The organism is Salinarimonas sp. (assembly GCF_046292825.1).
GTDB lineage: Bacteria > Pseudomonadota > Alphaproteobacteria > Rhizobiales > Beijerinckiaceae > Salinarimonas.
Map to the genome: position 1 here is coordinate 111,185 of NZ_JBKBQG010000002.1, position 55,993 is coordinate 167,177.

A 55,993-nucleotide genomic window follows, 5' to 3' on the forward strand; every position below is an offset into this window, starting at 1 on the left:
CATGTCGCGCAGGACCGCGCAGAACTTGGGCGGCTCGTCCTCGGCGACGCGGCCGAGCGTCATGAACAGGGCCATGGCCCCGCCCTGGCGCACGCGGCCCGTGACCTCGCGGCCGTCGTTGAGGACGCCGGAGACGCCGCCGCGGGCGAGGCCGTCGAGATAATCGAGCGCGGCGACGTGGCTCTCGGTGGCGAAGAGCATGGTGAAATGCTCGCCGGCGACCTCGTTCTCCTCGTAGCCGAACAAAGCCTGCGCCGAGCGGTTGAGCGAGAGGATGCGCCCGCGATCGTCGATCACGACGACGCCGTCGGTGGCGGTGTCGAGGATCGCGGCGGCCTCGGCGATGCGGCGCTCGCGCTCGGCGAGCCGCGTCTCGAGGGCGGCGATGCGCTCGTGCGGATCGGGCTCGGGCAGGCGGCGCACGCACAGGAGGCTCGCCGCGCCGCGCGCGGTCTCGAGCGGCGCGATCTTCACCTCGACCGCGATCGCGCGCCCGGCCGCGTCCGCCACCGCGAGCGGGGCCGGATCCTCGATCTCGGCGCGCGCGAGCGTTCCCGGCCGCCCGCGCAGCAGGCGCACGAGCCCGCCGGCCTCGCGAAAGGCCTCGAGATCGCGGTAGCCCAGCATGTCGAGGAGCGTGCGGTTGGCGTAGAGCGCGTCCTCGCCGCGATGCACGACGATGCCGAGCGGAAGCCGCTCGAGGGCGGCCTCGGCGAAGCTCCCGGGGAGGGCCTCCGCAGGGGCGAGAGCGACGACGTTGGGCGCGGCGGCCGCCTCCGCGGGGGCGCCCTCCTCCGCCTCGATGTCGCCCGCATAGCGCGCGCCGAGCGCCTTGGCGATCTCGCGCAACGCGTTGTGCTCGGCGCTCGTGAGGCGCGGAGGCGGAGCGCGATGAGGCAGGGCGGGCTCTGGCTCTGGCTCTGGCTCGGGCTGGGGGGCGGACTCGGGCTCGGTCGAGGGCTCCGCGACGGACTCGGCCTCCGCGACCGGCTCGTCGAGCGCGACTTCGCCGGGGGGCGCCGCTTCGGGGGGCACGTCGGCGAGCGCGATGGCGTCGGGCTCTTCGCCGGACGCGAAATCGCTCTGCGGCTCGTCCGCGGCCTCCGCCTCGACGGCAACGGGCTCAATGGCATCGGCCTCGACGAGATCCGGCTCGACCGGATCCGCCTCCTGGAACTCCGACTCGGCGACGGGCGTCGCCTCCAAGGTCGCATCGGCGACCGGCGCCTCCTCCTCGTGCTCCTCCTGCGCCGCCTCCGCAAGCGAGTCCGGCCGCGCGTCCTCGGCCGCGGGCTGCGGGCTCGCGCGCAGGGCGTCCGGAAGCGGCACGATCGCGTCGGTGCGCACGAGGCCGAAGCCGCGATAGCCGACGAGGCGGCGCTCGCGGTCGAGGACCGGCAAGCCGGCGAGATCGACCGCGACCGCGCTCTCGCTCCCGTCGATCGCCCAGGCGAGCGTGCGCCCGCTGAAGGTCTCGCCGCGGGCGACGTGCTCGGCGACGAGGCCGCGCGAATCGTGCGCGCGGGTGGCGAGCACCTCGGCGAGCGTCAGCCCGACGATGCCGCCCGCCTGCGGGCCGACGGTCTCGGCGAGGATCGGCGAGACGGCCTCGATGCGCCCCTGCGCGTCGCTCGACCAGACGAAGCGCACGACGCCGCGGCCGGCGAGCCGCGCCAGCGGATCGGGCGCCGGCTCGGGCTCGGGTTCCGGCTCGGGCGCTGATTCGGGTTCCGGCTCGGGCACGGTCGCGATTTCGACCGCCGCGGGCCCCTCCCCCGTCGTCTCGGCACGCGTCGCGATCGCCGTCGGGCGGGGTCGATCGAGCGGCGCGAGCGCGGGCGGCGGCGTCAGGAAGACGACGACGAGCGCAGCGCCGCCGTCGTCGAGCGCGATGCGGCGGCAGGCGAGCGTGCTCGGCACGGCGAGCGGCCCGGCGGCGAGCCGCAGCCGCTCGAGCCGCGGCGCGCCCTCGATCGGGAGCTTGCCCGCGAGATCCGCGAGCCGCGCGAGCGCCGGCAGATCGGTGCGCAGCCGGCCGGCGCCGTCGACGACGAGCGCCTCGGCGATCGCGCGCGCGCCGTGCGTCGCGTGGAGGAGCCGGCGGCCGTCCGGGTCGAGCGCGATCGCCGGCCGGCCGGCGGCTTCGCCCTCCAGCCGTTCCGCGATCGTCTCCACCTCGTGTCGCGCCGCCTTGTCCATCCCGTCCGAGCCGTCGCCGAAGATGCCTAACGCGGTCTTAACGCATGGACCCGCGCATGAGGAGCCTGGATGCGGAGGTCACTCTCTGTCAACCTTAATGCCGATGACGGCCCTGTTGATTTTGCGTCGCACAAGGGTTATGTTGCGATGCACAAAAGACAGCGACCCGCGCCGCCACGCTCGCTGACAGGCGAGCGTCCGCCGTGGGACGACGTCCGTTGTCCGTCGAAACGATAGTGAGACCCGAGGAGGCTCGAGATGGCCCAGACGCCGAAATTCGAAATTCCCACCGAGATGCGCGAGCTCGCCGAGAAGAGCGTCGAGCAGGCGCGCATGGCCATGGACGGCTTCGTCAGCGCCGCGATGCGCGCGATGGAGCCCTTCGACGCGCCCGCCACCCGCATGGGGGTGAACACGAAGGAGATGCGCGAGAAGGCGTTCGGCATGGCCGAGCAGCAGCTCAAGGCGTCCTTCGACCACGCGCAGAAGATGATCCGCTGCGAGGACCCGGCCGAGGCGATGCGCCTGCAGGTGGCGTTCATGCAGAGCCAGTTCCAGCTCATGCAGGAGCAGATGCGCCAGTTCGGTCTCGACGCCCAGGCCGCGATCAAGCAGGCCGGCGACGCCGCGGTCGACGCCGCGAAGCCCGCCAAGGGCGAGACCTCGAAGAAGTGACGCGAAGCGGCCGGCGCCGGGCCGACGCGCCCGGTGCCGGTCTCCCCCGGCCGACGCACGGACCGATCGACGAAGGATGGACGAAGCCATGAGCGACGATACGCGGCAGACGACGAAGGGTGCGGCCGGGGCCGCCGGCAAGAGCAGGACCTCGGCGAGCAAGGTTTCGGCGAGCCCGAAATCCGCGACGAAGGCCCAGCCGGCCAAGGCGCCCGCGGCGGCTGTGAAGACGGCGCCCGCGGCGACGAAGCCCGCGCCGGAGGCGGCCAAGCCTGCCGAGACCAAGGCGGCGGTGACCAAGCCTGCGGAGACCAAGGCCGCCCCTGCGGTGACCAAGCCGGCGGAGACCAAGCCCGCCCCCGTGGCCGCGAAGCCGGCTGCGAAGGTCGAGGCGACGGCGCCGACGAGCAAGGCGCCCGAGGAGAAGGCTCCCGCGCCGAAGCCCGCGCCGACCCCGATCCCCTCCCCTGCCGCGATCCCGCTCGCGACGCCTTCGCCGCTCGCCGCCGTCGCGGCGCTCGACGCGGCGGAGAGCCCGCTGCACACCGAGGCCTTCTCGGCCGTCGGCATCCCCGCTCTGCCCACCCCCGAGGCCGTGATCGCCCCGATCCAGAAGGCGATGGAAGCCGGCGCCGAGAGCGCGCGCGGCGCCTATGCGAGCGCCCGCGAGACCAACGAGGCGCTCGGCCAGGCCTGCTTCGAGAGCGCGGCGGCGACCTCCCGCGGGCTGGTCGCGCTCAACGCGCAGTTCCTCGACCTGATGCGCGCGCACAGCGACCTGTCGTTCTCGCTGATGCGCTCGACCCTCTCGGCGCCCTCCCTCTCGGAGGCCGTGCGCCTGCAGACCTCGGGCGCGCGCCAGGCCTACGAGACCACGGCGACGCATCTCAAGGCGATCGCCGAGACGACCACCCGCATCGTCGGCGAGGCCTCGAAGCCGCTGCATGAGGCGATGTCGCGGCGCTGAGAAGTCGGTTCTTCTTCGGGTCGTCGTCCCGGACGCCGCAGGCGATCCGGGACCCATACCCGCGACGCTTCGGTCGCAGCCTATAGGCTGCGTTTCCGATCGGTGCCCGCTTGGGCGGCGCGGAGCGAGCGCGGCATGCGCGCTCGAACGATCGTCGAGGTTATGGGTCCCGGGTCCGCTTCGCGGCCCGGGATGACAGCCTTCAGGCCCGGACGCGCGCGCGATATCGGCTCCGATCTCGGGATCGTATCTCGACGCCCGCCCCGGCGCGTCCCGCGTCACCGGCGCCACGCTGCGCGCCTTGGCGGCGCTTGACAGAACGGCCCTCACGCCACAGGACAGAGGGCATGAGCCAGGACAAGCCGCCCCTCGAGATTCTCCTCTGCGCGCCGCGCGGCTTCTGCGCGGGCGTCGTGCGCGCCATCGACGCGGTCGAGCAGGCGCTCGTCCGCCACGGCGCTCCCGTCTACGTGCGCCACGAGATCGTCCACAACAAGTACGTCGTCGAGAGCCTGCGCCGGAAGGGCGCCGTCTTCGTGAAGGAGCTCGACGAGGTGCCGGACGGCGACGCGCCGGTGATCTTCTCCGCCCACGGCGTGCCGAAATCGGTGCCGGAGGAGGCGCTGCGCCGGCGCATGCACGCGATCGACGCGACCTGCCCGCTCGTCACGAAGGTCCATCGCGAGGCGCAGGTCCACGCCAAGAAAGGCCGCCACGTGCTCCTCGTCGGCCATGCCGGACATCCGGAGGTGGTCGGCACGATGGGGCAATTGCCGGCGGGCACCATCACGCTGATCGAGACGCTCGCCGACGCCGCCGCCTTCGAGCCGGACGACCCGAACGCGCTCGCCTTCGTCACGCAGACGACGCTCTCCGTCGACGACACCCGCGAGATCGTCGAGGCGCTGCAGGCGCGCTTTCCGGCGATGGTGGGGCCGCACAAGGAGGACATCTGCTACGCGACCACCAATCGCCAGGAGGCGGTGAAGAAGGTCGCGCCGATGGTCGACGCCATGATCGTCGTCGGCTCGCCGAACTCCTCGAATTCGCAGCGCCTGCGCGAGGTCGCCGAGCGCGCGGGCTGCCCCGTCTCGCGGCTCGCGAACCGGGCGGAGGAGATCGACTGGGAGGCCTTCGCGGGGATCCGCCGGCTCGGCATGACGGCGGGCGCCTCCGCGCCGGAAGTGCTCGTCGAGGAGATCATCGACGCCTTCGCCGAGCGCTACGCGGTGTCGGTCGAGACGGTCACCACCGTCACCGAGGACGTGTTCTTCCCCCTGCCGCGCGGCCTGCGCGGGCAAGCCGCGGAATAGCACGTGGCCGTCTACACAGAGGTGCCGGAGGACGCGCTCCTCGCCTTCGTCGGTGCCTACGACATCGGCGAGGTCTTGTCGTTCAAGGGCATCGCCGAGGGCGTCGAGAACACGAACTACTTTCTCCACACGAGCGCGGGCTCCTACATCCTGACGCTCTACGAGAAGCGCGTGCGCGAGGACGACCTGCCCTTCTTCCTCGGCCTGATGGAGCACCTCTCGACGCGCGGCATCGTCTGCCCGCTGCCGGTGCGCGACCGCGCGGGGCGCGCTCTGTCGCGGCTTGCCGGGCGGCCGGCGATGATCGCGACCTTTCTCGACGGCCTCTCGATCCGCCGCCCCAGCGCGCGCCATTGCGGGGCGCTCGGCACCGCGCTCGCGCAATTGCACGAGGCCGGCCGCGATTTCGGCATGCGGCGCGAGAACGCGCTCTCCCTCCCCGCCTGGGCGCCGCTCTACGCGCAGGCGCATGGCCGCGCCGACGAGGTTTCGCGCGGGCTGTCGGGGCGCATCGAGGCGGCGCTCGACGCGCTCGCCCGCGATTGGCCGCGCGATCTGCCCGAGGGCGTGATCCACGCGGATCTCTTCACCGACAACGTGTTCTTCATCGGCGAGCGCGTGTCGGGCCTGATCGATTTCTACTTCGCCTGCAACGACCGCCTCGCCTACGATCTCGCGATCTGCCTCAATGCCTGGTGCTTCGAGCCGGACGGCTCGTACAACGTGACCAAGGGGCGGGCGCTCATCGCCGGCTATGCGCGCGCGCGGCCGCTCGAGCGGGCCGAGATCGAGGCGCTTCCCGTGCTCGCGCGCGGGGCGGCTTTGCGCTTCCTGCTGACGCGGCTCGTCGACTGGCTGAACGTGCCGCCGGGCGCGCTCGTGCGGCCGAAGGACCCGCTCGAATACGACCGCAAGCTCGCCTTCCACATGGGCGTCGCGCGCGCCTCCGATTACGGATACGACACATGACCACCCCACGGGTGACGATCTACACGGACGGGGCCTGCAAGGGGAACCCGGGCCCCGGAGGCTGGGGCGCGCTCCTGATCATGGGCGAGCGCGAGAAGGAGCTCGTCGGCGGCGAGGCGCTGACCACCAACAACCGCATGGAGCTGATGGCCGCGATCATGGCGCTCGAGGCGTTGAAGCGCCCCTGCGCGGTCGATCTCTACACCGACAGCCAATATGTCCGCCAGGGCATCACGAGCTGGCTCGCCAATTGGAAGGCGCGGGGCTGGCGCACGGCGGCGCGCGAGCCCGTCAAGAACGAGGATCTGTGGCGGCGCCTCGACGAGGCACGCGCGCGCCACGACGTCGCCTGGCACTGGGTGCGCGGCCACGCCGACGACCCGCTCAACCACCGCGTCGACGCGCTGGCGAATTCCGGCGTGCCCAAGCGGTGATGAGGAACCGCCGTCCCTCCCCGTAGGGCGACGGAGCGCGAACGTCGTCGATCGTGCATGCGTCAGACGAGAACAGCTTCCAGTCGGAAAACCGCACCACCGCCGTCATTCCGGGGCGCGAAGCGAGCCCGGAACCCAGAACCACGACCTGTGACGAGCAGCCTATAGGCTGCGCCCCTCGACGGATCCGAAGCCGAACGTTTCCCTGCGAGCGCGCATGCGCGCTCGAACCAGCGTCGGGAGTCTGGGTTCCGGGCTCGCTTCGCGCCCCGGAATGACGGCTTGGAGAGTCTGCGAAGGCAGATCCTTCGGGACGGAGTGGCGGCGCCTCGTAGGTTCGTTCCCATCCGCGGATCTCCCCCCGGGCCCCGCCCGACCTCCGTCGCTGCGCTCCGGAGGCCGCCCTCCCCTACGGGAAGGGATAGGACCGGCGCGGGAGCCGTAAAGGCTTCTTGCACGCTCCCCCTGGACATCCGCCCGTGCCGCCACCCATATAGAGGTGATTGCCGAAAGGAGCATCATGGCCGGCATCTCACTCTCCCTCGAGGGCGACAAGATCCAATTGTCGTTCCAGAAGGACGATCAGGCCACCGCGATCGTGATGGACGCGGGGGCGGCGCGCACGCTCGCGTCGGCGCTGACGCAGCTCCTCGACGTGATGGACGACGACATCGACACCGATCTCGAGAACGCGCTCGAGGAGGGGATCACCGACGAGGAGATCGCCGAGGAGCTCGCGCGCCAGCTCGCGGAGGAGGGCGACGAGGCCGACACGATCGAGGGCGAGGTGGTGGACGTGACGTCACCCACGATCGACATCGGCGTCGACCAGGACGGCCACGCCGTGGTGGCGCTCCGCGCCGGCGACATGCCGCCGATCATGCTGCGCCTCCAGGACGACGAGGCGCGCCACATCTCCCAATCCCTCAGCGAGATCCTCAGCGCCCCGCGCGACGTGCGGCTGAGCCAGGGCGGGCACTGACGCGCGCGCGTCTTCAGCTCGCGAGCCTCGCCCCGTCGCGCCGCTCGACGGCGCCGACGACGACGCGGATCCAATCGGCGGGGATCGCCTCGGGCTCGACGTCGCGCAGGAGCCGACCGAGCATCGCGACGAAGGCCGCCCGCCGCTCCGGCCCCCAGCCGCACCAGCCGCCCGGGATCGTCGCCTCGGCGATCGCGAGAAAGCGGGCCTCGTGCTCGGCGGGGAGGAAGCGCACCTGCTCGATCCGCCCGCCCGATTCGTCGGCGAGGACGCGCAGATAGGGCAGGAGCCGCGAGGGGGGCTTTTGCGGCGGCAGGACGACGCGCAAGGTCTCCTCCGTCACCGCGCGCGCCCCCTGGGCCGCCGCGAGCATGGCGATGTCGCGCTGCAGCGCCGGGCGCCAGAGCGGCCCGAGGCTCGCCCAGCCGCCCTCCAGGACGCGTTCGACCATGGCGCCGATCGCCACGAGCGCGGCCTCGTCCTCGTCGAGCGCGAGCCGCGTGGCGCCGTCCGGAAGCGCGCGCCCGAGAAGCTCCGCCTGCCAGGGCAGAGCCGGATCGACATCGACCTGCATGGGAAAGAATTCGCCTTGTTCTGGAGAGACTTGCGCGGTTGCGCAGGCGTCTATCAGATCCAGCCGCCGTCCACCACGAATTCCTGCGCCGTGCACATGCGGCTCTGGTCGGAGGCGAGGTAGAGCACCATCGCGGCGATGTCGTCGGGGGCGAGACGCCCGGCGAGGCATTGCGCCGCCTCGAGCTTCGCCTCGCCCTCGGGCGTCAGCCAGAGCCGACGTTGGCGCTCGGTCATGACCCAGCCCGGCATCACCGTGTTGACCCGCACCCCGCTCTTGCCGAACTCGCGCGCGAGCCCGCGCGTCAGCCCGCTGATCCCCGCCTTGCAGGCGAGGTAGAGTGGCATGTCGCCCTGCCCGATCCGCCAGGAGATCGAGCCCAGATTGACGATCGAGCCCTCCCCCTTCGCCGTCATGTCGCCGACGACCGCCTGCACCGCGAAGACGTAGTGGCGCAGATTGACCGCGATGCGATCGTCGAAGAAGGCGGGGGTGATGTCGGCCGTCGCGTGCCGATCGTCGCGCGCGGCGTTGTTGACGAGGATGTCGACGGGTCCGAGCGCCTCGCGGAACTCGCGGATCGCGCGCGCGAGCGCGTCAAGATCGGTGAGATCGCAGGCCCGGAAGAGCGGCTCTCGCGGCGTCGCCAGCGCCTGCGCCTCGGCGATCGTCCCTGCTCCGCCGGCCTCGTCGATGTCGAGGAAGCCGACCCGCACGCCCTGTGCCGCGAGCGCGGTCACGATGGTCCGTCCGATCCCCGAGCCGCCGCCGGTGACGACGGCGACGCGGTCCTTCAAGCTGTCGTAGCGAACATGACGGGTCAGTTCGGTCATGGCGTGTTCCTGTCGGCAGCGGCGCCGCTCAGCGCTCGACGGGCAGGCCGCTCGGCACGCGCTCGGGAATGCCGAGGCGGCCGGCGAGCGCTTTCTCGTCGGTGAGCGTGTGGAGGAAGGCGAGGAGCGCTTCGACGTCGCCCTCTTCGAGCGGGATCGGCGGGACGCGCGAGGCCGCTTCGCGAATCGCGGCCCATTCGGGCGCGTTCGCGCGCAAAGCGAGATCGGGCTTCACCGCCGCGAAGGCGGGCAGCGTGGCGGAGGCGGGGTCCCAATCGTCGAGCGCGGCGACGGGATCGGCGTGGAAGCGCAGGAAGGCCTCGAGATCCGAATGCCCGCCCGCATGGCCCCAGGGCCCGGTGCGCGCGACGTTGCGCAAAGACGGCGTGCGAAACGCGTAGGCGTCCTCGGCGCGCCCCGTCACCCGGATGCGCCCCTCGTCGCGGCTGTGGCGCTCGAAACGCTCGGCCTTGCCCGGCCCGAGCTGCGGCGAGCCGCGCGGATGAAAGCCGTGATCGGTCAGGAACGGCCCCGCATGGCAGGTCGCGCAGCGCGCCTCCCCGTAGAACAGGGCCATGCCCGCCTGCGCGAGCGGGGAGAGGGTCGCCTCCCCCCGCAGCACGGCGTCGAAGGGCGACGTGTCCGAGCGGAACTCGAATTCGACGAAGGCGGCGATGGCGTCGGAGATGTCGGTGAAATGGAGCGGCCGGCCCGCGTCGATCTCGGGATAGACCGCCGCGAAGAGGGCCTGGTATTCGGGAATGGCGGCGACGCGGCGCGCGATCACGTCCCAGGCGCCGCCCTCCGCGGTTATCAGCCCCTGGCGCACCGCGCGCGAGACGTCGTTCTCGCCGTAATGGCCGGCCATCTCGTCGGGGGAGAGCACGGGGAACATGGTCCGCGCGGACAGGAGCGAGGCGAAGCCCGCGACCATCTCCTCCTCGAGCGGCGTGCGCAGGCCGGAGGGCCGCGACGGATCGACCTCGATGCGCCCGTCGTGGAACATCACCGTGAATTCGTGCGCGCCCAGATTGAAGAGCGCCGGCGCGTTCCGCGGGATGCGCTGCTCGGGCATGTTGTCGGGATCGCCCACCCGGTCCGGCCCGAGCCCGACCCCGCCCTCGCCGAGCCCGAGGGAGACGCCGTCCGTCGTCGCGAAACGCGGATGGTGGCAGGTCGCGCAGGAGATGTTGCGATTGCCCGAGAGCACGGGATCGAAGAACAGGAGCCGCCCGAGCTGCGCCTCTTCGATGCGCACGGGGCGGTAATCGGCATCCGTGACGGGAGGCGGGAGAGCGAGCCCCGCGGCGAGGGCCGGGGTAGCGAGGAGGGCGAGGGCCAAAATCCCTCCCCAGAGAAGAGCCATCCGATTCACACGTCTGCGCCGATCGATGCGCGTTGCATTCTCACGGTTTGCGCAAGGCTCGACGGTCTCCCCTCCCCCTTGGGGGAGGGGTCGGGGGTGGGGGTCGTGCAGGATCTGGCGTATCGGTTCCACCTCGACGACCCCCCACCCCGCCCGCGGGCGGGGCGGGGGGGGCCCGCGCCCCCCACCCCCCGCCCCCCCGCCCCCCCCGCCCCCCCCCCCCCGCGGCGGGGGGGGGGGGCCGGGCCCCCCCCCCCCCCCCGTGCAGGATCTGGCGTATCGGTTCCACCTCGACGACCCCCATCCGACCCGTCGCCTTCGGCGCCGGGCCACCTTCCCCCAAGGGGGAAGGACGAGGGCGGTGCTCGTCACAAGCGTGGAGCGAGATGTGTGAACGGGATAGCCAGCCCGGGTGGCGATTATCCTTCGCGCGTCGGGCCCCACCCGACCCCTTCGCTTCGCTCAGGGGCCTCCCTCCCCTACGGGGAGGGACGCCTCCCCTCTCCCGGACGGGAGAGGGGTCGGGGGTGAGGGAACGCGGTGCGCCATCGGCCGCCGACATCTCGAATTCCTCCCGAACAACGCCGCGCCACGTCTCCGACCGTACGCCCTCGCCCCCAGCCCCGCTCCCGTCCGGGAGAGGGGAGCTCCCTCACACGAACCGATTGACCAGGTTCTCGAGCCGCTCCTGGCGCCCCGAGCGCGGCTGCGGCTCGATGCCTTCGCTCTCGACGCGCGCGGCGATCGCGGCGAGGTCGGAGCGCAGCATGGCCTGCGCCTGCGGGCGATCCCAGCCCGCATAGCGCTCGGCGCGGGCGCGCTCGAGGGACCCGTCCTCGAGGAGCGCCGCCGCGCAGAGGAGCCCGCGCGCGCAAGCGTCCATGCCGCCGACGTGAGCGGCGACGAGATCGACCGGATCGAGGCTCTGCCGGCGCAGCTTGGCGTCGAAATTGGTGCCGCCGGTGGAGAACCCGCCCGCGCGCAGGATCTCGTAATAGGCGAGCATCACTTCCGGATGGTTGTTCGGGAACTGGTCCGTGTCCCAGCCGGACTGGTAATCGTTCCGGTTCATGTCGATCGAGCCGAAGATGCCGAGCGAGGCGGCGAGCGCGATCTCGTGCTCGAAGGAATGGCCGGCGAGGATCGCGTGGCCCTGCTCGATATTGACCTTGACCTCGTTCTCCAGCCCGAAGCGGCGCAGGAAGCCGTAGACCGTCGCGACGTCGAAATCGTATTGGTGCTTCGTCGGCTCCTGGGGCTTGGGCTCGATCAGGATCGTGCCGGAGAAGCCGATTCTGTGCTTGTACTCGACGACCATCGCGAGGAAGCGCCCGGCCTGCTCGGCCTCGCGGGAGAGATCGGTGTTGAGGAGGGTCTCGTAGCCCTCGCGCCCGCCCCAGAGCACGTAGTTCTGCCCGCCGAGCTTGTGGGTCGCGTCCAGGCAGGCCTTCACGGTCGCCGCCGCATAGGCGAAGACGTCCGGATCGGGATTGGTCGCGGCGCCCGCCATGAAGCGACGGTGCGAGAAGAGGTTCGCCGTGCCCCACAGGAGCTTCGTCTTCGAGCGCTCCATCTTGGCGGCGAAATAGTCGACCATCTCTTCGAGATTGCGCCGGCTCTGCGCGAAGGTCGCGCCCTCGGGGCGCACGTCCGCATCGTGGAAGCAGAAGAACGGGGCGCCTACGATCTCGAACAGCGCGAAGGCCTCGTCGGCCTTCCGCTTGGCCGCCGCCATGTCGTCGCCGAACCAGGGCCGCTCGAAGGTCTGGCCGCCGAAGGGGTCGTTGCCGGGCCAGGCGAAGGAATGCCAATAGGCGATCGCGAAGCGCAGATGGTCCTCGAGCCTCTTGCCGAGCACCACGCGATCGGGGTCGTAATGGCGGAAGGCGAGCTCGCTCGTCGTCTCGGGGCCCTCGTAGCGGACGGGGGCGATCCCTTCGAAATAGGTGGTCATGACAGGCTCCGGATGGCTTGCGCGGCGGCGCGGTAGCGCGCATGCGCGTCGTCGAAGGCGGGGGCGAGGGCGCGGTCCGGCTCGAAGCGGCGCGCGATTGGCGGCGGCGTCGCGATCTCGGGCCCGGCCTCGTGGGCCGCCATCATCGCGAGGCGCGCGGCGCCGAAGGCCGCGCCGAAATCGCCGGCGGCGGGGATGAGGACGGGCGTTCGAAGCGCGGTCGCGATCGCGGCGCACCAATAATCCGAGCGGCTGCCGCCGCCGAGCGCGATCAGGCTGTCGAGCCGCGTGCCCGTGGCGGCGAGCGCGTCGCGGCAATCGCGCAGCGCGAAGGCGACGCCCTCGAGCACCGCGCGGGTGCCGGCGGCGCGGTCCGTCTCGTGTTCGAGGCCGAGAAAGGCGCCGCGGATCGACGCGTCGTTGAGCGGCGTGCGCTCGCCGCCGAGATAGGGCAGGAACAGCCCGCGCCCCGGCGCCTGGAGCGGGCCGAGCGCGTCCGTCAGCGCGGCCGGCGCGTCGCCGAGAAGGCGCGCGTACCAATTGAGCGCGTCGGTCGCCGCCAGGATCACGCCCATCTGGTGCCAGGACCCGGGCAGAGCGTGGCAGAAGGTGTGGACCGCCGTCTCGGGCGCGGGGCGGTAGCCGTCGCTCGCGGCGAACAGGACGCCCGACGTGCCGAGCGAGACGAAGGCCTGGCCGGCGCGCACCACCCCCGCCCCGATGGCGGAGGCGGCGTTGTCCCCTCCCCCGCCCGCGACGACGACGCCCCGGCCGAGCCCCCAGCGCGCGGCGAGCGCGGGGCGCAGCACGCCCGAGACCTCGGAGCCTTCGACGAGGCGGGGCATGTGCGCGCGGGTCAGACCGGTCGCCTCGAGGAGCGCGTCGGACCAGTCGCGCGCGCCGGTGTCGAGCCAGCTCGTGCCGGCGGCGTCGGACATCTCCGAGACGTGCTCGCCCGTGAGCCAGAGCCGCAGGTAGTCCTTCGGCAGCAGAACCTTGGCGACGCGCGCGAAGAGATCCGGCTCCCGCCGCGCGACCCAGACGAGCTTGGGCGCCGTGAAGCCGGGGAAGACGATGTTGCCGGTGATGGTGCGGAAGCGCGGGTCCGCATCGAGCGCGGCGGCCTCCTCGTGGGCGCGGGTGTCGTTCCACAGGATGCACGGGCGCACCACCTCGTCGGCGGCGTCGAGCAGCGTGGCGCCGTGCATCTGGCCCGAGAGCCCGATGCCGACGACGTCGGCGAGCGACGCCTTGGCGGCGAGCTTGTCGAGCGCGGCCTCGACCGCCGCGAGCCAGTCGGCCGGGCTCTGCTCGGACCAGCCCTCGTGGGGGCGCGACAGAGCGAGCGGGGCGGTGGCCTCCGCGCGGATCGCCTGGTCCTCGCCGACGAGGACGGCCTTCACCCCGGACGTTCCGAGGTCGAGCCCGATCGTGGCCATGGCGCGCTCCTCAGGCGGCGAGATGCTCGGGTTTCTTGCCGAGGATGATCATGCCGAGCAGATCGTCCTCGGAGACCTCGTCGACCTTCACGATGCCGACGAGCTGGCCGTTCTTCATCACGGCCGCGCGGTCGCACATCTGCTTCACCTGGTGGATGTCGTGATCGATGAGGAAGATGCCGAGCCCCTCGCGCTTGAGCTCGGCGATCAGCTCGGCGACCATCTGCGTCTCGTGGGGGCCGAGCGCGGCGGTCGGCTCGTCCATGATCAGGATCTTGGCGTTGAAATAGACCGCGCGCGCGATCGCGACCGACTGGCGCTGACCGCCGGAGAGGGCGGAGACGGGCGCGGCGAACTTGCGGAAGTTCGGGTTCAGCCGCGCCATGATCTTGCGCGTCTCGGCCTCCATGGCGGCATCGTCGACGAAGCCGAGCGGCGTCGTCAATTCGCGGCCGAGGAAGAGGTTCGCGGCAGCATCGAGATTGTCCGCGAGCGCGAGCGTCTGGTAGATCGTCTCGATGTTGTGCCGCCGGGCATCGCGCGGATTGGCGATCTCGACCTTCTCTCCATTGATGAAGATGTCGCCGGAATCCATGCGATACGCGCCCGACAGGCACTTGATCAGCGTCGACTTGCCCGCGCCGTTGTGGCCGAGGAGCCCGACCACTTCGCCCGGATAGAGATCGACCGTGACGCGATCGACGGCCTTGACGCCGCCGAAGGCGATGGAGATGTCGCGCAATTCGACGAGGGGCGTCATCAGCGGGTTCCCCAGCGCTTGCGGTAGAGGATGTCGACGAGGACGGCGAGGACGAGCACCGCGCCGACGACGATGTTCTGGAACGGCGCGTCGACGCCCACCATCGCCATGCCGGATTGGAGCGACTGCATGATCAGCGCGCCGAGCACCGCGCCGTAGATCGTGCCGATGCCGCCCGCGAGCGCGGTGCCGCCGATCACGGCGGCCGCGATGACGCGCAATTCGTCGAGCGTGCCGATGTCGTTTGCGTGGTTCGTCAGGCGCGCGGAGGCGACCACCGCCGAGAGCGCGCAGAGGAAGCCCATCAGCGCGAACACCTTGACGGTGAGCATGCGCGTGTTGATGCCCGACAATTCGGCCGCATCCGGATTGCCGCCGGTGGCGAAGACGTAGCGGCCGAAGCGCGTCTTGCGGGCGACGACGGTCATCACGAGCGCGACGACGACGAGGAGGAGCACCGAGATCGGCAGGCCGTAGCCGGCGACGAAGCCGTCGGGCATCACCTCCCCGCGCGCCTCGAAGATGCGCCGCAGGCGGGCGGTGGGGATCTCGTAGGAATTGAGGAGCCACACGAAGCCGAGGATGACCGCCATCGCGAGACCCGCGAGCGTGACCTCCGCCCAGAGCGGCTTGACGGGGAAGTCGTGCGCGATCTTGTTGCGGCGCGCGTTGAAGATCGCCCACACCGCCGCGACCGCGAAGATCCCGCCGAACACCCACGACCAGGTCTCGCCGAGCGTGCCGTTGATGCCGCCGAAGAGCTGGAAATAGGGGTCGAGCGGGCCGATCGTCTGGCCCCCGGTGATGTACCAGGCGACGTTGCGCCAAACGAGCAGCCCGCCGAGGGTGACGATGAAGGCCGGGATGAGCAGATAGCCGATCAGGACGCCGTGGAAGGCGCCGATCAGCGTGCCGGCGAGGAGCCCCACCACGATCGTCAAGGGCGCGATCAGCGGGTGGCCGAGCCCGAGCCCCAGCAGGTTCGGCAGGAGCGAGGTCTGCGTCACCGCCATGATCGCCGAGGCGGTGGCCAGCAGCGAGCCGACGGAGAGGTCGATGTTGCGCGTGACGATCACGAACACCATGCCCGTGGCCATGATGGCGACGGACACGCTCTGGATCGTCAGGTTGAAGATGTTGCGCGCCGACAGGAAGCGCCCGTCCGTCAGGACGTTGAAGACGAGGCACAGCACCACGAAGGCGCCGATCATGCCGAGGAGGCGGGTGTCGAGCTCGAGCGAGGCAAAGAGGCTCTTCTTGCCGGGCGCGACGGAAGCGTGGGCCGTGGTCGTCATCGGCTGCGTCTCGCGGTCGGAGCGGGAATGGCGGTCGGGCGCGGCCCCCCGTCGAGGGAGGCCGCGCCGCGTCGCGCGATCAGTTGCAGGGGGCCGGGCCGCCGGTGACGCCCTGGCAGAGCGCTTCCTGCGAGATCCAGCCGGCGTCGACGACGACGCTCAGATTGTCGCGGGTGACCGGGACGGGCTCGAGGAAGCGGGCCCACAGCTCGGTGCCGCCCGGCGACGTCCATTGCTGGGCGCCCTCGATGCCGGACATCTCGGTGCCGTTGGCGAGCGCCACCGCGATCTCGCCGGCCGCGCGGCCGAGGTCGCGGGCGTCCTTCCAGACGGAGACCGTCTGCGTGCCGCGCGCGATGCGGTTGAGCGCGGCGTGGTCGCCGTCCTGGCCGGAGACCGGGATGCCGTCCATGCCCTGGGCGGCGAGCGCCGCGACGACGCCGCCGGCGGTGCCGTCGTTCGAGGCGACGACCGCGTCGACCTGGTTGTCCTGCGCGGTGAGGATCTGCTCCATGTTGCGCTGGGCGTTGGCGGGGAGCCAGGCGTCGGTATAGGCCTCGCCGACGATGGTGATGCGCCCGGCGTCGATCGCCTCCTGGAGCACCTCCTGCTGACCGCCGCGCAGGAAGTCCGCGTTCGGATCGGTCGGCGAGCCCTTGATCATCACGTAATTGCCTTCCGGCGCCTGCTCGAGCACGGCGCGGGCCTGCATGCGGCCGACCTCGACGTTGTCGAAGGTCAGGTAGAAGGCGCGCGGATCCTCGATCAGACGGTCGTAGCCGACGACCGGGATGCCCTCGTCGGCGGCGCGCTGCACGGCCGGGCCGATCGCCTGGGCGTCCTGGGCGAGGATGATGAGGGCGTCGACGCCCTGGGCGATCAGGCTCTCGATGTCGGAGAGCTGCTTGGCCGACGAGGACTGGGCGTCGGCGGAGACGTAGGTGGCGCCGGCCTCCTCGAGCGCGGCGCGGATCGCCGCCTCGTCGGTGCGCCAGCGCTCCTCCTGGAAGTTGGACCAGCTCACGCCGACGGTGAGCGCCTGGGCGAGGGTCGGCGTGGTGAGGCCGATGGCGGCGACCGCCGCGGCCATGACGAGGCTACGCATATCGTATCTCCTCCCGGGTAGGCACGGCACGAGGCCGGCTTCGGCTCTTGCCGTAAGCGGGGGCAGAGTGGCGCGGATAAATTCGGTTGTCAAAATAAAAAATGGGGGTGATGATCGAAGAAAGTGCCGAAACTGCCTGTCCGCGTGCCGCATTGCAGCATTATTTTGCAGTGCACACAGGCCGGGTCGTCGAAGAACATCGACTTTCGTTCGAGAGGTGCACGAAATGGCGGGTGCGGGGGGCGCCATCGCGCTCGACGACGAGCGGCAGGGAGTGGGTCCGCTGATCCCGCCGATCGCGGAGGGCCTGCGCCCCGTGCGCCTCCAGGTCTTCGAGCGCATCCGCGCCGCGGGCACCCTGCCGCGCATCCAGATCGCCAAGGAGCTCGGCGTGAGCCCCGCGACGGTCAGCGCCATCACCTCCGAGCTGATCGAGGCGCGCCTCATCGAGGAGGTCGCGGTCCCGCGCGACGGCGACACGAGCCGCGGGCGCCCGCCGGTGGCGCTTGGCGTGCGGCGCGACGCGGCCTTCGTCGTCGGCATCAAGCTCTCCGATCGCGAGCACACGGCGGTGGCGGTCGATTTCGCGGGGCGTCTCCTCGCCTCCGCGGCGATCCCGCACGAGCCGGGCGAGCACGATCTCGACGCGGTGCTCGCTTACGCGGAGGCGCTCGTCGACCGCGTCTGCGGCGAGGCGGGGCTCGCGCGCGCGCGGCTCTGCGCGGTCGGCCTCGGGGTGCCGGGCTTCGTCGACCATGCGAGCGGGCGCGTCCTGTGGTCGCCCTTCCTGCGCACCCGCGACGTGCCGCTGGGGGCCGCCGCGCAGGCGCGGCTGCGGCTGCCCGTCCACGTCGACAACGACGCCAATCTCGTCGCGCTCGCCGAATTGTGGTTCGGCGCCGGGCGCAGGATCGCGGATTTCGCCGTCGTCACCATCGAGCACGGCGTCGGCATGGGCCTCGTTCTCGGCCACCGGCTCTATCGCGGCGCGCACGGGCTCGCGACCGAGCTCGGCCACATGAAGGTGCAGCTCGACGGCGCGCTCTGCCGCTGCGGGCAGCGCGGCTGCCTCGAGGCCTACATCGCCGATTACGCGCTCGCCCGCGAGGCGACGACGGCGCTGAACTGGACCCACAAGGAGGGCCGCTCGACGAGCGTGCTCCTCGAGAGCCTGTTCGACCACGCCAAGGCGGGCAACGGCGCCGCGCGCTCGATCTTCCGCCGCGCCGGGCGCTATCTCGCGGTCGGCCTCGCCAACGTCGTCAATCTGTTCGACCCCGCTCTGATCATCCTCTCGGGCGAGCGGATGCGCTACGATTACCTCTACGCGTCCGATACGCTCGCGGAGATGGAGAGCCTGATGATCAACGCCCACGGGACCCTGCCGCCGATCGAGGTGCATGCCTGGGGCGATCTCCTCTGGGCGCACGGGGCGGCCGCCCTCGCACTCGGCGCGGTGACGGAAGCGCGCCTCGCCCCCGCCCGCGACGCCGCCGCATGAGAGCCGCCCGCATGAGAGCCGCGACCGCCCTCCTCCTCGCGCTCGCCGCGAGCCCCGCCCTCGCCCATCCCGTCTTCGAGGACGCGCGCGCGAGCCTGCCGGTCGAGCACGTCTACGACGGCGGCTGGGAGCATTTCGTCGGCGGCGGGGTCGCCGCGCTCGATTGCTCGGGCAACGGCCTGCCGGACCTCTTCGTCGCGGGCGGGGCGAGCCCGGCGCGGCTCTTCGTGAACGAGAGCGCCGGCCCCGACGCCCCGCTCGCCTTCGCGCTCGGCGACCTCTCCGGGATCGACGCGGCGCTGCTGCGGGGCGTGACCGGCGCCTATCCGCTCGACATCGACGGCGACGGCCTCCTCGATCTCGTCGTGCTGCGGGTCGGGCAGAACCTCATCCTGCGCGGGCGCGGCGGCTGCACCTTCGAGGACGCCACCGACGCGTGGGGCTTCTCGGCCGGGGATCGCTGGTCGACGGCCTTCACCGCGACCTGGGAGCCGGGCAACCTCCTCCCCACGCTGGCGATCGGCAATTACGTCGACCGGGGAGACCCGAACGGCCCCTTCGAGGCCTGCGACGAGAACGAGCTGCACCGCCCCGTCGGCCGCCGCTACGGCGCGCCCGAGCCGATCGCGCCGGGCTTCTGCGCGCTCTCGATGCTGATCTCGGATTGGCGGCGCATCGGCGAGCCGGAGCTGCGGATCTCGAACGACCGGCATTACTACGTCCGCGGCGGCTACGAGGAAATGTGGCGCCTGTCGCCGCTCCTCGCCCCGCGGGGCGACGGCGACGGCTGGCGCCGCGTCTCGCTCTGGGGGATGGGCATCGCGAGCCGCGACATCGACGGCAACGGGCTGCCCGACGTGATGCTCACCTCGATGGGCGACCAGCTCCTGCAATTCAACACGAAGGAGGGCTATGTCGACGCGCCCTTCACGCTCGGCACCTACGCCCACCGTCCCTTCGTCGGCGACGACGGGCGCCCCTCGACCGGCTGGCACGCCGAATTCGCCGACATCGACAATGACGGCCGCGCGGATCTCTTCATCGCCAAGGGCAATGTCGACCAGATGCCCTCGAACGCCATGGCCGATCCCAACAACCTGTTGATGCAGCAGGCGGACGGGACCTTCGTCGAGCGGGCGGTCGAGGCGGGGATCGTCTCGCATGCCCGCGCGCGCGGCGCCGCCCTCGTCGATCTCGACGGCGATGGGCGGCTCGACCTGATCGTCGTCAACCGCCGCGCCCCGCTCGAGATCTGGCGCAACGCGACGCCCGACGTCGGCGGCTTCGTCGCCGTCACCCCGCGCCAGGACGGGCCGAACGGCTTCGCGGTCGGCGCCTTCGTCGAGGTGCGCGCGGGCGGGCGCGTTCAGGTCCAGGAGCTGACGGTGGGCGGTGGCCATGTCGGCGGCCAGGCGGGGCCGCTGCATTTCGGCATCGGCGACGCGGCGCAGGCGGAGATCCGGGTGATCTGGCCCGACCGGACCACCTCGCCCTGGGAGCAGGTGCCCGCCGGCAGCCGCGTCGAGACGTGGCGGGGGCGCGACCGGGTGGTTCTGCGGCAAGGCGAGCTTGACAGAGAGCGTGGGCCCGTCGACAAGCTCGACGATTGACGACGACGCGCAGCGCGATGCCGAACACGGCGGGCGCGGCGCGCGACCTTGGGGGAACAAGCATGACGATCCTCGACATTCCGGGCACGGCCGAGTGCCGCGCGGCGCTCGACCACGCGCTCTCGACCATGCGGCGCCACGAAGAGCCCTATCGTCATTGGCTGCTCGAGAGCGTCTTCCCCGAGGAGATCCCCGCCGCCGTGCGCGCTCTGCCCTTCGCCGCGCAGAAGGTCGGGGACGTGTCGGGCAAGCGCGAGCTGCACAACGCGACGCGCACCTATTTCGATGCCGACAATCGGGCGCGCTTCCCCGTCTGCGACTTGCTCGCCCGCACGCTCCAGGATCCGCGCACCGTGGGCGCCCTCGCCCGCGCCTTCGAGACGGATCTCGACGGCACCTATCTGCGGATCGAGTACGCCGCCGACACGGACGGGTTCTGGCTCGAGCCGCACACCGATCTCGGCGTGAAGAGCCTCACCTTCCTCTATTACGTCTCCGACGAGCCGGGCCAGCACGACCTCGGCACCGACATCTACGCCTCGGCGACCGAGCATTACGGCCGCGCGCCTTTCGTGCCCAACCACGCCCTCGTCTTCGTGCCCTCCTCCAACACCTGGCACGGCTTCGAGCGGCGCCCGATCCCCGGCGTGCGCAAGTCGCTGATCGTGAATTACGTCACGAACGAGTGGCGCGCCCGCGAGCAGCTCGCCTACCCGACCGAGCCCGTCCGCGCGGGCTGAGGGCGGAGGGCGCTCCACAAGCTAAGGGTCATCCCGGGCCGCGAAGCGAACCCGGGACCCAGACGCTCCACGATCGTTCGAGCGCGCATGCCACGTTCGCTCCGCGACCGATCCGCGGCTCTCGTCGGCGAAACGCAGCCTGTAGGCTGCGACCGAAACGTGGAGGTTATGGGTCCCGGATCGCCTTCGGCGTCCGGGATGACAGCCGCCCAACCGTGTCATCCCCGGCCGGAGCACGCATAGCGTGCGCAGGGGAAGGGGACCCAGCACAGCAAGATGCGTGCGGAGCACGCTCTCGCGCCGCCGACCAGGCGGCTCGTCGCCGCCACAAGCGCTTGCTCCGCAAGCGATTCTCATGCTGGGTCCCCTTCCCCTCCGGTCGCAAGCGACCTCCGGCCGGGGATGACACCGTTGGAGCACTCACCCTTTCGGCGCGACTGGCTCGATGACAGTCGCGTGAAGCATTTGCGAGCGTTCGGGAGAAGGATGAGGGCGGCGCTGTCCAGGGATCGCGCCCTCCATTGCCGCGAACGTCATCCCGCGCGCTTGCGTATCTCCGCTCCCGCCCCCCACTTTGCCCGGAACCGCCATCTTCGCTATCCTGTTCGCTTGCGCGCGAAACGCGCCGCTCGCGAAACGGGAAGAACAAGAATGGCCGCACACACCGTCCTCATCGATCTCCTCGCCGGCATCGCCCTCCTGATCTGGGCGACGCGCATGGTGCGCACCGGGGTCGAGCGCGCGTTCGGGGACCGGCTGCGCGGGGCGATCGGGCGAGCCACCGCGAGCGCGCCCCGCGCCTTCGCGACGGGGCTCGGCGTCGCGACGGCGATGCAATCCTCCTCCGCGACCGCGCTCCTGACGGTGTCCTTCGCCGAGCGCGGGCTGATCGGGCTCGCGGCGGCGCTCGCCCTGATGCTCGGCGCCGATATCGGCTCGACGATCGCGGTGCAGATCCTCTCCTTCCGCCCGACCTTCCTCGTCTCGCTCCTGCTGATCGCCGGCGTGCCGCTCTTCACGCTCGCGTCGTCGGCGATCTGGCGGCAGGTGGGGCGGATCGTCATCGGCATCGCGCTGATGATCCTCGCGCTCGGCATGATCGTCGCCGCGACCGAGCCCCTGCGGGAATCGCCCACGCTCGTGACCGTGCTCGCCGCGGTCCAGCACGATCTCGGGCTCGCCTTCGTCTTCGGCGTCGCGATCGCCTGGCTCGCCCATTCGAGCCTCGCGGCGGTGCTCCTGATGATCGCGCTCGCCGCGGGCGGCGTCGTGCCGATGCCCTTCGCGATCGCCTACGTGCTCGGCGCGAACGTGGGCTCCGCGCTCATTCCCGTGGGCCTCGCCTTCCGCTCGCGGGGCACGGCGCGCCGGCTCCTCGTCGGCAACATGGCGTTCCGGGTGATCGGCGCCGCCGGCTGCCTCGCCGCGCTCGGGCTCCTGACCCTGCCGCTCGACCTCCTCGGCGCCGATCCGGGTCGCGCGCTCGCCAACGCCCATACCGGCTTCAACCTCCTCCTCGCCCTCGTCTTCCTGCCGCTGACGGGGCTCGTCGCGCCGCTGCTCGAGCGGCTGCTGCCCGAGCCCGAGCCGGCCGAGACCGGGATCGCCCGCGTGCGCCATCTCGACGAGGAGGCGCTCGCGCGGCCCTCCGTCGCGCTCGGCTGCGCGACGCGCGAGGTGATGCGCCTCGCCGACACGGTCGAGCTGATGCTCCAGGAATCGATCCGCACCTTCGAGCCCGGCAACGAGCGCCGTCGCGAGGAGATCGCGCGGCTCGACGACGAGGTCGACCGGCTCCAGGAGGAGATCAAGCTCTACCTCACGAAGCTCACCCGCACCCCGCTCGACGAGGAGGACAGCCGGCGCTGCTTCGACCTGATCCTGTTCACCACCAATCTCGAACATGCCGGAGACATCATCGACAAGGGCCTCCTGCGGCTCGCCGCACGCAAGGCCCGCAACGGGCTCGCCTTTTCCGACGAGGGCTGGGCGGAGCTGACCGCGCTCCACCAGCGCGTGGTCGAGCAGATGCGGCTGTCGGTCGGCGTCTTCGTCACCCGCGACCTCGAAATGGCGCGCGCCCTCGTCGCCGAGAAGGATCGGTTCCGAGACGCGGAGCGGGTCGCGACCGAGAACCATCTCGAGCGGCTGCGCCGCGGCCGCGTCGCCTCGATCGAGACGAGCGCGCTCCACCTCGACGTCCTGCGCGACCTCAAGCGCATCACCGCCCACCTCACCTCCGTCGCTCACCCGATCCTCGAGGCGCATGGCGAGTTGCGCGCCTCGCGCCTCGTCACGAGCGCGGCCTGAGGGGCCCCTTCCGGCCCGTCGCGGAACCCTGTAGGAAGCGCCTATGGCACTTCCTCCGCTCCTCCATCTCCAGAACGTCGCCCTCACCTTCGGCGGGACGCCGCTGCTCGAGCGCGCCGAGCTCGCCGTCGCGCCGGGCGAGCGGGTGGCGCTCGTCGGGCGCAACGGCTCGGGCAAGTCGACGCTCCTGAAGATCGCCGCCGGGCTCGTCGAGCCCGATGCGGGCGTGCGCTTCGTGCAGCCCGGCGCCACGATCCGCTACCTGCCCCAGGAGCCCGACTTCTCCGGCCACGACACCGTCCTCTCCTATGTCGAGGCGGGGCTCGCGCCCGGCGACGACCCCTATCGCGCGCGCTATCTCGTCGAGGAGCTCGGGCTCACCGGCGAGGAGCGCACGGATCGTCTCTCGGGCGGCGAATCGCGGCGCGCGGCGCTTGCCCGCACGCTCGCCCCCTCCCCCGACATCCTCCTCCTCGACGAGCCGACGAACCATCTCGATCTGCCCGCGATCGAATGGCTGGAGACGGAGCTGAAGGCCGCGCGCGCGGCGATCGTCCTCATCAGCCACGACCGCCGCTTCCTCGAGGCGCTCTCGCGGGCGACCGTCTGGCTCGATCGCGGGCAGACGCGGCGGCTCGAGGAGGGCTTCTCCGCCTTCGAGGCCTGGCGCGATACCGTCTTCGAGGAGGAGGAGCGCGAGCGCCACAAGCTCCAGCGCAAGATCGCGGCCGAGGAGGACTGGCTGCGCTACGGCGTCACCGCGCGCCGCAAGCGCAACGTCCGCCGCCTCGGCCTCCTGCACGACATGCGCAAGGAACTCAAGGAAGAGCGCAAGCGCGTCGGCGACGTCCGCATGGCGGCCGCCGAGGGCGAGACCTCGGGCAAGGTCGTGATCGAGGCGAAAGGCGTCTCGAAGAGCTACGACGAGCGCCCGATCGTGAAGGATTTCTCGATGCGCGTCGCGCGCGGCGACCGCATCGGGATCGTCGGCCCCAACGGCGCGGGCAAGACGACGCTGATCGCGCTCCTCACCGGACAGGCCGCGCCCGATGCGGGACAGGTCACGCTGGGCGCGAACCTGCAGATGGTGACCCTCGACCAGCGCCGCGAGAGCCTCGACCCGACCTGGACGCTCGCCGAGGCGCTCACCGGCGGGCGCGGCGACACGGTCACCGTCGGCACGGAGAAGCGCCACGTCGTCTCCTACATGAAGGACTTCCTGTTCGCGCCCGAGCAGATGCGCACCCCCGTCTCGACCCTTTCGGGCGGCGAGCGCGGGCGCCTCATGCTCGCGCGCGCGCTCGCCAAGCCCTCGAACCTCCTCGTCCTCGACGAGCCGACGAACGATCTCGACCTCGAGACGCTCGACCTCCTGCAGGAGCTCCTCGCCGATTACGACGGCACCATCCTCCTCATCAGCCACGACCGCGACTTCCTCGACCGCACGGTGACGCAGACCCTCGTCGCCGAGGGCGAGGGGCGCTTCGTCGCTTACGCAGGGGGATATTCGGACATGGTCGCGCAGCGCGGCCACGGGATCGGCCCGCGGACCGTCTCTCCCGAGCCCGCCCGCCCCGCCGAGAAGGCGCCGCGAGTCGAGGGGCGCGGCGGCGAGCGCAAGCGCCGGCTCTCGGCCTCCGAGAAGCACGCGCTCGAGACCCTGCCCGGCTTCATCGCCGCGCTCGAGCGCGACATCGCCAAGATCCAGGCCGCGCTCGACGATCCGGACCTCTACACCCGCGACCCCGCCCGGTTCGAGAAGCTGACCAATCTCATGGCCAACGCCCAGTCGAAACTCGCCGAGAGCGAGGAGCGCTGGCTGGCGCTGGAGATGCTGCGCGAGGAGATCGAGGGAGAAAAATTTCCTGCATTGCGCTTACGTTAGGTAAATCAACTCAAATTTAAGACGCCTGGCCCTAACCTATGTTGCGCAATTCAGCCGGGCGCCCGCAACCCGGCACAGTTCGGGGCTGAGGATATGGTCAAGGTTCGCAACGGCATCGCCACGCGTCTGGCGGCCGGCTTCGGTTTCATGCTTCTCCTGATGGGCGCGCTGACCTTCGTGTCGGTCGCCGAGGTCAACAAGCTCGACCGCAACCTGCGGCAGATCAACGAGGTGAACAGCGTCCTGCAGCGCTACGCGATCAATTTCCGCGGCAGCGTGCACGATCGCGCCATCGCCATCCGCGACGTCGTGCTCGTCGAGGACGCCGCCGCGCGCGAGGCGCAGGTGCGGCTCATCGAGCGCCTCGCCGACGCCTATGCCGAGAACGAGCGGCTGATGGACGCGCTCGCGGCCGAGGTCGGCCTCGCCGACGAGCCCCGCCGCATCCTCGTCGACATCGCGGCCGTCCAGGCCCGCACGAACCCGCTCGTCGACCGGATCGTCGCGCTCCAGCGCGCGGGCGACGGCGCCGGGGCGCAGCGCATCCTGCTCGGCGAGGTGAGCGGCCTGTTCGACGATTGGCTCGCCGCCATCAACCGCTTCATCGACTACCAGGAGGCGCAGAACCGCGGCATCGGCGCGCAGGTGGCGCAGAGCGCGAGCGGCTTCCAGACGCTGGCCATGATCGCGCTCCTCGTCGCGATCGCGCTCGCGATCGGCGCGGCGAGCCTCGTGGGGCGCTCGATCATCCGCCCGGTCCGCAGCCTCGTCTCCGTGATGCAGGCGCTCGCGGCGGGCCAGCACAAGGTCGAGATCGTCGGTGCCGAGCGCACGGACGAGATCGGCGAGATGGCGAAGACCGTCGCCGTCTTCCGCGACAATGCGGTCGAGCGCGCCCGTCTCGAGCGCGACGCGCAGCGCGAGCGCGACCGCGAGCGCCAGCGCCAGGCGCAGCTCGAGGGCCTCATCGCCCGCTTCCGCGAGATCATCTCGCGCACCCTCGCGAGCGTGAACGACGGCACCCGCGCGATGCGCGAGACCGCGGGCTCGCTGACGAGCGTCGCCGGCACCGCGGCCGGCCAGGCGAGCGCGGCGCGCGAGGCCTCGACCACCGCGGCGAGCGAGGTGCAGTCGGTCGCGAGCGCGGCCGAGCAGCTCTCCGCCTCGATCCGCGAGATCGCCGCCCAGGCGAGCCGGGCCTCCGGCGTCGTCGAGCGGGCGACGAGCGTCGCCAACCGCACGAACGAGAAGGTCGGCAGCCTGTCGGAGGCGGCCGAGCGCATCGGCGCCGTCGTCGACATGATCCGCTCGATCGCCGAGCAGACGAACCTGCTCGCGCTCAACGCCACCATCGAGGCCGCGCGCGCCGGCGAGGCGGGCAAGGGCTTCGCCGTCGTCGCCTCCGAGGTGAAGACGCTCGCGAGCCAGACCGCGAAGGCGACCGCCGAGATCGCCGAGCAGATCACCGCCGTCCAGGGCTCGACCCGCGAGAGCGTCGACGCGATCCGCGAGATCGGCAACGCCGTCCACGAGATCGAGACCTTCATGCAGGCGATCGCGACGGCGGTCGACGAGCAGGACGGGGCGACGAAGGAGATCTCGCACTCGATCGCGGTCGCCTCGCGCGGCAGCATCGACGCCACCCAGAACGTCGAGACGGTGGCCGGCGCCATCGACGAGACGGCGGGCCAGGCGCGCACCGTGCTCGGCGTCTCCGACAAGCTCACCGCGGTGGCCCAGGAGCTGTCGCAGGCCGTCGACAGCTTCCTCCAGGGCGTCGCCGCCGACGTCGAGGACCGCCGCGGCGGCCAGCGCCTGCCGACCCAGGAGGCCGTGATGATCTTCGGCACGGGCAAGCGGCAATCGACGACGCTGATGGACATCAGCGCGACCGGCGCCCGCCTCGCCGCCTTCCCCGGCGCGCGCGTCGGCGAGCGGCTGAAGATCGCGCTGTCGAGCGGCGAGACCGTCGATGTCGAGGTGGTGCGCGTCGACGGCGGCGATTGCGGCGTGCGCTTCCTCACGGCGCCCAAATCGATCGACGCGCTCGCGGCCTGAGCGACACGTCCCGTTGCGCCGCGTCCCCCCGCGCTGTAGGTCTGGCGCGGGGGGACGCGCGCGTTCGGCGGCGCGTTCGGCGGCCCGGGGAGCGTGGTCATGCCCGAGACGACACTGTTCGAAGGCCTCTCGGCCTTCCCGCTGACGCCGACCGACGCGGACGGGCGGCTGATGCCCGACCTCATGCGCGTCTTCCTCACGCGCATCCGCGATGCCGGTGCCGATTCGATCGGCCTCCTCGGCAGCACGGGCGGCTACGCCTATCTCACGAGAGCCGAGCGCGAGCACGCCGTGCGCGTCGCCGTCGCCTGCGTGGGCGGGACGATCCCGATCGTCGTGGGGGCGGGCGCGCTGCGCACCGACGAGGCGCAGGCGCTCGCGCGCGACGCGAAGGCGGCAGGGGCCGACGGCCTCCTCCTCGCGCCGATGTCCTACGCGCCCCTGACCGACGAGGAGGTCTTCCGCCATTTCGAGGCCGTGGCGCAGGCGGCCGACCTGCCGCTGTGCGTCTACAACAACCCGACGACGACGAAATTCACCTTCTCCCCCGCGCTCCTCGCGCGCCTCGCCGACTTGCCGAACGTGGTGGCGGCGAAGATGCCGTTTCCCGTCGACGGGGGCGTCGAAGCCGAGCTCGCGACCCTGCGCGCGGCGCTGCCCGACGGCTTCGCGATCGGGTACAGCGGCGATTTCGGTGCGGCTACGGCGCTTCTGGCGGGCGCCGACGCCTGGTACAGCGTCGTGGGCGGCCTGCTGCCGGGCCCCGCCCTCGCGCTGACGCGGGCGGCGCGCGCCGGGGATCGCGAGACGACGGCGCGGCTCGCCGAGGCCTTCGCGCCGCTCTTCGGCCTGTTCCGCGCGCATGGCGGCTTTCGTGTGATGTACGCGATGGCCGATCTCCTCGGCCTCGCCCGTCTGGAGCCGCCCCGGCCCGTCCTGCCCTTGTCGGAGGGCGTTCGAGCCGAGGTCGAAGCCGCCCTCGCCCGCATCCCCTCGGCCTGAGCCCGCCCGAGGCGCCGCGCAACGTCCCGTTCACCTTGTCTCGAAAGCGACGGATCGCCTTTACCCCCCGTTCAGCCCCCTTGGCGTCTTCTGGTCTCACCAACGAAGCGGGGCCGAGTCGAAGGCCCGGACGGGGATGAGCGCGATGAGCGGACGGTTCGTGCGGACGGCAGTGTCGACCACCGGCTACAAGGCCGACCTGCGCGCGTCGCTCGCCGCACCTCTGCTCGCCTGCCTCGCCCTCCTCGTGGGCTTCCTCGTCCTCACCCTCGCCTGAGAGCCCGTGAATCTTTCGCAGGCTGTCATCCCGGGCCGCGAAGCGGACCCGGGACCCATATCCGCGACGATGGTACGAGCGCGCATGCCGCGCTCGCTGCGCGACCGAGCGAGGTCGGCGAAACGCAGCCTACAGGCTGCGACCGAGAGGTCGTGGATATGGGTCCCGGATCGCCTTCGGCGTCCGGGATGACACCGCAACGAAAGGTTTTCAAACTCTGAGGCGGGGACCCGCGAGCGCGTGGAGCGCGATCCCGCTCGCGACCGCGACGTTCAGACTGTCGAAATCCCCCGCCATCGCGATCGAGACGGTTCGCGTGCGCGCCAAGACCGCGTCCGGCAGGCCCGGCCCCTCCGCGCCGAGCACGAGCGCCGCGCGCCGCGGCGGGTCGGCGCCGAGCGCCCCCAGGCCTTCCCGGCCGCGCGGCGACAGCGCGAGCGGCACGATCCCAGCGCGCTCGAGCGCGTCGACGAGGGCCGTGGCGCCCCCGGCACGGGCGAAGGGCACCGTCAGCGCCGCGCCGACCGAGACGCGGATCGCCTTGCGATAGAGCGGATCGCAGGTCTCGGCGTCGAGGAGGACGGCGTCCGCGCCGAAGGCGGCGGCGTTGCGGAAGATGCCGCCGACATTGTCGTGATTGGCGAGCCCGACGAGCGCGACGACGAGCGCCTCTTCCGGCAGCGACGCGAGGAGCGCGTCGGCATCGGGCTCCTCCCCGCGCAGGCCGATCGCGAGGACGCCGCGATGGATCGGAAAGCCCGCGACGGCCGCCATCACGGACGGCTCGGCGCAATAGACCGGCACGTCCTCGGGAAGGCGCGCCAGCGCATCGGCGAGCGCGGCGGCGCGGGCCGGCACGAGGAGCACGGATTCGAGCGCGAAACGCCCGCGCGCGAGGGCGAGCCGCAGGACGACCTCCCCCTCCACCACGAAGCGCCCCTCGCGCCCGACGAGGTCGCGCTCGCGCACCGCGCGATAGGGCGCGAGGCGCGGGTCTTGCGGGTCGGAAACGGGCGTCAGGCGGGCGGCTCTCATTCGGTGAGCGCGCGCGCCTCCTCCGGCAGCATGATCGGGATGCCATCGCGGATCGGATAGGCGAGCTTGGCGCTTCGCGAGACGAGTTCCTGACGCGCGCGGTCGTATTCGAGCGGCCCCTTGGTCAGGGGACAGACCAGGATCTCGAGCAATTTCGGATCGATGCCGCCCGGCGCGGCCTCGGGGATCGGCGCATCGGCGGCGGCGGGGATCTCGTCGGTCATGTCGGCCTCATTGCAGCGTGGGCTCGGTGTCGTCGTTGGCGTTGCGCGCGACCTCGATCTCGGTGAGCGCGATCAGCGCCTCGGCGCGGCTCTTGAGATCGGGCGCCTCGAGCAGCGCCTGCTTCTCGCGCACGCCGAAGGGCGTCATCATGCACAGGGCGTTGACGAGCGCCTCGTTCGGCGCCTGCTCGACGCCGCGCCAATCGACCTCGATCTCCATCGCCTGCACGAATTGGCGCAGAGCCGCGAGCACGCCCTTGCGGTCGACCGCCTCCTCCCCGGCGCGGGCCTGGAAATCGGCCACGAAGGGGGTGAAGTCCGCGCGCACCTTCCGATAGGGCGTCACGGTCGCGAGCTCCTCGGCGACGCGGAAGCGGGCGATGCCCGACAGCGTGAGGAGATAGCGGCCGTCCCCCGTCTCGGCGAGCTGCGTGATGCGCCCCGCGCAGCCCACCCCGTAGAGCCGCGAGGGACCCGGCTCGCCCGCGCCGTCGGCGTCGGGCTGGATCATGCCGATCAGCCGGTCCGTGCGCAGGGCGTCGTCGATCATCGCGACGTAGCGCGGCTCGAAGATGTTGAGCGGCATCTGCCCGCGCGGCAGGAGCAGCGCGCCGGGCAGGGGGAAGATCGGGATCGTCTCCGGGCAGTCCTGCGGGCCCTTGTAGCTCGCGTTCGTCGCCATCGCCGCCTCACTCCTCGCCCGTCGGGCCGTCGGGACCGCGCGGCACCCTCAGCGGAACAGCACCGAGGAGAGCCTGCGGCGCCCGACCATGGTCGCCTCGTCCTTCGGGCCCCACGCCTCGAAGAACTGAAGGAGCTGCTTGCGCGCCCCGTCCTCGTTCCAACTACGGTCGCGGCGGACGATTTCAACCAGCGCCTCGGCGGCTTCCACACGGCGGTTGCGCGCGTTGAGCGCGAGCGCGAGGTCGAAACGGGCCTCGTGGTCGTCCGCATTCGCCGCGACGCGCCGCTCGAGGTCGGCGACGTCGCCGAGCGAGGCCGCCTGCTCGGCGAGGTCGATCGCGGTGCGCGCGGGCGCGAGCGCGGGATCGTTCGCCTTCTCGGGGGGCGCGAGCGCGAGCATGTCGCGGGCGCGGTCGAGATCGCCGGCGTCCACGTAGAGCTTCGCCATGCCGCCGATCGCGGCGACGTTCTCGGGCTCGTGCTGGAGCACCGCCGCATAGAGCTGGGCCGCGCCCTGGAGATCGCCCGCGGCGGCGCGCTCGGCCGCCTGGGTCAGCGCCTTCTCGACCGGCGAGGGCCCGGCGGCGCCCGACAGCTTGTCGACGAAGGCCTTGATCTGGCTCTCGGGCACGGCGCCCATGAAGGCGTCGACCGGCTGGCCCTGCACGAAGGCGACGACGGCCGGGATCGACTGGACGCCGAGCTGGCCGGCGATCGTGGGGTGCTCGTCGATGTTCATCTTGACGAGCTTGACCTTGCCCTTGGCCTCGCGGACCACCTTCTCGAGCACGGGGGCGAGCTGCTTGCAGGGGCCGCACCAGGGCGCCCAGAAATCGACGAGCACCGCCTGCTTCATGCTCTCGGCGATGACGTCCTGCCGGAACGTCGCCGTGGTCGTGTCCTTGACGAGGTCCGCGCCCTGGGCGGCCCCTCCGTTCATGCCGTTCGTCAGCATCGTTTCGTCGAGCTCCTACGGGTCGTCGCGCGCGCTCAAGATGGGGTGGCGGTGGCGGGCGCGCCAGAGGGTTTTTCCGCGCCCGCCGCTTCGTGCCCCGTGGATGCGTCGTCCTCGGGGACGGGCAGGTCGATCGGCTGCGGCGGATGGCCGATCGCGTCGAGGAAGCGCAGGAGATCCTCGCGCGACACGGCCGTCGTCATCGTGTTGACGAGCGGGTGCGCGTTGAGGACGTCATAGGCGAGGAGCGTGCGGTCGATGAAGAAGCGCACCCGCCGCTCGCGGTCGTTGACGACGGCATAGGGCGTGACCGAGCCCGGCTCGACCCCGAGCAGCGCCCGCAGTTGCTCCGCCGACCCGAACGACACCCGCCCCGACGCCCCGATCGCGAGATGCAGCCGCTTCAGATCGATGCGCGCATGCGCGTGCGCGGTGACGAGAAAGAAGGCGCCCTTCTTGTCCTTGAGGAACAGGTTCTTGACATGCCCCCCCGGCAGATCCCGCTCCACCGCACTCGACTGCGCCACCGTGAACACCGCCTCGTGCACGACGGTACGCTGCGCGACGCCATGGCGCGCGAGAAGGGCGAGGAGATCGTCGGGGGTGAGGGGGGCAGGGGCGTCGGTCATGGGGAGGGGTATTAGGGGATGGGGCGGGCGGGGACAAGGTGGGGGGGTGGGTGCTCGTGATCGACCTCGCGCTCGTCTTCTCCTCGCGCATCGCCAAGCAGATCCAGACCATGGAATTCGCCGCGATCCTCAAGGCGCTCGCCGTGCTCGCGATGGTGCCGCTCTACGCGATCTTCCTGCAGCAATACGTCGTCTCGGACTGGCGCGAGCTCCTCGCCTTCGCCGAGACGCTGACGCGGATCGAACGCCATGGCCGGTAAGGACGACGCCGAGGAGGCGACCTTCGATCCGTCGCCGCAGCGCCTGCGCCAATTGCGCGAGCAGGGCCAGGTGCCGCGCAGCCAGGAGCTCGTCGACGCGATCACGCTGCTCGCGGTGCTCGGCTACGTGATCGCGATGGGGGACCTCTATTACGATTCCTTCGCGCGGCTGTTCACGGACTTGCCCGTCTTCGATCCGCTCCCCTTCGCCGACCGGCTCGGCGCGACCCTCGGGATCCTGTCCTACACGGTGCTGGTGCTCGTGGTGCCGCCGATGGCGATCGCGATCTTCGCCGCGATCGTGGGAACGATGCTCGACACCGGCGGCTTCCTGTTCAGCTTGAAGGCGCTGACGCCGAACTTCGCCAAGTTCAACCCGGTCGAGGGCTTGAAGAACATCTTCAAGCTGCGCAGCTTCGTCACGCTCCTCCAGGCGACCGTCAAGATCGCCGTCTTTTCCGCCTGCATCGTCGTGATCGTGCGCGGCTACGTCAACGACGCGCTCTGGTCGCCGACCTGCGGGCTCGATTGCGTGAGCGCGGTGGGCGGGGCGGCGCTCCTGCGCATCCTCCTCGTCGGCTGCTTCCTCCTGATCGTCTTCGCGGCGATCGACGTGATCATCGCCCGCTGGATGTTCACCCGCGACAACCGGATGACGCTCACGGAAGTGAAGCGCGAGATGAAGGAGAATTTCGGCGATCCGCACGTGCGCGGCGAGCGCCAGGCCGAGCGCAAGCGCGTGGCGCAGATGGCGGGGCTGGTGGGGCCCAACAACGCCAATCTCTGGATCGTCGGCGCCGACGGCGCGGTCGGCATCACCTACAAGCCCGAGGAATCCGGCGTGCCGATCGTCGCCGCCAAGGCGGCCGGCGACGCCGCCGCGCGCGTCCTCGCCCAGGCCCGCGAGAAGGGCGTCGCGGTCGCCGAAGACGAGGGGCTCTTCGCCGCCCTGCGGGAGAAGGGCAAGGTCGCCCAGCCGATCCCGCGGGAGACCTACGGCACCATCGCCCAGACGCTCGTCCGCGCCGGCTTCTCGGGGTGAACGGCCGGCCTTTGCGGAAGGTCAATGACGCCCCTCGCGAAGGCGCCGATCATCGGCGCCAAAGCCTGCGCGAAGCGGGCGAAGACGCAGAGGGAAACGAACATGTACAAGGACATTCTCGTCGTGCCGACGGCCCGGTCCGAGGCGGTGGGCCCCTTCGCCGCGTCCCTCGCCGACAGCTTCCGGGCGGGCCTGCGCGTCGTCGGCCCCGCGCTCGATCTCGCCGCGCCGAGCTACGTCGTGCCCGAGATGCCGGTCGAGATCCTCGACAATGCCCGCGAGAGCGTGCGCGCCGCCGCCCGCGACCGCGTCGAGGGCATCGCCGGGCTCGCGCGCGAGAAGGGCATCGACCCGCGCACCGAGGTGATCTCGGGCAGCCTCGACGCCTGCGCCCACGAACTCGCCCGCCGCGCCCGCTATTGCGACCTCGCGATCGTCGAGCAGCCCGACCGCGAGGCGCGCGAGGGCGACACCCAGCTCCTCGAGGCGATCCTGTTCGGCTCGGGCCGTCCGCTCCTCGTCGTGCCCTTCATCCAGAAGCGCGCGCTCGCCTTCGACAACGCCCTCGTCGCCTGGGACGAGAGCGCGACCGCCGCCCGCGCGGTGGCCGCCGCGCTGCCCTTCCTCAAGCGCACGAACCATGTCGAGGTCGTCACCGTCGACGACAGGAGCCGCCCGCGCTCGGCCGAGCCCGAGACGCTCGCCCGTCATCTCGAGGCGCATGGCGTGCGCACGCGCGGCCGGCGCCTTCCCAATGTCGGCGACGTCACCGACACGCTCCTCTCGCACGCGGCCGACATCGGCGCCGATTACCTGGTGATGGGAGGCTACGGCCATTCGCGCCTGCGCGAATTCATCCTGGGCGGCGCCACGCGCGGCATCCTCGCCTCGATGACGGTGCCGATCCTGATGATGCATTGACGGGGCGCATCGTCGTCCTTGCGACGCGCCGGTCGGGGAAGGAGAGCGGCGGCGCCTGCGGTGGTGTGATTAGCCATTCCTCAACCGGAATGCTCTAAGACGGCGTCGGCGCGATCATGCGCCGCCAGGGCCGGATGCCCCATGCTGTCGATCCGTCGAACGAGCTTTCTTTTCACGGGCGCGGTCGGCCTCGCCGTTCTCGTCGCCGCGGGCCTCACGGTCGCGACCGAGCTGCGCCGCCTCTCGAGCGCCGTAGCCACCGGAAACGCGGTCGCCGCTTTGTCCTATCTGAACAAGGCGGCGATCGAGATCTCGCTCGAGCGCTCGCTCTCGCAGGTCGGCCTGGCGCTGCCCGGACCCTTCCCGGACCGGTTCCGATCGCTGCTCGACGAGCAGCGGCGGCGCTCGGACGCGCTGTTCTCCGATCTCGACCGGCATCTCGCCGCATCCGACGTGCCCGGCGAGGCGGCGCTCGTCGACGGGTTGCGGCGCTATCGCGACCGCCTCGCCGAGATCCGCGTCGCCTTCGATCCCGACTTGCGCGTTCCCGCCGCCGAGCGTCGGCTCGTGGACGGCGCCGTCATCGACGCGATGAAGGAGACGATCGGCGCGCTCGTGGGTCTCGGCGATCTCGTCCGCCCCGCCGCCTACGACACGCCCCCCGCCGTCGCGGCCCACGACCTCGTGATGCAGCGCGCCTGGATCGTGCGCGAGTTCGGCGGGCGCGAGCGGACCTATTTCGCCATCGCGACGGCGCTCGGCGAGCCCGTCGCGCGCGCGGCGATCCCCGAGATGCTCGAGGCGCACGGGCGCGTCCTGCAGGCCTTCGAGCTCACCCGCAGCCTCGCCGCGCGCACGCAGCTCGACCCGGCGGTCGCGGCCGCGATCGCGCGCCTCGATCGGCTCTATTTCGAAGAATACGCGGCCCTGCGGCGGGATCTCTACGCCGCGGCCGAGAGCGCCGCCTTTCCGATCGATTTCGAGACCTATTTCGCCCGCTCCTCCGAGGCGCTCGCGGCGGCGGTCGACGTGGTCGTGGCCGCGGGCGCGGCCAACATCGCGCTCGCCCGCGATCTGCGCGATTCGGCCGGGCGGCGGGTCGCCGGCATCGTCGTCCTCGCGCTCCTCGCGCTCGCGCTCACCGGCGCCGCCGTGCGCTATTTCCAAGTGCGCGTCGCCGGGCGGATCCGACGCGCGACGCAGGCGATGACGGCGCTCGCCGACGGGGAGACGCAGGTCGACCTCGCTCCGCTCGAGGGCCGCGACGAAGTCGGCGACATGGCCCGCGCGCTCGCGGTCTTCCGCGACAACGCCCTCGCCCGCGCGCGGCTCGAGGCGCAGGCGAACGAAGACCGCGCCAAGGAGATCGCCCGCCAGCACCGCGTCGAGGAGCTGGTGCGCCGCTTCCGGTCCACCGCCGCCCATGTCGAGGCGACGCTCGCCGCCGAGACCCGCGCGATGGGCGAGACCTCCGCCCAGCTCACCCGCGTCAGCAGCGCCGCCGCCGTTCAGGCCCGCGCCGCCGGCAGCGCCGCCGCGGACGCCGACGGCAACGTCCAGGCGGTCGGGGGCGCGGCCGCCGCGCTCGCCGGCTCGATCGAGGACATCGCCCGCGAGGCGCGCGAGGCCACGGACCGGATCGCCGAGGCGGAGGCGCGCTCGCGCCAGGCCAACGCCACCGTCGCCGATCTGTCGCGCGGCGCGGAGGCGATCGGCACCGTCGTCGCGCTCATCCGCGACATCGCCGAACAGACCAATCTCCTCGCCCTCAACGCCACGATCGAGGCGGCGCGCGCGGGCGAGGCCGGCCGCGGCTTCGCCGTGGTCGCGGCCGAGGTGAAGACGCTCGCGAGCCAGACCGCGAAGGCGACCGAGGAGATCGCCGGGCAGATCCAGTCGATCCAGGGGCTCACCGGCGACGCGGTCCGCGCCATCGACGGCATCGTCGGCTCGATCGGCGATATCTCCCGCGTCGCGCGCTCCCTCGCGGGCTCGGTCGAGATCCAGGACCGCTCGACGCGCGAGATCGCGGGCGCCATCGCCCGCGCGGCGCAGGGCTCGACGCAGCTCGCCTCCGCGCTCGGCGTGGTGGGGACCGCCATCGAAGACACCCGCGGGGAGGCCGACCGGGTGCGCTCCGTCTCCGACCGCGTCGAGAGCGTCGCCGCCGAGATGGCGCGGGCGGTGGAGGCCTTCGTCTCGGGCGTCGCCGGAGACGTCGAGGAGCGCCGCGCCGACCTGCGCGTCCCCGCCGACGATCCGGTGGTGATCGAGGCCGGTGGGCGGCGCTTCGACGCCCGTCTCCTCGATCTCGCCCGCGCCGGCCTGCGCATCGCCTTCGCGGACGGCACCGCCGCGCTGCCCGGCGGCGCGCGCATCGCGGTGCGGTTCGGCTGCGGCTCCGTCGTCGATGGCGAGATCGCCTGGTTCGCGCGCACGAGCGCCGGCGTCAGGGTCCTCGCCGATCCCTCCGGCGTGCTCGCCGGCCGCGCCGAGGAGGCCCTGCGCGCGGCGTGAGCCTCAGCGCGCGCGGCCGCGGCGCAGGTCCTCCAGGATGGTCAGCGGCCGGTCGCCCTCGAGGCGGGCGCGGTAGACCTGATAGTTCTCCATCACGCGCATGACGTAGTTGCGCGTCTCCGGAAATGGGATCTGCTCGATCCAATCGATCGGATCGACGCGGCCCTCGCGGGGGTCGCCGAACCGGTCGATCCAGCGGCGCACGTGCCCGCCGCCCGCATTGTAGGCGGCGAAGACGAGGATGTAGGAGCCGTTCCATTCCTCCATCAGCTCGGCGAGATGCGCCGAGCCGAGCGTCGCGTTGTAGGCGGGGTCGGCGGTGAGGCGGCGCACGTCGTGGGGCAGGCCGAAGCGGCTCGCGGTGCGCTGGGCGGTCGCGGGCATCAGCTGCATCAGCCCGAGCGCGCCCGCATGGCTGCGCGCGGTCGCGTGGAAGGCGCTCTCCTGGCGCGCGATCGCGTAGACGAGGGCCGGCGGCACCTCGGCCGCGACCGAGCGGAATTGCGGGATCCCGAGCGTCGGGAAGGCGTGCTGGTCGAGGGGCAGCCCGCGATAGACCGCCGAGCGGCCGAGCGCGAGGAGACCGCGGGCGTCCCCGTTCGCCGCCGCCGCGTCGCCGATCGCGGCGAGCAGGACCGGATCGTCGAGCGTGCGGCCGATCGCGGCGTAGAGCGGGATCGCCCGCTCGCGCAGGCCCGCCTCCTCCATGAGCGCGACGGCGCGCGCGGCGGGGATCCGGTCGAGCGCCTCGCGGATCGCCGCCTCGTCCGGCGCGGCGGCCATGTCGGGCACCGCGGCGACCTCGCCGGCATCCGCATCGGCGGCGATCTCGGTGCCGGCGCTGGCGACGCGCGTGGCCTCCTCGGGGGGCGTCGGCGCGCGCAGGCGCAGATGCGTCTCGCCGAGCGCGACGAGGGAGAGCTGGCCGTAATAGGTGATCGGATGGGCCGCGGCCTCCCGGTAGAAGCCCTCGGCCGCTTGCCCGTCGCCCATGGCGTCGGCGGCGCGCGCGCGCCAATAGGCGACGCGGGTGATCGAGATCGGCATCGTCGCGTGCGCGGCCGCGGCGGCGAAATGCCCGGCGGCGGCGTCCGGCGCGTCGAGGAAGCGCAGCGCGATCCACCCCGCCGTCCATTCCGCGTCTATGATCTCGGTCGCGCTCTGCGCCGCGTGATTGGCGGCGATGGCGTAGGCGCGCGCGGCATCGCCCGCCTCGAGCGTCGAGCGCGCCACGATGCGCCGCTCCGTCCACCAGGCGTCGCCGTCGACGAGGAGCCCCGGCTCGCGCGGGGCGCTCGACAGAAGAAGGGCGGCCTCGGCGAAGCGCCCTTCGTTGCGCAGGAAGCGCAGGCGCGAGAACAAGGCCGAGGGATCGCGCGCGACCCGCTCCGGCAGGTCCGCGAGCACGCGCTCGGCGTTGCGGGCGCGGGTGATCACGGCGCGGCGCGCGGCGAGAAGCGCCTGGAGATCGCCGTGGCCCGATTGCGGCAATTGGGCGATGACGCGCCCGGCCGCGTCCCAGTCGCTGCGGAACAGGGCGCGCTCGAAGCGCACGCGATGATCCACCGGCCGCAGCCGCTGGCCGTGCTCGAGCAGGAAGAGCGCCTCGAACGAGACCCCGAGCGTGTCGTTGCGCCAGGTCTCGCGCACGAGCGCCTCGGCGTCCTCGGTCAGGTCTTCGGCGAGGAAGGCGCGGGCGAGCGCGAGCGTGCCGCCGGGGGTGACCGGGCGGCCGCGGGCGAAGAAGCCGATCACCGTCTCCGCCGGCAGGTTCTCGCGCACGAGGGCCTCCTCGGCCCGGCGGCGCACGATGGCGACGTCCGGCCAATCGGGATTGTCGCGCAGGAAGGCGGCGAGGCGCTCGAAGCGGCGCACGGCGCCCGCGCGGATCGCGAGCCATTCGCCGACGACGAGAGCGGCGGGGTCGCCCGTCCAGGCGGCGGCGAGGGCGTCGGCGACGTCGACGCGCCCCTCCGCATACGCCTCGAGCATCGCGACGAGGCTCGCGCGCTGCGCCTGGGCGGCGGACGCATCGGGCGCGGCGGGATCGGCGAGCGCCGTGCGGGCGCCGGCCCGCTCGGGCGGCGTCGGAGCGGCCTGGGCGGAGGCGTGCGTCGCGCCGCCGAGGAGGAGGAGCGTAGCGAGCGCCGTCGCAACCGCGGTCCCGAACGGTTTGCGCCTGCGGGCAGCGCGCGTTATGTATCCCGCCCCAGCGCGCGCGGAGGCCCCGCGCGCCGCGTCGACGCCTGGTTCGGGAGCCCGAAGATGTCCGATTCCGCCGCCCGCCTGAGAGGCTCCCTCGTGGCTCTGGTGACACCCTTCGGCGAGGATGGCGGCGTCGACTTCGCGGCCCTGCGCAAGCACGTCGCCTGGCAGATCGCCGAGGGCACGAACGGGCTCGTCCCCGTCGGCACCACCGGCGAGAGCCCGACGCTCTCCCACGAGGAGCACAAGCGCGTCGTCGAGATCACCGTCGAGGAGACGGCCGGGCGCGTTCCGGTGGTCGCCGGCGCCGGCTCGAATTCCACCGCGGAGGCGCTCGACTTCGCGCGCCATGCCGAGCGCGCCGGCGCGGATGCGCTCCTCGTCGTCACGCCCTATTACAACAAGCCTACGCAAGAGGGCCTCTTTCAGCATTACAAGGCGATCGCCGAGGCGGTGACGCTGCCGATCCTCATCTACAACATCCCCGGCCGCTCGGTGATCGACATGTCCGTCGACACGATGGCACGGCTCGCCGACTTGCCGAACATCGTCGGCGTGAAGGACGCCACCGCCAACATGACCCGCGTCAGCCTCCAGCGGCAAGCCTGCGGGAGAGACTTCGTACAGCTTTCGGGCGAAGATGCGACGGCGCTCGGATTCAACGCGCATGGCGGGGTCGGCTGCATCTCGGTGACGGCGAACGTCGCGCCGCGCCTGTGCGCGCAATTCCAGGCGGCCTGCCTCTCGGGCGACTACGCCGCCGCGCTCGCGCTGCAGGACAGGCTCCTGCCGCTGCACCAGGCGATGTTCGTCGAGACGAACCCGGCGCCGGCCAAGCACGCGCTCTCGCTCATGGGCCGCATGCGCCCCGACGTGCGCCTGCCGCTCGTGCCCGCGAGCCCGGCCGCGCAGGAGGCGGTGCGGCTCGCGATGGTCCATGCCGGCCTCCTCAACGCGTGAGGGAGCGATGTCGAAATCCAAGGACGCCAAGGCGTTCCGCGTCGTCGCCGAGAACCGCAAGGCGCGCTTCAACTACGAGATCGTCGACACCTGGGAGGCCGGCATCGCGCTCGTCGGCACCGAGGTGAAGTCGCTGCGCTCGGGCAAGGCGACGATCGGGGAGAGCTATGCCGGCCCCTCCGGCGAGGAGCTCGTGCTCTACAACGCCTACATTCCCGAATACCTGCAGGCGAACCGCTTCAACCACGAGACGCGGCGCCCGCGCAAGCTCCTCCTCCACCGCCGCGAGATCGACAAGCTCATCGGCGCCACCCAGCGCGAAGGGTTCTCGGTCGTGCCGCTGCGGCTCTATTTCAACGAGCGCGGACGCGCCAAGGTCGAGCTCGGGCTGGGCCGCGGCAAGAAGCTGCACGACAAGCGCGAGACCGAGAAGAAGCGCGACTGGGATCGGGAAAAGGCGCGGCTCCTGAAGGGCGGGTGAAGGCGCTCTCTCCTTCCCCCGAGAGCTTGTGAATCGCTTTACTGACCCCACCCCGCCGTCATTCCGGGGCTCGAAGCGAGCCCGGAACCCAGACTCCCGACGGTCGTTCGAGCGCGCATGCGCGCTCGTTCCGCAACGCCAGACCCGTGGATGCGTCGAAGGACGCAGCCTATAGGCTGCTCATCCAAGGTCGGGGTTCTGGGTTCCGGGCTCGCTTCGCGCCCCGGAATGACGGGCGGGGGGGGGGGTGATTTACGAGCTCCAAGGGGGGTCTCGCCCTACCCCTCCCCCACCACCATCGCGAACGCGACGACGTCGACGCGCGCGGCGCCTGCCCGGCGCAGGACCTTCGCGGCGGCCTCGGCGGTCGAGCCGGTGGTGAGGACGTCGTCGACGACGACCACGCGCCGTCCCTTCACCCGCTCCCGCAAGGCCTTCGGCACGGCGAGCGCCCCCTGCAGGTTCGCCTTGCGCTGGGGCCGGGTGAGCCCGACCTGGGAGCGCGTCGGCTTGACGCGCCGCAGGAGGTGCGGGTCGGCGGGGACGTCCGTGAGCCGGGAGAGCGCCTGCGCGAGGGCGGCCGCCTGGTTGAAGCGGCGGCGCCACAGGCGCGCGCGGTGGAGCGGCACCGGGATCAGCAGCTCGGCGTCGCGCAGGACGTCGCGCCCCGCCCGCCGCATCATCCGCGCGAGCGGCAGGGCGAGATCGAGCCTGTCGCCGTATTTGAGCCGGTGGACGAGGGTCCGCGCGACGCCCTCGTAGGCGACGGCGGCGCGGGCGCGGTCGAAGGGGGGCGGCGTCGCGATCGCCGCGGGCGAGAGGATCTCCCCGCCGACGTCGACGGCGAAGGGCGTGCCGAGCCGCTCGCAGAAGGGACGATCGATGAAGGAGAGCGCCCGCCAGCACTCCGCGCACAACGCGCTCGCATCCGCGGTCGCCGCCCCGCAGACGGCGCAGACCGGCGGGAAGACGAGATCGGCGAGCGCGCGCCAGGCCGAGCGGGCGTGACGCGAGAGAGGGTTCGCGGAGAGGGCGAGCGGAGCCATGGCGGAAGCCTACACGCGCAGGGCGGCCCTCGCGCAAGAGCGTCGCTTTGCGGATGCGCCGACGCCCTCCTTCAGCGGCGCGCGATGATCCAAACCGCGTGCACGATGCCGGGGATGTAGCCGAGCAGCGTGAGCAGGATGTTGATCCAGAACGGCCAGCGCAGCCCCACATGCAGCGCGACGCCGAGCGGCGGCAGGAGGATCGCGATCAGAATACGCAGGAAGTTGCCCATGCTCGGCTGCTCGGCTCCAGGAAGAACGATGCTCCGGCAACGAGCGGGAGGAGGACAAGGTTCCTGGATGCGCGGCGGCGGGGAGCCCGCGACGCCCCGTCGCGGTTCCCAGCGCCACGTTTCGACCAAAGTCACGGATCACGCGGCGCGCGCCTTCGTTATGCTGCGACGCGACAGCGATCCCGCGAAGCGATCGATCGTCAGCCGAGGAGAGAGCCCATGTCCGCCAGAGCCGCCGTCGCGTCCGCGCCGCAGCCCGATCTCGTCACGCTCCTCGCCGAGGGCGCGCGAGCGGTCGACACGATCCTCGCCGAGGCGCGCCGTCGCGTACGGGCGCGCGTCGTCGTCGACGGGCGGATCTCCCCCGAGCGGCTCGAGGCCGAGCAGCACGCCACGCACGGCCTCGCCTGGCTCGCGACCTATGCCCAGGCGATCCGCGAACTCGCGGCCTATGCCGAGCGGCTCTCGGGCGAGGGCCGCTTCGGCGAGACGGAGGCGCTGCTGACGCGGATCGCGGCGGGCGAATACGTCGCGCAGATCGCGGGCGGCATCCCGATGAGCCAGGGCGAGATCGTGCGGCTCTCCGCGCTCGGCCTGTCCGCCTCGGACGTCGGCAAGCTCTGGACGGGTGCGCTCGACGCGCTGATCGAGACCGGCAACACGCCCGAGAACCGCGCGCGCCTTGTCGTGCTCATGCGCGAGAGCGCGGCCTCGGCCACGCTCGGCGATGCGGGGCTCGACGAGACGCTCGAAGCGATCCGCACCGAGATGCGCCGCTTCAGCCAGGCGGAGGTCGAGCCGCATGCCCACGAATGGCACCTCGAGAACGCCTACATCCCCATCGAGATCATCGCCAAGATGGCCGAGCTCGGGGTGTTCGGCCTCACCATCCCGGAGGAATTCGGCGGGCTCGGCCTCTCGAAGGTGTCGATGTGCGTCGTCTCGGAGGAGCTCTCGCGCGGCTATATCGGGGTGGGCTCGCTCGGCACGCGCTCGGAGATCGCGGCGGAGCTGATCCTCGGCGGCGGCACGCAGGAGCAGAAGGAGCGCTTCCTGCCGGGCATCGCGTCCGGCGACATCCTCCCCACCGCCGTCTTCACAGAGCCGAACGTGGGCTCGGATCTCGCGAGCCTGCGCACCAAGGCGGTGCGCGAGGGCGAGGTGTGGAAGGTGTCGGGCAACAAGACCTGGATCACCCATCCCGTCCGCGCCGATCTGATGACCATGCTCGTGCGCACCAAGCCCGAGGAGCCGGGCCATCGCGGCCTCTCGATCCTCCTCGGCGAGAAGCCGCGCGGCAGCGACGAGGACCCGTTCCCCGTCGCGGGGCTCTCGGGAGGCGAGATCGAGGTGCTCGGCTATCGCGGCATGAAGGAATACGAGCTCGCCTTCGACGGCTTCGCGGTGCCCGCCGAGAACCTCCTCGGCGGGGTCGAGGGCGAGGGCTTCAAGCAGCTGATGGCGACCTTCGAATCCGCGCGCATCCAGACGGCGGCGCGCGCGGTCGGCGTCGCGCAGAGCGCGCTCGACGTCGGCCTGCGCTATGCGGAGGAGCGCCAGCAATTCGGCAAGCCGCTCGTCGCCTTCCCGCGCGTCGCCGACAAGCTCGCTCTGATGGCCGCCGAGATCCACGTCGCGCGCCAGATCACCTATTTCTCCGCGCGCACCAAGGACGAGGGGCGCCGCTGCGATCTCGAGGCCGGCATGGCGAAGCTGCTCGCCGCCCGCGTCGCCTGGGCGGCGGCGGACAATGCGCTGCAGATCCACGGCGGCAACGGCTTCGCGCTCGAATATGCGGTCTCGCGCATCCTGTGCGACGCGCGCATCCTCTCGATCTTCGAGGGCGCGGCCGAGATCCAGGCGCAGGTGATCGCCCGGCGCTTGGTCGAGCTGCAGGGGTGAGGAGGAGGAGCGCCGTCCCCGGCTTGGCTCGAATGCAAAGCCGTGTGTGCGTGCACTCCCCGTCCGCCGAGCGGAAGCAGAGGCGGGCCTGCGGCCGTCGAAGCTGTCGCATGGCACGGCGCGGACCGCCGCAATCTTTCGTGTGCTTCGAACACCTGAAATAAAAGCATTCATTAACCAAGAAGAGCACAAAGACATTTCCCAGGATCTCACGAGGGAAACGGAACTTAAACGACTTCTCGTCCAATCTCTCCTCCCGACGGCCAAGCCAGCGTGGATCGAGAGAAGTCCATGGATGAACTCCTCAGAGAATTCCTGACCGAGACCAGTGAGCATCTGGATACGGTCGATGTCGAGCTCGTCCGATTCGAGCAGGACCCCAACAACGAGAAGATCCTCTCGAACATCTTCCGCCTGGTGCACACCATCAAAGGCACCTGCGGCTTCCTCGGGCTGCCGCGGCTCGAGTCGCTCGCGCATGCGGCCGAGACCCTGATGGGCCGCTTCCGCGACGGATTGCCGGTCACCACGAGCGCGGTGACGCTGATCCTCGCGACGCTCGACCGGATCAAGGAGATCCTCGCCGAGCTCGAGCGCACCGCCGCCGAGCCCGAAGGCGAGGACGGCGACCTGATCGGCGAACTGGAGCGGATGGCCGTCGCCGACGCCGACGCGATCCTCGCCGAGGCCGCGGCCGCCAAGGCGGCGAAGGCGGCGAAGGCGGAGCCCGCGCCGGCCCCCGTCGCTCTGCCTCCCGTCGCGCCCGTCCAGGCGCTCGATCGCGATCTGAAGCCGGGCGAGGTCTCGCTCGACGAACTCGAGCGCGCCTTCATGGAGGCGCCGGGGCCCGACGAGGACACGTTCGCGCCCCCGCCCGTCGCCGCCGCGCCCGATCCCGAGCCGGAGCCGGAGCCCGTTCGCGCCGCCCCCGCGCCGCGCCCCGCGCGCGCCGTCGAGAAGGCGGCTGACAAGGCCGCCGAGAAGGCGGACGGCGAAGGCGGCGGAGCCGAGGCCGCGAACGTCTCCAAGGTGCAGACGATCCGCGTCAACGTCGACACGCTCGAACACCTGATGACGATGGTGTCCGAGCTGGTGCTGACCCGCAACCAGCTCCTCGAGATCGCCCGTCGTCACGAGGACAACGGCTTCAAGGTCCCGCTCCAGCGCCTGTCGCACGTCACCGCCGAGCTGCAGGAAGGCGTCATGAAGACGCGCATGCAGCCGATCGGGACGGCCTGGCAGAAGCTGCCGCGCATCATCCGCGACCTCTCCTCCGAGCTCTCGAAGAAGATCGAGCTCGTGATGCAGGGCGCCGATACCGAGCTCGACCGGCAGGTGCTCGAGGTCATCAAGGACCCGCTCACGCACATGATCCGCAACTCGGCGGATCACGGCATCGAGAGCCCGTCCGAGCGGCGCGCCGCCGGCAAGCCCGAGCGCGGCACGATCCGGCTGAACGCCTATCACGAAGGCGGCACCATCACGATCGAGATCTCCGACGACGGCAAGGGGCTCAATTTCGACGCCATCCGTCGCAAGGCGGTCGAGCGCGGGCTCGGCTCGGAGGGCGAGATCGACCGGATGAGCGAGGCGCAGATCGCCAAGTTCATCTTCCATCCCGGCTTCTCGACGGCCAAGCAGGTCACGGCCGTGTCCGGCCGCGGCGTCGGCATGGACGTCGTCAAGACCAATATCGAGCTCATCGGCGGCACGATCGAGATCCGCTCGGAGGAGGGCCGCGGCACCACCTTCACGATCAAGATCCCGCTGACGCTGGCGATCGTCGCCGCCCTCATCGTCTCGGCGCGCGACCAGCGCTTCGCCATCCCGCAGGTGGCGGTGCTCGAGCTCGTGCGCGTCAAGAAGGGCTCGGACCACGCCATCGAGCGCATCAACGGCACGCCGGTGCTGCGTCTGCGCGACCGGCTCCTGCCGATCGTCCCCGCGGCCAAGGTGCTCGGGCTCGACGCGGCCGAGGCGGGCGACGGCGACGAGGGCTTCGTCGTGGTCACGCAGGTCGGCCGCCAGCGCTTCGGCATCCTCGTCGACGGCGTCTTCCATACGGAGGAAATCGTCGTCAAGCCGATGTCGACGAAGCTGCGCCACATCCAGCTCTTCTCCGGCAACACCATCCTCGGCGACGGCGCCGTCGTCCTGATCATCGACCCGAACGGCATCGCCCGGATGGTCGGCTCGGGCTCCGGCGAGCAGCAATTCGGCGTCGAGGAGGCGGTGGAGACGGTGGAGACCGGCGAGAGCGAGACCGTCACGCTCCTCGTCTTCCGCGGCGGCGGCGAGAGCCTCAAGGCGGTGCCCCTGTCGCTCGTCACGCGCCTCGAGGAGATCGACGCGAGCAAGATCGAGTGGGTCGGCGGGCGTCCGCTCATCCAATATCGCGGCCGCCTGATGCCGCTCGTGCCGGCCGATCCGGCGATCGCGGTCAAGACCGAGGGCGCGCAGGCGCTGGTCGTCTTCTCCGACGGCGAGCGTGCGATGGGCCTCGTGGTGGACGAGATCGTCGATATCGTGGACGACGTGCTCGACATCGAGCTCGTCGCGGACCGCTCCGACCTCGTCGGCTCGGCGGTGGTGCGCGGGCGTGCGACGGAGATCGTCAACGTCGCCCATTACCTGCCGCTCGCCCACGAGGACTGGACCCGCGCCGGCCCGCCGCGCGTCGCCAACCTCTCGAAGACGCTGCTGCTGGTCGACGACAGCCCGTTCTTCCGCGACATGCTCACGCCGGTGCTCAAGGCCGCGGGCTTCCGCGTCCTCGCGGCAGGCTCGGCCGACGAGGCGCTCGCGATCCTCTCCGCCGACAAGCGGGTGGACGTGATCGTCACGGACGTCGAGATGCCCGGCCGCGACGGCTTCGACCTCGTCGAGGCGGTGCGCGCGCAGAGCCGGCTCGCCCACGTGCCGGTGATCGCGCTCGCCTCCGGCGTCACGCCCGACGCGATCGAGCGCGCGCGCCGCCTGCGCATTTCCGAATTCGTCGCCAAGTTCGATCGATCCGGCCTCGTCGCGGCGCTCGCCGAGACCCAGGCCGAGGTGGGAGAAGCCGCATGATCGCCGCCAATTCCAACGACACCGCGCGCGATGGCCGCTCGGTCGACACGGTCGAGTACGTGACCGTGATGGTCGCCGACCAGATGTTCGGCCTGCCGATCGATCGCGTCCACGACGTGTTCATCGCCTCCTCGCTGACCGCCGTGCCGCTCGCCCCGCGGGAGATCGCCGGGCTGTTGAACCTGCGCGGCCGCGTCGTCACGGCGATGGACCTGCGCCGACGCCTCGGCCTGCCCGATCGCGCCGAGCGCGGCAACGAGATGGCGGTCGGCCTCGAGCACAACGGGGAGAGCTACGGCCTCCTCGTCGATTCCGTCGGCGAGGTGATGAAGCTCGACGCCGACGCGCACGAGCCGAACCCCGTCCACATGGACGCGCGCTGGGTGAAGCTCTCGCGCGGCGTCCACCGGCTCGACGATCGCCTCCTGATCATCCTCGACGTCGACGCGGTCCTCGCCTTCGACGTCGATTCCCGCGCGGCCTGAGGGAGACGACGTCATGAAGCACTGCCTCGTCGTCGACGACTCGGCCGTCATCCGCAAGGTCGCCCGCCGCATCCTGGAGGGGCTCTCCTTCCGGGTGTCGGAGGCCGAGGACGGCGAGCAGGCCCTGGTGGCCTGCCGCGCCCAGATGCCGGACGCCGTGCTGCTCGACTGGAACATGCCGGTCATGGACGGGTACGACTTCCTGCGGGCCCTGCGGGCCCTGCCCGGCGGCAACCACCCGAAGGTCGTGTTCTGCACGACCGAGAACGACGTCGCCAACATCGCCCGCGCCCTGCGCGCGGGGGCGGACGAATACATCATGAAGCCTTTCGACAAGGAGATCATGACCGCCAAGATGCAGGAGGTCGGCCTCGTCTGAGGGCGCTTCGGGACGTCTCGTCTCGACCATCGCCTCGTCCGCCGACCGGTCCGATCGCCGTCGGACGTCTTCCCGGCCATACGAGGCGCCGCAGGCGCGTTGGAGAGCCATTCGCCCCATGACACCGCTGCCCGCCTCCACGACGCCTTCCGCGAGCGACGCGCCGACCCGCGTGATGGTGGTCGACGATTCCGTCGTCGTGCGCGGGCTCACCGCCCGCTGGCTGGAGGAAGCCGGTTTCGTCGTGGCGGCGACCTGCTCGAACGGCCGCATCGCCGTCGACCAGATCGAGCGGGCGCGCCCCGACATCGTCATCCTCGACATCGAGATGCCGGAGATGGACGGCCTCCAGGCCCTGCCGCTCCTCCTCGCCAAGGCGCCGCGCGCCTCGATCGTGGTGATCTCGACCCTCACCCAGCGCAACGCGCAGGTCTCGCTCAAATGTCTCTCGATGGGCGCGACGGATTACCTGCCGAAGCCCGAGAGCCATCGCGGCGTCACGACATCGACGACGTTCCGGCACGAGCTCATCACGAAGGTGCAGGGCCTCGCCGGACGGCATCGCCGCTCCGCGCCGAGCCCGATCGCCGCGGCGGGCGCGCCGCGCACGAGCCTCGCCACGCCGATGCGCGCAGGCGCGGCGCCGGAGCCCGCCGGCCAGCCGCTCGCCCGCCCGGTGCGCACCTACGGACAGGTGCGCGCGGCGCCCGCGGCGCACGAGACGCGGCTCGAGACGACGCGCGTCCAGGTGCGGCCGCGCACGGGGCTCGTCGCGCCGAAAGTCCTTCTCGTGGGCGCCTCGACGGGCGGGCCGCGCGCCGTCGGCGAGGTACTCGCCGCACTCGCGCCGAGCCTGTCGCGGGTGCCGATCCTCGTCGTCCAGCACATGCCGCCGATCTTCACCGCCGTCTTTGCCGAGCATCTCGCCGCGCAGACCCGTCTGCCGGCGGCGGAGGGGCGCGAGGGCGAGCGGCTCGAGCCGGGGCGCATCTACGTCGCCGCCGGCGGCAAGCATATGGGCCTGCGCCGCGACGGCGCCGGCGGGGCGCCGCTCGTGCGCATCGACGACGGGCCGCCGGAGAATTTCTGCAAACCCGCCGTCGACGTCCTCTTCCGGGACGCGGCGGCGATCTACGGGGCCGGGACCCTCGCCGTGGTGCTCACGGGGATGGGATCGGACGGCGCGCTCGGCGCCAAGGCGCTGGTCCAGGCCGGCGGCGCCGTCGTCGTCCAGGACGAGGCGACGAGCACGGTCTGGGGAATGCCCGGCGCAGTCGCGAAAGCCGGGCTCGCACACGATATCCTGCCGCTGCCGGCCATCGCGCCGGCGCTGAGGGGCATGCTCAACGGGGGGGCGGCATGACGGAGGCCGATTTCGATTATCTGCGGGCGTTGTTGAAGGGGCGGTCCGGCCTCGCCCTCGCGCCCGAGAAACGCTATCTCGTCGAGAGCCGGCTCTCGCCCCTGTGCCGCAAGCATGCGCTCAAGGGCCTGCCCGAACTCATCGCGCGCCTGCGCTCGGGCCGCGACAGCGCGCTCGAGATCGCCGTCGTCGAGGCCATGACGACGAACGAGACCTTCTTCTTCCGCGACCGGACGCCGTTCGACCTGTTCCGCGACGCGCTCCTGCCGAAGCTCGCCGCCGCGCGCGCCGGCAACAAGCGCCTGCGCATCTGGTGCGCCGCGGCCTCGAGCGGCCAGGAGCCCTATTCCATCGCGATGATCCTCGACGAGGCGCGCGCGCGCCTGCCGGGCTTCACCTTCGACATCCTGGCGACCGACCTCTCGCAGGAGGTGCTCGACCGGGCGAAGGCCGGCGTCTACACGCAGTTCGAGGTCCAGCGCGGCCTGCCGATCCAGATGCTCTTGAAGTATTTCAAGCAGAACGGCGACCAGTGGACGATCTCGCCGCAGATCCGCTCCATGGTGCAGTACCGCACGCTGAACCTGATCAAGGATTTCTCGCCGCTCGGCCAGTTCGACGTGATCTTCTGCCGCAACGTGCTGATCTATTTCGACCAGCCGACCAAGGCGGACGTGATGCGCCGCCTCGCCTCCGCGCTCGCGCCGGACGGGGCCCTCTTCCTCGGCGCCGCCGAGACCGTGATCGGCCTCACCGACGCCCTCGCCCCGCATCCGGAGCATCGCGGCCTCTACGTCGCGAGCCGCCCGGGCACCGCCGCCCCCCCGCTGCGCGTCGCCGCGGGGGCGTGAGGGGCCGCTCGAGCCCCTCCCCTCCTCAGCCGCGCCTGAGCGCGTCGAGGAGGCGCTTGCCGGCGCGGCCGGAGGCTTCCATGCCGAGGCGCCGCTGCATGTCCTGGATGGCCTCGCGGGTCTTCGGGCCGATGATGCCGTCCGGCTCGCCGATGTCGTAGCCGCGGCGGATGAGCTGGACCTGCACCTCGCGCCGCTCGGCGCGCGAGAGCGGCGGATCGTCCGTCGGCCACGCGGTCTGGATGCCGGGGCGGCCGGCGAGCGCGTCGGACAGGAGCGCGATCGCGAGCGCGTAGGATTCGGCGTGGTTGTAGGAAAAGATCGCGTCGAAGTTCCGGAAGACGATCCAGGCGGGCCCGTTCGTGCCCGCCGGCGCGATGATCGCCGCCTGGCCCGGCCCCGTCAGCGCCGAGCCGTCGACGCGGCGCACGCCCATCTGCGACCATTCCGACAGCGAGCGCTTGGTGCGCCGCCCGATGCGGCTCTCGGCGAGGCCGCGCGGCAGGCGCACCTCGTAGCCCCAGGGTTCGCCGCGCCGCCAGTTCGAGCGCGCGAGATAGTTCGCCGTCGAGCCGAGCGCGTCCACCGTCGAGTTGACGATGTCGCGCCGCCCGTCGCCGTCGAAGTCGATGGCGATGCGCTGGAAGGTGGTGGGGATGAACTGCGTCTGGCCGAAGGCGCCGGCCCAGGAGCCGACGAGGTCCTCCTTCGAGATGTCGCCGCGCTCGATGATCTGCAAGGTCGCCATCAGCTCGCCGCGGAAGAAGCTCTGGCGGCGGCCGAAGCAGGAGAGCGTCGAGAGCGATTGCACGAGCGGGCGCCGGCCCATGTTGCGGCCGTAGTTCGATTCGACGCCCCAGATCGCGACGATCACGTGCCGATCGACGCCGAAGCGCTCCTCGGCCTGCGCGAGCGCGTTCGGGTATTGCCGCATGGCGGCGCGCCCGTCGGCGACGCGCTCCTCGTCGACGAGGCCGGCGATGTAGTCCCAGATCGGGGTGCGGAATTCCGGCTGCCGATCGAGGAAGCCGAGGAGGCTCATGTCCGGCTCGACGCCGGACAGGATCCGGTCGAAGGACGCGCCGGGAACGTTGTTGCGGCCCGCCTCCGCACGCAATTGCGAGAGGCAGGAGCGGAACTCGGCATTGGCCTGCGCGGGCGGCATCCCGGCGAGGAGGCCGAGCCCGAGGGCGATGGTTGCGGCGAGCGGCGCGAGCGCGCCGCGGCGGATGCGGGGGGCGGAAGCGTTCGTCATCATGCGCAGGAGACTGCGCGAACATGGTGAATGAAAGGAAAACGCGAAGGGGAGATTAGCCTGCGCGGAAGCGTCGCGGGGCATCCCTCCCCGTAGGGGAGGGTGGACGGGCGAGCGGAGCGAGACCGGCCGGGTGGGGCACGAGGCTTGGCGGTAGGTCTCAGCGCGACGGGCCCCACCCGACCCCTTCGCTGCGCTCAGGGGCCACCCTCCCCTCCGGGGAGGGATTTTCGGCGCCCCTCCCTCCCCGTAGGGGAGGGTGGACGGGCGAGCGGAGCGAGGCCGGCCGGGTGGGGCACGAGGCTGGGCGGAAGGTCTCAGCGCGACGGGCCCCACCCGACCCCGTCGCTGCGCTCAGGGGCCACCCACCCCGCCGGGGAGGGAGTTTCCTCAGAAATCCAGATCGACCCGCGCGCTTGCCCCTTGGCTGCGATAGAGCCCCTGGTCCGGCGCGAAGGGCTTGCCCCCGGTGTCCCTGAACCGGTTCACGATCGGATAGCGGCGGTCGCGACCAAAACCGCGGCGGGTGACCTTGACGCCCGGTGCGGCCTGGCGGCGCTTGTACTCGGCGAGGTAGAGGAGACGCTCGATCTTGCGCACGGTCGCCTCGTCGTGGCCCTGCGCCACGAGGTCGGAGACGCGGCCCTCGCCCTCGACGAGGTGGAAGAGGATGGCGTCGAGAACCTCGTAGGGGGGCAGCGAATCCTGGTCGGTCTGGTTCTCGCGCAATTCGGCGGTGGGCGCCTTCTCGATGATGCGGCGGGGGATCACCTCGCCGTCCGGCCCGAGCGCGCCGGCGGGCTTCCAGGCATTGCGAAGCGCCGACGCCCGGTAGACCTCCATCTTGTAGAGGTCCTTGATCGGGTTGAAGCCACCGTTCATGTCGCCGTAGAGCGTGGCGTAGCCGACCGACATCTCCGACTTGTTGCCCGTCGTCACCACCATGGCGCCGAACTTGTTCGAGATCGACATCAGGATGGTGCCGCGAACCCGGCTCTGGACGTTCTCCTCGGTGACGCCGCGCTCGGTGCCGGCGAAGAGGTCGGCGAGCGCGGCCTCGATCCCCTCGACGCCGGTCGCGATCGGCACGACGTCGTAGCGCACCCCGAGCGCGTGGGCGCAGGCCTGCGCGTCCTCGAGCGAGGCGCTCGACGTGTAGCGATAGGGCAGCATCACGCAATGCACCCGCTCGGGGCCGAGCGCATCGACCGCCATCGCCGCGCAGAGCGCCGAATCGATGCCCCCCGAGAGCCCGAGCACCACGCCGGGGAAGCGGTTCTTCTCGACATAGTCGCGAAGCCCCAGCACGCAGGCCGCGTAATCGGCGCGCTCGCCCTCCTCGATCACGGCCTTGGGCGCATCCGTGCAGGTCCAGCCGTCGGGGCCGCGCTCCCAAGTCGTCGTGACCACGCATTCGACGAAGGCGGGGAGCTGGCAGGAGAGGCTGCAATCGGCCTCGAGCGCGAAGGAGGCGCCGTCGAAGACGAGCTCGTCCTGGCCGCCGACCTGGTTGACGTAGACGAGCGGCAGGCCGGCTTCCGTCACCCGCGAGACCGCGATCGAGAGGCGCTCGTCGGACTTGTTGCGCGAATAGGGCGAGCCGTTGGGCACCACCACGAGCTCGGCGCCGGTCTCGGCGAGGCACTCGACGACGTCCTCGCCCCAGATGTCCTCGCAGATCGGCACGCCCACGCGGATGCCGCGGATCGTCATCGGCCCCGGCAGCGGCCCCGGCTCGAAGACGCGCTTCTCGTCGAAGACGCCGTAATTGGGCAGATCGACCTTGAACCGCACCGCCTGCACCACCCCCCCGTCGAGGAGGGCGACCGCGTTGTAGAGCGCGCCGTTCTCGACATAGGGCAGCCCGATCAGCACCGCCGGGCCGCCGTCGGCGGTGTCCTGCGCGAAGCTCTCGAGCGCCGCGCGGCAGGCATCCTGGAAGGCGGGCTTGAGGACGAGGTCCTCCGGCGGATAGCCCGAGAGGAAGAGCTCGCCGAACACGAGAAGCTCGGCGCCCTCCCCCGCCGCCTCCGCTCGCGCCTTGCGCGCGCGCGCGAGATTGGCGTCGACGTCGCCGAGGGTCGGGTTGAGCTGCGCGATCGCGAGGCGGAGGGTCATGGGTCTCGTCATGGGGAGAGATTTAGTCCCCCGCGCGCTCCCGCGCAAATCCCGCAAGCGGAGCGGAAGGCGGAACCGGGGCAATGATCCGGGCATTCGCCCCGAGCAGACCGCACCCAACGAGGACGCGCCATGATCCGTATTCCCGTCCCGCTCGCCTGCGCCGCGCTTCTCGCGGCGATCGCCCCCGCCGCCCTCGCCGATCCCGCGCGCGCCGCCTTCGTCGCCGCCCCGCAGCCCGGCGAGACCCTCCTGTCGGAGGTGATCGGCACGAATGTCGGCGGCGAGGGCCAGGAGGGCATCGGCCGCGTCGACGACGTGCTCTTCGACGCGCAGGGGCGCGCGGCGGCGATCGTCGTCGAGATCGGCGCCTTTCTCGGCATCGGCGGCCGCGCGGTCGCGATACCGGTCGGCGGGTTCGAGATCGTCACGACGCAGGAGATGATGCCGACCGTCACGCCGACGCCCACCGCGCCCGGCGCGACGCCCCCGCCCGGCGCCGCCGCCCCCGGCGAGATCCCGCCCGGCGGCCTCGCTCCGGGCGCCGTCGACGCGGGCATCGCGCCGCCGCCGCCGAACGTGCCCGAGGCGCAGCGTTGGGGCTGGACCGGCTTCGTGGAGGGCGCCATCCACCACGTCCGCATCCCCTTCACCCGCGCCGACCTCGAAGCCGCACCGGAATTCGAGCCGCTGGAGTGAGGGAGCGGAGAGGGGGGGCGCCCTCTCCTTCCCCTCGGAGTTATAAAATCTATCGTTGCGGTGTCATCCCGGACGCCGAAGGCGATCCGGGACCCATATCCACGACGTCTCGGTCGCAGCCTGTAGGCTGCGTTTCTCAAACCAAAGCTGCGCAAAGGTCGCGGAACGAGCGCGGCATGCGCGCTCGAACGGTCGTCGAGGTCATGGGTCCCGGGTCCGCTTCGCGGCCCGGGATGACAACCTCCTTCACCCGCCGACCCCCAACCCCTGAAACCCCTCGCTTACGCCGTCCTCACGTAGTCGAGCGGCAGGGCGGTGGTGTTCTTGATGCGCTCCATGGCGAAGCTTGAGGAGACGTCGTACAGGTCGGCGACGGCGATGAGCCGCTTGTAGACGCGGTCGTAGGCGGCGATGTCGGGCACGACGACGCGCAGGAGATAATCGACGTGGCCGCTCATGCGGTAGAGCTCGACCACTTCCGGAATCGTCGCCACCGCCTCGCAGAAGGCGCGCGCCCAATCGGCGTTGTGGCGGTTGGTGCGCACCATCACGAAGACGGTGACGCCGACATTGAGCTGGTCCGGATCGAGGAGCGCGACGCGCTTCTGGATGATCCCCGATGCTTCGAGCTTCTGGATGCGGCGCGAGAGCGGCGAGGGGGAGAGCCCGATTCGCGCCGAGAGCGCCTCGAGCGAGAGCGAAGCGTCTTCCTGGAGCGCGGCGAGAATCTTCCGGTCGATAGGGTCGAGGGCGATTTCCTGCACGATTGCGGCTCTGTACGAGAGATTCTTGCGCCACCTTAAGCGGGGGCGCGAGACTTCGCAAAGCGCTTGCGCGGCGCGCCGTGCATGATCGGGCGTGTCTGTCCACGCAGCCCCGAGGAGCCCCCGATGTCCGACGCGCGCCCGCGCCTCTCCTTCACCGACCATCCCCGCTCCGTCGGCGAGACCTATCTCGAGCATATGGGCGTCGCGCTCTCCTTCGGCGTGCGCCTCCTCGGCGCCGGGCTCGCCTGCCTCGTCCACGCCTTCCTGCCCTTCCTGTTCACGAAGACGGGCTCGCGCACCATCGCCGTCCTGCACGAGCGGATGGTGACGAAGCGCGCGCGGGTCGCGACCGGCGACGCGCACGAGCCCCGCCGCGCGGCTTGACGTCTGAGGCGCGCAGCGCGCGCGGCAACATGCGCGAAACGCGCGCCCGAGCCGAGAGCCGACGCTTGCCTGTCGCCGAAACCTGCGCCTTGAGTGGTCGGCAGGTCACGGCATGAGGAGAGGGGCTCGATGCGGCTCGACAGCGAGGAGGCCCTCGAGGCGGGTCTGGGGGAATTGACCGCGCGCGACCCCGTGCTCGCGCGGATCGTCGCGGAGGGCTCGCGGCCGCGCCTGCGCAAGCGGGAGGCGGGCTTTGCCGGCCTCGCCTGGATCGTCGTCGGCCAACAGGTCTCGACGGCCTCCGCCAAGGCCATCTTCGCGCGCCTCGAAGGCGTGCTGCCGGGCCTCGACGCGTCGGCGCTCGCCGCGGCCGACGACGAGACGCTGCGGGCGGCCGGCCTGTCGCGGCCCAAGCAGCGCACGCTGCGCGCCGCCGCGCAGGCGGTCATCGACGGGAGCCTGCCCCTGTCGGCGCTCGACGCGATGCCGGCGGAGGAGGCGCACGCGGCGCTCACCGCGATCAGCGGCATCGGCCCCTGGACGGCGGACATCTACCTCCTGTTCTGCCTCGGCCACGCGGACGCCTTCGCCGCCGGCGACCTCGCCCTCCAGGAGGGCGCGCGCCTCGCCTACGACCTCCCCGCCCGCCCGCGCCCGCCCGAGCTGATCGAGCGCGCCGAGCGCTGGCGCCCATGGCGGGGCGTCGCGGCGAAGGTCTTGTGGGCGCATTACGCGCGGGTGACGGGGCGGTGAGCCCTCACGCCATCGCCTCCTCGATCAGCTGCGCCTCGGCCTCGGCGAGGATCGCGTCCGCCGCCTCGCCGTAGACGCTCTCGCGGCCGATCTCGAGCATGACCGAGACGGCGAGCGGGGAGACCCGCGGCAGGGGCTCGTGGCGGATGCGGCCGTCGATGCGCGCGAGCATGGCGGCGAGGCGCTTGAGGTCGAGGAGGCCCGTCGCGGCGTCCGCCCGGGCGGCGCGCAGGAGGATGTGGTCGGGCTCGTGGCGGCGCAGCACGTCGTAGACGAGATCTGTCGAGACGGTGACCTGCCGCTGCGTCTTGCGCTCGCCGGGAAAGTTGCGCTCGATCATGCCGGCGATCACCGCACAATAGCGGAAGGTGCGCTTCATCAGGGCGGATTCGTCGAGCCATTCCTCGAGATCGTCGCCGAGCATGTCCTGCGAGAAGAGAGCGTCGACGAAGCCGGTCGCCCGCGCCGCCGCCGCCGAGAGGTCGGACAGGCCCCAGACCGCGAGCCCGTAATCGTTGCAGACGAAGC

Annotated in this window: 50 protein-coding genes (2 of these 50 cut by a window edge); 29 read left to right on the forward strand and 21 right to left on the reverse strand. The window is 71.6% G+C overall.

Annotated elements, in window-relative coordinates:
- On the reverse strand, positions 1–2,199 hold the 5' portion of the coding sequence (locus ACK4UM_RS02295) for an ATP-binding protein (RefSeq protein WP_409795018.1). The gene continues 762 nt to the left of window position 1, outside the view; the window shows 2,199 of its 2,961 coding nt (coding positions 1–2,199); its start codon is at positions 2,197–2,199; its stop codon lies off the left edge, out of view.
- 258 nt (positions 2,200–2,457) lie between these two features.
- Here ACK4UM_RS02295 and ACK4UM_RS02300 point away from each other — a divergent pair, with 258 nt between their 5' ends.
- The 6 genes from ACK4UM_RS02300 to ACK4UM_RS02325 all read left to right on the forward strand — a co-directional run bounded on the left by ACK4UM_RS02300 (position 2,458) and on the right by ACK4UM_RS02325 (position 7,539).
- Positions 2,458–2,874: a phasin family protein gene (locus ACK4UM_RS02300; RefSeq protein ID WP_409795020.1), complete on the forward strand. Its 417-nt coding sequence runs from the start codon at positions 2,458–2,460 to the stop codon at positions 2,872–2,874.
- Between the two features lie 88 nt (positions 2,875–2,962).
- Positions 2,963–3,841: a phasin family protein gene (locus ACK4UM_RS02305; protein ID WP_409795023.1), complete on the forward strand. Its 879-nt coding sequence runs from the start codon at positions 2,963–2,965 to the stop codon at positions 3,839–3,841.
- Positions 3,842–4,188: 347 nt separating this feature from the next.
- A complete protein-coding gene (gene ispH / locus ACK4UM_RS02310; protein ID WP_409795026.1) occupies positions 4,189–5,154 on the forward strand; it encodes a 4-hydroxy-3-methylbut-2-enyl diphosphate reductase in 966 nt (321 codons plus the stop codon).
- Positions 5,155–5,157: 3 nt separating this feature from the next.
- Positions 5,158–6,123, forward strand: coding sequence for a homoserine kinase (locus tag ACK4UM_RS02315; protein WP_409795029.1), 966 nt, complete (start codon positions 5,158–5,160; stop codon positions 6,121–6,123).
- A complete protein-coding gene (gene rnhA / locus ACK4UM_RS02320; RefSeq protein ID WP_409795032.1) occupies positions 6,120–6,557 on the forward strand; it encodes a ribonuclease HI in 438 nt (145 codons plus the stop codon). Before ACK4UM_RS02315 ends, rnhA begins: the two co-directional genes overlap by 4 nt.
- A 520-nt stretch (positions 6,558–7,077) precedes the next feature.
- Entirely contained in the window at positions 7,078–7,539 is a 462-nt protein-coding gene (locus tag ACK4UM_RS02325) for a hypothetical protein (protein WP_409795034.1), read from the forward strand.
- Positions 7,540–7,552: 13 nt separating this feature from the next.
- Here ACK4UM_RS02325 and ACK4UM_RS02330 read toward each other — a convergent pair whose 3' ends face one another.
- The 8 genes from ACK4UM_RS02330 to xylF form a co-directional block, all read right to left on the reverse strand.
- The gene (locus tag ACK4UM_RS02330) at positions 7,553–8,113 is read right to left on the reverse strand and encodes a hypothetical protein (RefSeq protein ID WP_409795037.1); all 561 of its coding nucleotides are present in this window, start codon (positions 8,111–8,113) and stop codon (positions 7,553–7,555) included.
- Positions 8,114–8,166: 53 nt separating this feature from the next.
- A complete protein-coding gene (locus ACK4UM_RS02335; RefSeq protein WP_409795040.1) occupies positions 8,167–8,946 on the reverse strand; it encodes an SDR family NAD(P)-dependent oxidoreductase in 780 nt (259 codons plus the stop codon).
- A gap of 28 nt (positions 8,947–8,974) precedes the next feature.
- Positions 8,975–10,288: a cytochrome-c peroxidase gene (locus tag ACK4UM_RS02340; protein WP_409795043.1), complete on the reverse strand. Its 1,314-nt coding sequence runs from the start codon at positions 10,286–10,288 to the stop codon at positions 8,975–8,977.
- 676 nt (positions 10,289–10,964) lie between these two features.
- On the reverse strand, positions 10,965–12,266 hold the full coding sequence (gene xylA / locus ACK4UM_RS02345) for a xylose isomerase (protein ID WP_409795046.1): 1,302 nt from the start codon (positions 12,264–12,266) through the stop codon (positions 10,965–10,967).
- Positions 12,263–13,705 carry a xylulokinase gene (xylB, locus tag ACK4UM_RS02350; protein ID WP_409795049.1) on the reverse strand — a complete coding sequence of 481 codons (1,443 nt, stop codon included), beginning with the start codon at positions 13,703–13,705 and terminating at the stop codon, positions 12,263–12,265. The genes xylA and xylB overlap by 4 nt, the downstream gene beginning before the upstream one ends.
- A 10-nt stretch (positions 13,706–13,715) precedes the next feature.
- Positions 13,716–14,465 (reverse strand): ATP-binding cassette domain-containing protein, encoded by a 750-nt coding sequence (locus ACK4UM_RS02355; protein WP_409795052.1) that lies wholly within the window; start codon positions 14,463–14,465, stop codon positions 13,716–13,718.
- A complete protein-coding gene (locus ACK4UM_RS02360) occupies positions 14,465–15,760 on the reverse strand; it encodes a sugar ABC transporter permease (RefSeq protein ID WP_409795055.1) in 1,296 nt (431 codons plus the stop codon). Before ACK4UM_RS02360 ends, ACK4UM_RS02355 begins: the two co-directional genes overlap by 1 nt.
- Before the next feature lie 79 nt (positions 15,761–15,839).
- Positions 15,840–16,865: a D-xylose ABC transporter substrate-binding protein gene (gene xylF / locus ACK4UM_RS02365; protein WP_409795058.1), complete on the reverse strand. Its 1,026-nt coding sequence runs from the start codon at positions 16,863–16,865 to the stop codon at positions 15,840–15,842.
- Between the two features lie 226 nt (positions 16,866–17,091).
- Between xylF and ACK4UM_RS02370 the strand changes: the two genes are divergently transcribed.
- From ACK4UM_RS02370 to ACK4UM_RS02405, 8 genes are all read left to right on the forward strand, one after another.
- Positions 17,092–18,366 (forward strand): ROK family protein, encoded by a 1,275-nt coding sequence (locus tag ACK4UM_RS02370; protein WP_409795061.1) that lies wholly within the window; start codon positions 17,092–17,094, stop codon positions 18,364–18,366.
- Between the two features lie 11 nt (positions 18,367–18,377).
- Positions 18,378–19,976, forward strand: coding sequence for a CRTAC1 family protein (locus ACK4UM_RS02375; RefSeq protein ID WP_409795064.1), 1,599 nt, complete (start codon positions 18,378–18,380; stop codon positions 19,974–19,976).
- 62 nt (positions 19,977–20,038) lie between these two features.
- On the forward strand, positions 20,039–20,716 hold the full coding sequence (locus tag ACK4UM_RS02380) for a 2OG-Fe(II) oxygenase (protein ID WP_409795067.1): 678 nt from the start codon (positions 20,039–20,041) through the stop codon (positions 20,714–20,716).
- Positions 20,717–21,367: 651 nt separating this feature from the next.
- The gene (locus ACK4UM_RS02385; protein WP_409795069.1) at positions 21,368–23,026 is read left to right on the forward strand and encodes a Na/Pi cotransporter family protein; all 1,659 of its coding nucleotides are present in this window, start codon (positions 21,368–21,370) and stop codon (positions 23,024–23,026) included.
- Positions 23,027–23,069: 43 nt separating this feature from the next.
- A complete protein-coding gene (locus ACK4UM_RS02390; protein WP_409795072.1) occupies positions 23,070–24,911 on the forward strand; it encodes an ABC-F family ATP-binding cassette domain-containing protein in 1,842 nt (613 codons plus the stop codon).
- 93 nt (positions 24,912–25,004) lie between these two features.
- A complete protein-coding gene (locus ACK4UM_RS02395; protein WP_409795075.1) occupies positions 25,005–26,969 on the forward strand; it encodes a methyl-accepting chemotaxis protein in 1,965 nt (654 codons plus the stop codon).
- Positions 26,970–27,068: 99 nt separating this feature from the next.
- The gene (locus ACK4UM_RS02400; RefSeq protein ID WP_409795078.1) at positions 27,069–27,971 is read left to right on the forward strand and encodes a dihydrodipicolinate synthase family protein; all 903 of its coding nucleotides are present in this window, start codon (positions 27,069–27,071) and stop codon (positions 27,969–27,971) included.
- A gap of 145 nt (positions 27,972–28,116) precedes the next feature.
- The gene (locus ACK4UM_RS02405) at positions 28,117–28,248 is read left to right on the forward strand and encodes a hypothetical protein (RefSeq protein ID WP_409795081.1); all 132 of its coding nucleotides are present in this window, start codon (positions 28,117–28,119) and stop codon (positions 28,246–28,248) included.
- A gap of 210 nt (positions 28,249–28,458) precedes the next feature.
- Here ACK4UM_RS02405 and ACK4UM_RS02410 read toward each other — a convergent pair whose 3' ends face one another.
- Genes ACK4UM_RS02410 through ACK4UM_RS02430 form a run of 5 tightly spaced genes read right to left on the reverse strand, consistent with a single transcriptional unit; the run spans position 28,459 to position 31,775 of the window.
- On the reverse strand, positions 28,459–29,283 hold the full coding sequence (locus ACK4UM_RS02410) for a TrmH family RNA methyltransferase (protein ID WP_409795084.1): 825 nt from the start codon (positions 29,281–29,283) through the stop codon (positions 28,459–28,461).
- A complete protein-coding gene (locus ACK4UM_RS02415; RefSeq protein WP_409795086.1) occupies positions 29,280–29,507 on the reverse strand; it encodes a Trm112 family protein in 228 nt (75 codons plus the stop codon). The genes ACK4UM_RS02410 and ACK4UM_RS02415 overlap by 4 nt, the downstream gene beginning before the upstream one ends.
- Positions 29,508–29,514: 7 nt before the next feature.
- Complete coding sequence (locus tag ACK4UM_RS02420) at positions 29,515–30,189, reverse strand: LON peptidase substrate-binding domain-containing protein (RefSeq protein ID WP_409795088.1); 675 nt, start codon at positions 30,187–30,189, stop codon at positions 29,515–29,517.
- A 48-nt stretch (positions 30,190–30,237) separates the two neighbouring features.
- Positions 30,238–31,146 (reverse strand): thioredoxin, encoded by a 909-nt coding sequence (gene trxA / locus ACK4UM_RS02425; RefSeq protein ID WP_409795091.1) that lies wholly within the window; start codon positions 31,144–31,146, stop codon positions 30,238–30,240.
- A 35-nt stretch (positions 31,147–31,181) separates the two neighbouring features.
- The gene (locus ACK4UM_RS02430; protein WP_409795093.1) at positions 31,182–31,775 is read right to left on the reverse strand and encodes a prolyl-tRNA synthetase associated domain-containing protein; all 594 of its coding nucleotides are present in this window, start codon (positions 31,773–31,775) and stop codon (positions 31,182–31,184) included.
- Between the two features lie 50 nt (positions 31,776–31,825).
- Between ACK4UM_RS02430 and ACK4UM_RS02435 the strand changes: the two genes are divergently transcribed.
- The 4 genes from ACK4UM_RS02435 to ACK4UM_RS02450 all read left to right on the forward strand — a co-directional run bounded on the left by ACK4UM_RS02435 (position 31,826) and on the right by ACK4UM_RS02450 (position 36,515).
- A complete protein-coding gene (locus tag ACK4UM_RS02435; protein ID WP_409795096.1) occupies positions 31,826–32,035 on the forward strand; it encodes a hypothetical protein in 210 nt (69 codons plus the stop codon).
- On the forward strand, positions 32,025–33,077 hold the full coding sequence (locus ACK4UM_RS02440) for an EscU/YscU/HrcU family type III secretion system export apparatus switch protein (protein ID WP_409795098.1): 1,053 nt from the start codon (positions 32,025–32,027) through the stop codon (positions 33,075–33,077). The genes ACK4UM_RS02435 and ACK4UM_RS02440 overlap by 11 nt, the downstream gene beginning before the upstream one ends.
- 102 nt (positions 33,078–33,179) lie before the next feature.
- On the forward strand, positions 33,180–33,998 hold the full coding sequence (locus tag ACK4UM_RS02445; RefSeq protein ID WP_409795101.1) for a universal stress protein: 819 nt from the start codon (positions 33,180–33,182) through the stop codon (positions 33,996–33,998).
- 141 nt (positions 33,999–34,139) lie between these two features.
- Positions 34,140–36,515, forward strand: coding sequence for a methyl-accepting chemotaxis protein (locus ACK4UM_RS02450; RefSeq protein ID WP_409795104.1), 2,376 nt, complete (start codon positions 34,140–34,142; stop codon positions 36,513–36,515).
- Positions 36,516–36,518: 3 nt separating this feature from the next.
- On the opposite strand, the gene ACK4UM_RS02455 is transcribed toward ACK4UM_RS02450, so the two are convergent.
- Complete coding sequence (locus tag ACK4UM_RS02455; protein WP_409795107.1) at positions 36,519–38,507, reverse strand: lytic transglycosylase domain-containing protein; 1,989 nt, start codon at positions 38,505–38,507, stop codon at positions 36,519–36,521.
- Between the two features lie 273 nt (positions 38,508–38,780).
- On the opposite strand from ACK4UM_RS02455, the gene dapA reads away from it, so the two are divergent.
- Positions 38,781–39,680: a 4-hydroxy-tetrahydrodipicolinate synthase gene (gene dapA, locus ACK4UM_RS02460; RefSeq protein WP_409795108.1), complete on the forward strand. Its 900-nt coding sequence runs from the start codon at positions 38,781–38,783 to the stop codon at positions 39,678–39,680.
- Positions 39,681–39,687: 7 nt separating this feature from the next.
- Positions 39,688–40,161 carry an SsrA-binding protein SmpB gene (gene smpB / locus ACK4UM_RS02465; protein ID WP_409795111.1) on the forward strand — a complete coding sequence of 158 codons (474 nt, stop codon included), beginning with the start codon at positions 39,688–39,690 and terminating at the stop codon, positions 40,159–40,161.
- Positions 40,162–40,439: 278 nt separating this feature from the next.
- Here smpB and ACK4UM_RS02470 read toward each other — a convergent pair whose 3' ends face one another.
- The gene (locus tag ACK4UM_RS02470; protein ID WP_409795114.1) at positions 40,440–41,207 is read right to left on the reverse strand and encodes a ComF family protein; all 768 of its coding nucleotides are present in this window, start codon (positions 41,205–41,207) and stop codon (positions 40,440–40,442) included.
- Positions 41,208–41,278: 71 nt separating this feature from the next.
- Positions 41,279–41,440, reverse strand: coding sequence for a YqaE/Pmp3 family membrane protein (locus ACK4UM_RS02475; RefSeq protein ID WP_409795117.1), 162 nt, complete (start codon positions 41,438–41,440; stop codon positions 41,279–41,281).
- A gap of 219 nt (positions 41,441–41,659) precedes the next feature.
- Between ACK4UM_RS02475 and ACK4UM_RS02480 the strand changes: the two genes are divergently transcribed.
- The 6 genes from ACK4UM_RS02480 (at position 41,660) to ACK4UM_RS02505 (ending at position 49,489) form a co-directional block, all read left to right on the forward strand.
- Positions 41,660–43,342, forward strand: a complete 1,683-nt coding sequence (locus ACK4UM_RS02480) for an acyl-CoA dehydrogenase family protein (RefSeq protein ID WP_409795119.1) — start codon at positions 41,660–41,662, stop codon at positions 43,340–43,342.
- 291 nt (positions 43,343–43,633) lie between these two features.
- Entirely contained in the window at positions 43,634–46,411 is a 2,778-nt protein-coding gene (locus ACK4UM_RS02485; protein ID WP_409795122.1) for a chemotaxis protein CheW, read from the forward strand.
- The gene (locus tag ACK4UM_RS02490) at positions 46,408–46,896 is read left to right on the forward strand and encodes a chemotaxis protein CheW (protein WP_409795125.1); all 489 of its coding nucleotides are present in this window, start codon (positions 46,408–46,410) and stop codon (positions 46,894–46,896) included. The genes ACK4UM_RS02485 and ACK4UM_RS02490 overlap by 4 nt, the downstream gene beginning before the upstream one ends.
- 13 nt (positions 46,897–46,909) lie before the next feature.
- Positions 46,910–47,275, forward strand: a complete 366-nt coding sequence (locus ACK4UM_RS02495) for a response regulator (RefSeq protein ID WP_409795127.1) — start codon at positions 46,910–46,912, stop codon at positions 47,273–47,275.
- Between the two features lie 118 nt (positions 47,276–47,393).
- A complete protein-coding gene (cheB, locus tag ACK4UM_RS02500; protein WP_409795130.1) occupies positions 47,394–48,638 on the forward strand; it encodes a chemotaxis-specific protein-glutamate methyltransferase CheB in 1,245 nt (414 codons plus the stop codon).
- Positions 48,635–49,489, forward strand: a complete 855-nt coding sequence (locus ACK4UM_RS02505) for a CheR family methyltransferase (RefSeq protein WP_409795133.1) — start codon at positions 48,635–48,637, stop codon at positions 49,487–49,489. Before cheB ends, ACK4UM_RS02505 begins: the two co-directional genes overlap by 4 nt.
- A gap of 25 nt (positions 49,490–49,514) precedes the next feature.
- On the opposite strand, the gene ACK4UM_RS02510 is transcribed toward ACK4UM_RS02505, so the two are convergent.
- Both ACK4UM_RS02510 and ACK4UM_RS02515 read right to left on the reverse strand, forming a co-directional pair.
- Positions 49,515–50,747 carry a lytic murein transglycosylase gene (locus ACK4UM_RS02510; RefSeq protein ID WP_409795136.1) on the reverse strand — a complete coding sequence of 411 codons (1,233 nt, stop codon included), beginning with the start codon at positions 50,745–50,747 and terminating at the stop codon, positions 49,515–49,517.
- A 387-nt stretch (positions 50,748–51,134) separates the two neighbouring features.
- A complete protein-coding gene (locus ACK4UM_RS02515; protein ID WP_409795139.1) occupies positions 51,135–52,874 on the reverse strand; it encodes an NAD+ synthase in 1,740 nt (579 codons plus the stop codon).
- 120 nt (positions 52,875–52,994) lie between these two features.
- Here ACK4UM_RS02515 and ACK4UM_RS02520 point away from each other — a divergent pair, with 120 nt between their 5' ends.
- Positions 52,995–53,561, forward strand: coding sequence for a PRC-barrel domain-containing protein (locus ACK4UM_RS02520; protein ID WP_409795142.1), 567 nt, complete (start codon positions 52,995–52,997; stop codon positions 53,559–53,561).
- Between the two features lie 281 nt (positions 53,562–53,842).
- On the opposite strand, the gene ACK4UM_RS02525 is transcribed toward ACK4UM_RS02520, so the two are convergent.
- Entirely contained in the window at positions 53,843–54,316 is a 474-nt protein-coding gene (locus tag ACK4UM_RS02525; RefSeq protein ID WP_409795167.1) for an Lrp/AsnC family transcriptional regulator, read from the reverse strand.
- A gap of 135 nt (positions 54,317–54,451) precedes the next feature.
- On the opposite strand from ACK4UM_RS02525, the gene ACK4UM_RS02530 reads away from it, so the two are divergent.
- Positions 54,452–54,712, forward strand: a complete 261-nt coding sequence (locus tag ACK4UM_RS02530) for a DUF6356 family protein (RefSeq protein ID WP_409795145.1) — start codon at positions 54,452–54,454, stop codon at positions 54,710–54,712.
- Positions 54,713–54,841: 129 nt separating this feature from the next.
- Complete coding sequence (locus ACK4UM_RS02535) at positions 54,842–55,465, forward strand: DNA-3-methyladenine glycosylase family protein (protein ID WP_409795148.1); 624 nt, start codon at positions 54,842–54,844, stop codon at positions 55,463–55,465.
- Between the two features lie 4 nt (positions 55,466–55,469).
- Here ACK4UM_RS02535 and ACK4UM_RS02540 read toward each other — a convergent pair whose 3' ends face one another.
- Positions 55,470–55,993, reverse strand: the 3' portion of a protein-coding gene (locus tag ACK4UM_RS02540; RefSeq protein WP_409795151.1) for a ligase-associated DNA damage response DEXH box helicase. 1,954 nt of this gene lie beyond the right edge of the window; only the last 524 of its 2,478 coding nucleotides appear in the window; its start codon lies beyond the right edge, outside the window; the stop codon is at positions 55,470–55,472.

What these genes read in the sequence shown, in the direction of transcription:
- xylF (WP_409795058.1), bottom strand. Translation starts at nt 16,865, where the DNA reads ATGCGTAGCCTCGTCATGGCCGCGGCGGTCGCCGCCATCGGCCTCACC.
- ACK4UM_RS02505 (WP_409795133.1), top strand. Translation starts at nt 48,635, where the DNA reads ATGACGGAGGCCGATTTCGATTATCTGCGGGCGTTGTTGAAGGGGCGG.
- ACK4UM_RS02360 (WP_409795055.1), bottom strand. Translation starts at nt 15,760, where the DNA reads ATGACGACCACGGCCCACGCTTCCGTCGCGCCCGGCAAGAAGAGCCTC.
- ACK4UM_RS02335 (WP_409795040.1), bottom strand. Translation starts at nt 8,946, where the DNA reads ATGACCGAACTGACCCGTCATGTTCGCTACGACAGCTTGAAGGACCGC.
- ACK4UM_RS02530 (WP_409795145.1), top strand. Translation starts at nt 54,452, where the DNA reads ATGTCCGACGCGCGCCCGCGCCTCTCCTTCACCGACCATCCCCGCTCC.
- ACK4UM_RS02480 (WP_409795119.1), top strand. Translation starts at nt 41,660, where the DNA reads ATGTCCGCCAGAGCCGCCGTCGCGTCCGCGCCGCAGCCCGATCTCGTC.
- ACK4UM_RS02390 (WP_409795072.1), top strand. Translation starts at nt 23,070, where the DNA reads ATGGCACTTCCTCCGCTCCTCCATCTCCAGAACGTCGCCCTCACCTTC.
- smpB (WP_409795111.1), top strand. Translation starts at nt 39,688, where the DNA reads ATGTCGAAATCCAAGGACGCCAAGGCGTTCCGCGTCGTCGCCGAGAAC.
- ACK4UM_RS02515 (WP_409795139.1), bottom strand. Translation starts at nt 52,874, where the DNA reads ATGACGAGACCCATGACCCTCCGCCTCGCGATCGCGCAGCTCAACCCG.
- ACK4UM_RS02495 (WP_409795127.1), top strand. Translation starts at nt 46,910, where the DNA reads ATGAAGCACTGCCTCGTCGTCGACGACTCGGCCGTCATCCGCAAGGTC.
- dapA (WP_409795108.1), top strand. Translation starts at nt 38,781, where the DNA reads ATGTCCGATTCCGCCGCCCGCCTGAGAGGCTCCCTCGTGGCTCTGGTG.
- rnhA (WP_409795032.1), top strand. Translation starts at nt 6,120, where the DNA reads ATGACCACCCCACGGGTGACGATCTACACGGACGGGGCCTGCAAGGGG.
- ACK4UM_RS02520 (WP_409795142.1), top strand. Translation starts at nt 52,995, where the DNA reads ATGATCCGTATTCCCGTCCCGCTCGCCTGCGCCGCGCTTCTCGCGGCG.
- ACK4UM_RS02380 (WP_409795067.1), top strand. Translation starts at nt 20,039, where the DNA reads ATGACGATCCTCGACATTCCGGGCACGGCCGAGTGCCGCGCGGCGCTC.
- ACK4UM_RS02475 (WP_409795117.1), bottom strand. Translation starts at nt 41,440, where the DNA reads ATGGGCAACTTCCTGCGTATTCTGATCGCGATCCTCCTGCCGCCGCTC.
- ACK4UM_RS02470 (WP_409795114.1), bottom strand. Translation starts at nt 41,207, where the DNA reads ATGGCTCCGCTCGCCCTCTCCGCGAACCCTCTCTCGCGTCACGCCCGC.
- ACK4UM_RS02410 (WP_409795084.1), bottom strand. Translation starts at nt 29,283, where the DNA reads ATGAGAGCCGCCCGCCTGACGCCCGTTTCCGACCCGCAAGACCCGCGC.
- ACK4UM_RS02485 (WP_409795122.1), top strand. Translation starts at nt 43,634, where the DNA reads ATGGATGAACTCCTCAGAGAATTCCTGACCGAGACCAGTGAGCATCTG.
- xylB (WP_409795049.1), bottom strand. Translation starts at nt 13,705, where the DNA reads ATGGCCACGATCGGGCTCGACCTCGGAACGTCCGGGGTGAAGGCCGTC.
- ACK4UM_RS02510 (WP_409795136.1), bottom strand. Translation starts at nt 50,747, where the DNA reads ATGATGACGAACGCTTCCGCCCCCCGCATCCGCCGCGGCGCGCTCGCG.
- ACK4UM_RS02355 (WP_409795052.1), bottom strand. Translation starts at nt 14,465, where the DNA reads ATGACGCCCCTCGTCGAATTGCGCGACATCTCCATCGCCTTCGGCGGC.
- ACK4UM_RS02450 (WP_409795104.1), top strand. Translation starts at nt 34,140, where the DNA reads ATGCTGTCGATCCGTCGAACGAGCTTTCTTTTCACGGGCGCGGTCGGC.
- ispH (WP_409795026.1), top strand. Translation starts at nt 4,189, where the DNA reads ATGAGCCAGGACAAGCCGCCCCTCGAGATTCTCCTCTGCGCGCCGCGC.
- ACK4UM_RS02440 (WP_409795098.1), top strand. Translation starts at nt 32,025, where the DNA reads ATGGCCGGTAAGGACGACGCCGAGGAGGCGACCTTCGATCCGTCGCCG.
- trxA (WP_409795091.1), bottom strand. Translation starts at nt 31,146, where the DNA reads ATGCTGACGAACGGCATGAACGGAGGGGCCGCCCAGGGCGCGGACCTC.
- ACK4UM_RS02535 (WP_409795148.1), top strand. Translation starts at nt 54,842, where the DNA reads ATGCGGCTCGACAGCGAGGAGGCCCTCGAGGCGGGTCTGGGGGAATTG.
- cheB (WP_409795130.1), top strand. Translation starts at nt 47,394, where the DNA reads ATGACACCGCTGCCCGCCTCCACGACGCCTTCCGCGAGCGACGCGCCG.
- ACK4UM_RS02330 (WP_409795037.1), bottom strand. Translation starts at nt 8,113, where the DNA reads ATGCAGGTCGATGTCGATCCGGCTCTGCCCTGGCAGGCGGAGCTTCTC.
- ACK4UM_RS02375 (WP_409795064.1), top strand. Translation starts at nt 18,378, where the DNA reads ATGAGAGCCGCGACCGCCCTCCTCCTCGCGCTCGCCGCGAGCCCCGCC.
- ACK4UM_RS02385 (WP_409795069.1), top strand. Translation starts at nt 21,368, where the DNA reads ATGGCCGCACACACCGTCCTCATCGATCTCCTCGCCGGCATCGCCCTC.
- ACK4UM_RS02400 (WP_409795078.1), top strand. Translation starts at nt 27,069, where the DNA reads ATGCCCGAGACGACACTGTTCGAAGGCCTCTCGGCCTTCCCGCTGACG.
- ACK4UM_RS02445 (WP_409795101.1), top strand. Translation starts at nt 33,180, where the DNA reads ATGTACAAGGACATTCTCGTCGTGCCGACGGCCCGGTCCGAGGCGGTG.
- ACK4UM_RS02415 (WP_409795086.1), bottom strand. Translation starts at nt 29,507, where the DNA reads ATGACCGACGAGATCCCCGCCGCCGCCGATGCGCCGATCCCCGAGGCC.
- xylA (WP_409795046.1), bottom strand. Translation starts at nt 12,266, where the DNA reads ATGACCACCTATTTCGAAGGGATCGCCCCCGTCCGCTACGAGGGCCCC.
- ACK4UM_RS02325 (WP_409795034.1), top strand. Translation starts at nt 7,078, where the DNA reads ATGGCCGGCATCTCACTCTCCCTCGAGGGCGACAAGATCCAATTGTCG.
- ACK4UM_RS02370 (WP_409795061.1), top strand. Translation starts at nt 17,092, where the DNA reads ATGGCGGGTGCGGGGGGCGCCATCGCGCTCGACGACGAGCGGCAGGGA.
- ACK4UM_RS02490 (WP_409795125.1), top strand. Translation starts at nt 46,408, where the DNA reads ATGATCGCCGCCAATTCCAACGACACCGCGCGCGATGGCCGCTCGGTC.
- ACK4UM_RS02305 (WP_409795023.1), top strand. Translation starts at nt 2,963, where the DNA reads ATGAGCGACGATACGCGGCAGACGACGAAGGGTGCGGCCGGGGCCGCC.
- ACK4UM_RS02405 (WP_409795081.1), top strand. Translation starts at nt 28,117, where the DNA reads ATGAGCGGACGGTTCGTGCGGACGGCAGTGTCGACCACCGGCTACAAG.
- ACK4UM_RS02455 (WP_409795107.1), bottom strand. Translation starts at nt 38,507, where the DNA reads ATGCTCGAGGCGTATGCGGAGGGGCGCGTCGACGTCGCCGACGCCCTC.
- ACK4UM_RS02430 (WP_409795093.1), bottom strand. Translation starts at nt 31,775, where the DNA reads ATGACCGACGCCCCTGCCCCCCTCACCCCCGACGATCTCCTCGCCCTT.
- ACK4UM_RS02395 (WP_409795075.1), top strand. Translation starts at nt 25,005, where the DNA reads ATGGTCAAGGTTCGCAACGGCATCGCCACGCGTCTGGCGGCCGGCTTC.
- ACK4UM_RS02300 (WP_409795020.1), top strand. Translation starts at nt 2,458, where the DNA reads ATGGCCCAGACGCCGAAATTCGAAATTCCCACCGAGATGCGCGAGCTC.
- ACK4UM_RS02420 (WP_409795088.1), bottom strand. Translation starts at nt 30,189, where the DNA reads ATGGCGACGAACGCGAGCTACAAGGGCCCGCAGGACTGCCCGGAGACG.